Raw genomic sequence first — 57,671 nt, forward strand, 5'->3', positions numbered from 1 at the left:
ACGCGGCGTCGCTGCATCAGGCTTGCGCCCATTGTGCAATATTCCCCACTGCTGCCTCCCGTAGGAGTCTGGGCCGTGTCTCAGTCCCAGTGTGGCCGTTCACCCTCTCAGGCCGGCTATGGATCGTTGCCTTGGTGGGCTGTTATCTCACCAACTAGCTAATCCAACGCGGGTCCATCCTATGCCGATAAATCTTTGAAAGAAAAACCATGCAGTTTTTCTTTATTATGCGGTATTAGCAACAATTTCTCGTTGTTATCCCCCTGCATAGGGCAGGTTACCCACGCGTTACTCACCCGTCCGCCACTAACCAAGAGAGCAAGCTCTCTTAGTCCGTTCGACTTGCATGTGTTAAGCACGCCGCCAGCGTTCATCCTGAGCCAGGATCAAACTCTCATATAAAAGTTTGTCCTACAACATTTAAGTTGTATTTGACTTAATTACTTGTACTTTTAAAGAATATCGCTATTCTTTAAGCACTTGATTCGAACTTGCAATGAAACTTAGTATAAGTTTCTATGTGAAGCTCTATGAACTTTGTATAAAGTTCTATTGAATCGACTGGTTTTATGGTTACTATTCTATTTTCAAAGTTCATTATTTTATGAAACATCAAGACTTAACGTCCTTTTGTTTAACGCCGTTAACTAGTAGCGACTTTTACTATTATACACTGTTTACGACATAAGTCAACACCTTTTTTACTTTTTTTATAAATAATAAACCACAGGCACTTTAACAGTACGCTGCGGCTTATTAATATCTTCTTTATTTTACTTCTTCTTTATTAGGTATTGAGCTTTGTGCCCCTCTTCTTGAAACAGTTATGCTTGCTACTTTATTTGCATAATCTATTCCTTCTTTTATTGTTTTACCCTCTACTAACAGAACAGCTAGTGCACCAATAAAAGCGTCTCCCGCACTGGTCGTATCAACTACTTCTACTTTCGGCGGTCGCATCTGACACAGCTTATCCTCCTCAAAGAACACTGCGCCTTCAGCACCTAATGTTATAATAGGTTCTTTTATCCCTTTTGCTTTAAAAGCACTTAATGCTTTCTGTGCACTATCATCATCCGTTACTTTAATACCTGTAAGATCGAAACACTCGTGTTCATTAACAATAAGTATATCAATAAGGCTATAAAGCTTATCATCTATTGGCTTAGACGGTGCCGGATTAAGCATTGTTGTCACGCCATTATCTTTTGCAACAGCAAATGCTTTACATACTGACTCATATGGAACTTCAAACTGCGAAACAATCAGTTTACTATTTTTGATCACCTCTTGGATTTTTTCGATCATCTGAGGCGTAACATACTTATTAGCCCCTTGATCAAGTATAATACAGTTATCTCCTTTTACCAACACGATAAGTGCAACGCCTGTACTTATATTATCCATTACTTCTATATGAGATAAATCGACCCCATTGCCTTTTAGATTCTCCAAACATATCTTCCCATAGCTATCATCCCCAACACATCCTATCATAGCTATATCTCCACCTAGTTTACCAATGGCACACGCTTGGTTTGCACCTTTCCCCCCAGAACCTGTGAAAAATCCTTCGCCATGTAGTGTTTCTCCCATTTTAATGACTTTAGGTGCATTGATCACTAGGTCTATATTAATACTTCCTACGACAACGATATCACTTGGCATAATCATTCTCCTCTATTTTAATTTGTATCCTAATTTATTTCACTTACGGTAACATCAAAAACGCTATCTTTGACCCCTATACTATAACAAGTTCTGCTTTTTATTTCATCGTGATTTAAGTGTTGCTCTAAATGATCCAAATACTGCATTTTATGTCTATAAAGCAGTTGTGCCTCCTGCACAGTGACTTTTTTAAATCTTATCTTATCTCCTGTTTTAAGCTGCGCTACATGTGGCAGGTCTACTCTTATAACACTTGCTATTTTGGCATACCCACCTGTTGTCTGCCGATCAGCCATCATAATAATAGGTTGTCCGCTCGGAACCTGAACAGCCCCAAAGGCTATACCATCAGAAATAATATTGCCATCTATGCCCTCTTGATACGCTATAGACGGTCCCTCTAATCGATAGCCCATCCGATCATTTTCTGGTGTTATCGTATAAGTTTCACTTAAGAAGGTATCTTGCCCTTTTTGTGAAAAACAATTATCTTGGGGTCCCATAATTACTTTTAATACAGGGGAGTCCAAATGTTCTAACCCGTGATAAGGCGTAATAAAACGATGTGTAAGATTTGAGATCTCCTCCTTCGGATCTAAAAAACCTAGCACATCTCCTTCTTTAATCGCTCGTCCTTTTATGCCTCCAATACTTCCTTTCATATAAGTGGATTTACTCTTCATAATAGTTTGTCCGCCTATACCACCTGCAAAAGCAATATAACCCCTGCATCCCTTAAGTGCTGCACCAATTTTTAAGATGCTACCAGCCTCTGCTTTATAGGCTTTATGCGGAATAATCCATTCATCATTTAATCTAGCCTCAAAAGCACCTCCGCTGATTGCAAAAATATTAGTGGTGTGAAATTTAATAGTAGGTCCTAAGATGGTTATTTCAAGTACCGCTGCTTCTTTAGGATTACCTGCTAGGATATTAGAAATATAGAGTGCAAATTCATCCATAGCGCCAGCTACAGGCACACCAAATCTTTGATAATTATATCTGCCACTATCCTGAATGGTAGTAAGTAATCCGGCTTTTAAAAACTCTATCACCGTCCTATCCTCCTTTAATTCCTATTTTGTGCTCTCATCCATTCAAACTCAACTTCTGTAATAGGTTTAAACTTAATCCTTTGTCCTGCATCAAAAAGAATAGGCTTTTGGCGCTTTGGATCATAAAGAATAAATGGCGTTTGTCCTATTAATTGCCATCCTCCTGGTGAATCAATCGGGTATATCCCAGTCTGTCCTCCGGCAATACCTACAGAGCCTGCTGGTATCTTCGTTCTTGGTTGAGTTAATCTCGGGGTGGCAATACATTTATCCATCCCCCCCATATAAGCAAACCCGGGCGTAAACCCTAACATATAAATCAGATAATAACTTGAAGCATGGATTTGTATAACCTCATCTATATGCATTCCATGGTAATTGGCCACATATTCTAAGTCTGGCCCGTATTTGCCGCCATAGCACACTGGTACTTCAATAACCTGCCCTTTGGGCAGATTAATAGTATGCATATGCTTGATTAATTCCTTTAACAGCTGTACTATTTCATCAAATAAAATGACACCGGGATCATAATGGATCATAACAGTAGTATAAGTAGGTACAAGTTCTATTACACCCTCTATATTTGCCTGCTCGAGCAGCATACAAAAAGCCATAATATTATTATGAATGTTCTCATTTATCTCATTGCCAAATTGAACCGTAATGGCTGTATCAGCACTTATTAAAAACTGGATATCTTTGATCTCCAACTATACCCCTCCTCTAACCACTTCACTTATAGGGGCAATAGTTATGTTTTCCTGGGTTAATTTTTCTCTAATTGCTTTTACAAAGTCTACAGCATGCTTGTTATCTCCATGTACACAAATAGAATGACAAGCTATATCTATTTCCTTACCATTTATAGCTGTGACTTTGCCTGTTTTGACCATTTTTATAACACGCTCTATTGCAATTTCCGTATCTTCTATAACAGCCCCAGGTTTAGTACGGGCTACCAATGAGCCATCTTCTTCATAAGCTCTGTCTGCAAAAACTTCTTCTGCAGTCTTTAAACCTATTTCCCTGGCTGCTTCTATCATTTTACTTCCTGCAAGTCCTAATAAAATGATATGTCTATCAAATTGATAAATGGCTTCACAAATACCCCTTGCAAGTTCAATATCTTTAGCAGCCATATTATAAAGTGCTCCATGAGGTTTAACATGAGAAATAGTCATCTCATGCTTTTTAGTAAAGGCCCAAAAAGCGCCTAATTGATAAGCTGTATAAGCTGATGCCTCTTGTCTGGATATACTCATGTTACGTCTGCCAAAACCCATTAAGTCTAAAAATCCCGGATGTGCACCTACTGCAACCCCTTCTCTTTTAGCATTTGCGATTGTTTGATCCATTACTAAAGGATCTCCCGCATGCCATCCACAAGCTATATTAACAGAAGAAACATATCGGATCACTTCTTCATCTAATCCTATTGTATAATTACCAAAGCTTTCTCCTAGGTCACAATTTAAATCTACTTTATACATGTCTCTCACCTCTTTTTTATTTTTTAATTATAGCATAAAAATACATATAAATTATATACATGCAATGACTTTCTCTTGTAAAATATATTCAATTTTTCGTATTTTGCATTTATTCTCTAGTATAGATTGATTAAAAATGGTATAATTTATCAAAAAGGGGGGAACAAAAGGTATGAATAAATTCTTAGAAAAAATGAAAAATATCGGGCCTGGTGCATTAGTTGCTGCTGCATTTATCGGTCCTGGTACAGTAACCACCTGTACGGTTTCAGGTGCCAGCTTTGGCTATAGTCTGTTATGGGCTATGCTCTTTTCTACACTCGCTACAATTATATTGCAAGAAATGTCAGGACGGCTTGGTATTGTTACGCAACAAGGTTTAGGTGAATGTATCCGAGAAAAATTTACTCACCCTGCTCTGAAATGGTTTGTTGTTATCCTTATAATCTCTGCTATTCTTATAGGAAACATAGCTTACGAAACAGGTAATATTGTAGGGGGAGCAATGGGACTTGGAACGGTTCTGCCTCAAGTAAGCACTCAAGTTTGGGGACCACTTTTGGGTATTATTGCATTTTTTCTTCTGTGGTCAGGAAACTATAAAAAATTAGAGAAGTTTTTTATAGGTCTTGTTATTATTATGAGTGTAGTGTTTATTAGTACAGCTATTGTAATAAGACCTGACTTTGGTGCTATATTAAAAGGCCTATTTGTACCTACTATGCCAGCAACAGATAAAGCTTGGCTTACTGTTGTAGGACTCATTGGGACAACCGTTGTGCCTTATAATCTTTTCCTTCATGCTTCTTCAGTATCCAAAAAGTGGAACAATGTAGAAGAAGTAAAAGTATCCCGTATGGATACTATCATTTCTATCGGACTTGGTGGTATTATTTCTATGGCTATTATCATAACAGCTTCTGCTGCCTTTTATGGTTCAGGCCAAGAAATTAAATCAGCAGGTCAAATGGCTACTCAGCTTGAACCAGTTCTTGGCTCTTGGGCAAAATGGTTCTTTGGTATTGGTATTTTCTCCGCAGGTTTTACTTCTACGATTACTGCACCACTTGCAGCTGCCTTTGCAACAGCAGGGATATTGGGGTGGGGAAGTGACTTAAAAGACAAACGCTTTAAAGGCGTATGGATTGTTGTTTTATTAACAGGTATTTTGCTCTCAGCGCTTGGTCAGACAAGCCCTGTACAGGTTATCCTGTTTGCACAAGCAGCAAACGCCATCATCTTACCTATTATCGCTATCTTCTTAACAGTTGTTTTAAATGATAACAAACTAATGGGTAAATACAAAAATACGCTAGTTACTAATATTCTTGCTTGTATTGTGATCGGTATTACTATCCTTATTAGTATCCGTTCATTTACGTTATTCTTTGCACAACTTAAGAACCTTCTAGGCTTATAATAAAACACCCATAGACGAGATACTTTAATAAAGTAGTTGTCTATGGGTGTTTTTCACCTATCTAAGTTTAACTTACTCGTAAATTGTAACATCAACCGTTAATCCTGGCTTTAGAATAGTTTTTTCTCCTTTTATAGCAATGTCAGCTTTAATAATAGTTTCTCCATTTTGTTTAATTGCCCGGTCTGCAAGTCTTGTAACTTTCCCTTTAATAGTGCTTTTTTTATCTGCATAAGGCGTAATGAGTGCTTCACTGCCTATAGTTACTTTACTTATAAATTCTTCTGGAATATCTACACTAATAAATAGTGTATTTTCATCCATTATTTTAATAATGGATCCTTCTCCTTTTCCTACGGTCGACCCTTCATAACAAGCTAAGTCATATACGATACTACTATCATTTTCTGCTATAATGGCCTTTTCTTTGATATAACTTTTATGGAGTTTATTTGCCATCGTTTGTAAATCCACTTGAGCCATTTTTAGTTTAGATTCTAATTCCAAAATACTTGTTTGATTCTGCCTGTCTGTATTGGTTAACTGCGCTTCATTATTTTTAAGCATTGCATTTAACTGACTTACTTCTAATGTTCTGTTTGTTTTTGACTTTTCAATTGCACTTAGTAAATCTTTTTTTTCTTTTTCTTTATCAAGTAATTCTTGTCGTATATCCTCTAATTCTTTTGAGGAAATACCGCCTATATTGAAAATCTCTTGACTGGCTTCATATTCTTTTTGAGCTGTTTGTATAGCTGTATACGTCATCTCTAAGCTTCTTTCTAAAGCTTTAACTTCTGGGTCATTCCCATTTAGATAATTTTGCTTGATGCCAAGTTCATTTTTTATTCTGCTTATTTCATGGTTTAGGGGGTTGATACTTTGCTCTAAGTGTCTAATCTGCACTTTTAAAAGTTCTATTTCACTTTGTTTTTTGATAATATCTGCTTGGTATTCATCAAAATTAAGCTGTATAATCTGATCTCCTTTTTTAACCATCTGCCCATCTTTCACGAAAATCTTTTCTACGATAGCCGGAAAATCTATAACGATTTCCTTTGTTGTTTCAACTTTTACCTCTCCAAAAACCTCTATACCTGACCGTACTAAAGATTCTTGGTTTTCACTATTTATTATCTCACTGGTTTCTTTCACTTTATCTGTGCAGCCCGTAAGCACTACTAATACGCATAATCCCATTATCTTATAGATCCTTTTCATACTTTTCACCCATCCTTATTAAAATCCTATATTCCTTCACAAATACGGCCATCTCTTACCATAATAAGATCCGTACCATAGTCAGCAGCTTCTCTTGAATGCGTCACCTGAACAATGGTTTTGCCTTGCTTTTGATTAATCTCCTGTAAAAGTTTCATAATCTCTATACCTGTTTTACTATCTAAATTACCTATTGGTTCATCTGCAAAAATAATATCAGGCTTATTAATAAGTGCTCTTGCTATAGCTACTCTTTGCTGCTGCCCCCCTGATAATTCTCTCGGCGTATGTTTACGCCTCTCATAAAGTCCAACGATCTGTAAAATCTCATCTAGGCTTTCACTATAGTCTTTAAGCTTTCTGCCATCTAAAAGTATAGGCAGCATTACATTTTCTTCAACATTAAGATTTGGAATAAGATTATAAAACTGAAAAACAAAGCCTATATCATTTCTTCTCATCTTACTTTCTTCTTCATCTTTCATCGTATCTAATGCTTTACCATTAATTTTAATACTTCCCTTAGTCGGCTTATCTAGGCCACCTAATAAATAGAGCAAAGTACTCTTACCTGAGCCTGACGGCCCCATAATTGAATAGAATGCTCCCTTTTTAATGCTTAGGTTAATATCCTTTAGAATCTCTACATTTGTACTTCCTAAATGATAACTCTTACATAAATCTATGGTTTCAATGACATATTCCATCGCTCTCACCTTTCTTATTCATATTTTATGGCCTCAATAATATTAAGCTTTGATGATTTTTTAGTAGGTGTTATTGAAGCAAAAACAGTTATCAGTATGCCCCCTATTAGATAGATCCAAAGCACTCCTGGTACAAGATACACTGGAATAGGTAGTCGCATAGCCTCCAGTACATATGGCATAATCTTCATCACAATTATCCCCCCAGCTATACCCGCTGCCCCTCCTATAGCACCTGAATAAAGGGCTTCTATAAACAGCATATTAACCACTTGCTTTTTACTCATCCCAACAGATCTTAAAACAGCAATACTTTGCTTACGTTCTATAAAACTAATAATAAGATTATTAATGACCCCTATAATGCCTATAATCAGTGCAAGCATCGAAAAACCAATTAGCATTGCCATAAGCTGGTCATTACTCTCCTTGTTAGCCTTTAGCATTTCATTTATGGTCATTCCCCCTAGATACCTCTCGGCATATTGTTTTTTGAGGGATTCAAGTACTTCTTTTGCATCTTGATTTACTTTCAGATAAGCACCATTATAGGCTTTAAGACCAGCATCACTTCTCAAGTAATTCTCCGGAACTAAGGCAAAACTGCCATTCCACATAATACTATTAATAAAGCCTATAACCGTATAAACCCTATCCCCGTTCCCAAACTTTAATCTGAGCTGATCTCCTTCTTTAAGGTTAAATCTATTTTTCATAATCATAGTTGGGATGATATACCGCTCCTCACCGATTTTTCGCAGTAATGCGTTTCGCTCCCCAGAATATTCATAATAAAAAAATTCCGCATGACTTTCATCCTTAACACCATGTAATACACCGATTTTTTCTCCTAGTTCTTTTACCTCTATGCCATAAGCTTCATATAAAGGATAGACTTGCTCCACCCCTTCATGTCTTAAAAATCCTCTTGCCGTACTTTTATCCATATGATCCATCCAAACTTCCATATCCGATATAAAAGTTTTTTCATAAAAATTAATGACTTCAGTATTAAGGTTAATACTGATGTTATTAATCATAAGTAATGTAGCTATACCTATTGCTATTAGAGAAATACTATTAAGTATACTTTTATTCCCTCTGATATTTTTTACAGCAAGAATGCCAATGTTCCCAAAGAGTTTATAGAAGAAGTATTCTGATAATCTAGAGGTGTATTTGATAATCGCCGGAAGTACGTTAATCACTCCGATAAGTGCTAGTATAATAGCCAGCCCGCTTAATGCAACTGCTGCCCATTTAGGGGCTATAACCGGCAATATAAAAGCTGATAGAATATACAAGCTGCCTAATACCTCCTTTTTAACTTTTCGTTTCTTCGTACGCGTTGTGTTTCCAAGTACTATTTCTTTAAGAGGTATTGCTGAAACTTTGACAATCGGAGCCATACTGCTTATTAAACAAACGAAAACTGACAAAATGAATGTAGTTATGAGTTTAATAAAAGAAACCTCTATCTTTATATCTATGTAGTTTTTAAGTTCACTAGGTGTCGTAAAGTGTGTCATAATATACAAAATCCCAATACCCAAAATACATGCCAAAACGCCGCCAACTATGCCATAAAATAAGCTTTCTAAAAGAAGTACCCTATTCATCATCCGCTTACTTGCCCCAATACTTCTAAAAGTTCCTATAACAGGCAGCTTCTCAAGCATAATTACCTTAAAAGAAGAATAAATAATAAATATACTCATAAAGGTAACAATAATTGTCATCAGTAAAAGCGGCATAGAAATCATCGAAACATTATCATAAATAGCTTCTTTTGAAAAAGGCTCTTCTACTCCGTATTTCGGGTAAGCCTTTCTTAGCTCGGCTAGCAGCTGCGGGGTACCGATCTGCTCTCCTGCTTTAACATATATAACAGTTGGTTTGCCTTCTGTCTGCATGTAGTCACATAAACTCTTATAAGATATAAGTGCTTTTGCCTCACCCGATTCATCTAAAAACATACCAGTAGGTAGGGCTATGCCATATACATTTATTTTACGTCGTATACCGTCAATATAAAGCTCCATTTGATCCCCTACACTAAGCTGGTACATCTTTGCTGTCTTTTGACTAATAATAATACTATTGCTTTCAAAAGAACTGCTGGTACTCTCTTCTATAAGCTGTAAGTTATTCATTTTATAATAGTCATCCAGTTTCATCCCTGTAAGACTTATGCGGTCATATTCTTTTGTACCGACTTTATACCGAGCTGTACTACTTATAGCTTTAATTATATAACCTGTCTTATCTCTAAGCCTCAGGGCCCCAGTATCACTTATAACCCCTGAAGGTGAGGTTCTTTTTGCAAAAATCATAATATCCGCATTGCCAGTGGCCTGCCTTAGTTTATTTGTATAAATTTCTACCAGTGAATCTGATAGTGATGCAGAAGCAAAATACAATGCGCCGGATAATGCTACTGCAAATATAATAAGGAAAGTTCTAAACTTCTTTTCCTTAATCGATCTTATAATAAACTTAATAATTATCCCCATTTTTTTACCTATCCTCTTTATATGATAATAATCATTTACTAAATTATACTTATACATACCTCGCTTGTAATAGTATATATAAATTTACACTATATAATATTACAGAATATTGACTAAATAGTCAATACATTAAATAATATTTTATTTAATATATTAACTATTTATAATTTTCCTAGTAATTAAAATAAGCAGTGCTCCAAAGTTGAAGCACTGCTTATTTTAATTACTAGGGATATAAAGAACCATTAAATATTTTTCTTCACTTACTGACTCCACGACTTGTCTATATTTCGAAAGTGATAAATACCTAAGTGCTAGATCAAATATAGGTGGCTCGTAAAATAATTGTTTAACTATAATTTGCTTCTTTTTTAGGTCAAGGCGTCTTAACTTCTGATAATTTCCAGGCCTTTTTAAACTCCCCGGAAAACTCTCTACTAATTGTAAGATTTCATTTTGAACCAGGATATCTCTCTCCGAACTTAGATATAAACTTTTATTAATCTGGGTTATACATGCAGCAAAGCAATGGGGATTATAAGTAATAAAAAATTGGATGGGTGAAAAATTTATTTTTTCTATACCTAATTCAGCTTCTACTCTGTCTAACATCTGATCTGTACATTTATATCCTTTTAATAAAGCCCTTAAAGTAATAGGAATAATCTGATCAAAATCTGTAACTTTAATTAATCCTTCTTCCCCTTCTAGCATATCAACTGGAACAACAGTTGCTCTATAGTCTTTTCCATATTCCATATTTTCACCCCTTTATAACTTTTGTATTTTATCTTTATAGTATGTGATAAAATACACCATTTCCTCCCTCATTTAATCTAAAATTTATTTAATACAGTTCCTTTATATGCCACTTTCAAAGGCACTGCCTACATCTACAGCACTATGAGCATCTGAACCATATACCCTTTCAATATCATATTTTTTTACAAGTTCTAAGAAAAAATCAGCTGGGTACGTTTCATTGCAAAACGGCTTTCTAAGCCCCGCTGTATTAAAATCAATTTGGTATCCTAGATGCTTAATAGCACTTACAACCTCTTCCAAAAGCAGCTTGTTCTTGTAGTCTAATGGATAGACTGAATTAAAAATCCTTACAAGTGTTGGATGCCCTATGCGTTTTGGCTTAAACTTGCCTAAATCTGCATAAATAGCTTTTAAAAGTGTGTTGAAATAACAATCATACAAGCTTTCAAGCCCGCCTGCAAGACGCATTGCCACCCCAAATGTCTCTGGACTCATATCTATGCCGTGATACTTGTCTTCTATCTTTAAAACATGTACCGAAAGTATGCCATCTTCTAACTCATTGCCATAAAGATCCAGTATCCTCTTCGTTTCTTTTTCGTAACCCTCAATATAATCAACTTCAAAGCCTTTATTAATCTTAATTTTACCTTTATACTTTTCTTTTAAAAGGTCTATAGCTCTAAAATAAGGCATAACTTGTTCTAGCTCTATGCCAGATTCTTTTTGCAGCTTCGGTTCAATCACACCATCTGGAAACGGCATATGTTCTGTAAAACTTATCTCTTCTATCCCAAGTGCTATAGCCCTTTCTATGTAACTCTCTAGTAGGTCTTTTGTGCCGTGAGGGCAATAAGGCGAATGTATATGCCCATCCCTTCGTACTTTGCGACTACTCATACTCACTCTTCACCTCACATTCTAATAATTATCATAATTTGCATTATTTTACATCACAGTGTATTCATTATGTACCTTTTTGCGAATGCCTTTAAGACTAAAATGATGATGAAAATCATTTATCCGATAAGTCCCATCATCTTAAGGCCATATATAAATAAACATAAGGTAATAGGCGCCAAAATAGTTGTTATCACAATAAGCTGTCCAGCAAGCTCTGCATCTGAGCCAGCTTGTTGAACCATAATATAAGAATTAACAGCAATAGGTGCACCAAATGCCGCTAAAAGTGCAACAAGCTCATATTGCCTAAAGCCTAAAAAGACTGCTAAAGATAATATAGCTGCTGGTGCTACAATAAGTTTACCGAGTACTGCGATAACAATATATTTTACATTTTTTCTAAGTGCTTTAATCTCAAACTCAGCCCCTAATAACAAAAGAGCAAGTGGCGCGCCTATGGCTGCTATATCTCTTAAACTTTTTTCAATTGCTATTGGAATAGGCGTTCTTATACTAGCTGCCACAACGCCTAATACTGATCCAATAATTAAAGGATTTTTAATAATGTCCATTAATACTATCAGTATATTTTTGGGCGTACCTTCAGTAAATACAGTTAAAACAATAACCGCACATAAATTAAATACCGGAACAATAAAAGCTATAATGGCCGTCGCCACACTGATTCCTTCGTTGCCAAATATATTCCCTGCTATAGGTATCCCAAACAAAATAACATTAGATCTAAAAACCGCTTGAATCAAAACACCTCGCTTATTATTTTCTTTGACTAAAAGCATCATAAGAGGCGTTGACAAAATTATCGTCAAAATCACGCCTCCTACTGCAAAGCCAATAAGCTTTATATCAAATAGTTTTTTAACATCCGTATTATAAATATTAATAAATAATAAGATAGGTATAAAAAATCTAAAACATACCTTATTGCCTACTTGTGTAAAATGAAGATCCCACATCTTGCTCTTAGTTAAGCAGTATCCTAAAACAATGGTCACAAACAGTGGAAGCACCACATTAACGGCAAAAATCAAATCTTCCATATTAAGCTCCTTCTGGCTTAAGCAAGTTCAAGTGCTATTTCCATCATTTTTGTAAAGGCAGTCTGTCTCTCTTCGGCTGAGCACTCTTCTCCTGATATTAAGCTATCTGAGATAGTCATCATGGCAAGTGCATTGACCCCTGCTGCCGCTGCATTCATATAAAGCGCTGCTGCTTCCATTTCTACAGCCAAAATGCCCATAGTCATCCATCTCTCGGTTACTGTTTTATCTGCATTATAAAATATATCAGAAGATAATACATTGCCTACTTTATAATTTGCACCCTTCTCTTTAGCAACAGCTACTGCTTTTTCTAAAAGCTCAAAACTTGCAATAGGTGCATACGTCCCTGGCAGATTATATTGATCTACATAATTTGAATTTGTACTTGCTCCCATTGCAAAAACAATGTCATGCAGATGTAGATCTTTATGCATACTTCCGGCTGATCCTATACGGATGAGGTTTTTACAACCATAAAAATGAATAAGTTCATAAGAGTAAATCCCAATTGATGGAATCCCCATACCTGTTCCCTGTACTGATATTTTCCGACCTTTATAAGTCCCTGTGTATCCAAACATGTTTCTGACTGTATTATATTGCAGCGCATCTTCTAAAAAAGTATCCGCAATAAACTTGGCTCTTAAAGGGTCTCCTGGTAAAAGTATTGTTTCAGCTATCTCACCTTTTTTTGCTGCATTATGGGGTGTTGGCATATTTTTATCCTCCTTAAATATAATCAACTTATCTTTTGTAAGTTACTTATTGTATATTCTATTCTATAGCATTTACTATTTTTTAACAATATTATTACTTATGAAAACCTGCCTTAAATTCAATTTCTCTTTAAAACGTTTAAAAATTTATAAAAGTATTGCAATTAAAACCGCACCCCCAATAATAATCCACGGCAGAAGCTTCCGGCAAGTCTCTGGAATCTTTTTAACTAACTGTTGAATACACTTGTTTTTAATAATAGCAAAAGGCAATAGACCTACTGTTATAATCCAAATACATGTCCAAATAATAAGTTTATTATAATCAGTAATACTCCAGGATTCCCGAAGTCCCTCTCCAAAAATATTCATCCCAAAAAATCCCGTAACCAAAGCGGGTACTAAAATTAACGTATTAAGATAAGTAAGTGCATTAATCGCTCTGTTAGTCTCTTTATCTGCTCTTAAGGAAACATATTGAAATAGCTGTCCTATCTCTTCTTTTAGTTCCTTAACATCAATGTCAATCCGCATTAAATGCTGTGCCATTGTATAGAGTTCAATCCCTTGATCCTGAGCTGTTACCTCCCTAAAATAAATGCCATTGATAAACTGCAGATAGTTTTGATATACTTCTTCTACAGCTTCTATAGGAATATCCTTTGAATGATTGGATATGTCTGTCAGTTCATCTTCAAATCTTAAAATAGACGCCTTTTGTGCCAGAACAAGACACATCATTTGATAATAAATCGTCGTCATGTGTACAGAAATATTTTGAACAGCAAACTCGCTACCATCAGTTAAACATACAAATGAACAATTAGATATGCCGTATAAGGTGCCATACTCAATCCATCTTTCATACGTATGATGCTTTAAGATCTTCTGCATCATCCAATGGCTTTGGCAGCTCTTTTCTTCTTCCATAAAGATATATTTATACCATTTATCATTATGAATATAGCTGTAATACACCTTTCCCTCTATTCGTTCTCGTTCTTTAAGTTGAGCTGTGAGTACTTTATTGACATACCAACAAATCACAAACATACGATCATCACTAAGCGGACTGACCGCAATAATATCTTCTGTGTGCTTACGCAGTGCATCTTCTCCAGTCTTAAACCCCTCTCCTAAAAGCCCCATAATGCTATTCGAGATACGATTGCCTTCTGTTTCATAATCACTCGAGTACATTTCTGTGTAGCAATTTGAAGGATCCTTTCCAAGTTTTATACTAAGCTGATTGGCTAGATATGTTTCTTTCGTTTTTTGTGTAGGCAAAACACCTTTTTGTTGTTTTATAAACTGAGGATAAATGCGTCTTCCATAATTATTAATTCTATTTATATCTTCAATATCTGCTTCATTATAGTTATCCGCAAAAAAACTTAGAATACCTACTCCTGTATCATAAACTTTAAGCTCAATTTTGCTGATGTCTATGGTATATTCTCTTTCTACATAGCTCTCTTTAGTATGATCAACATGTTTTTGTTGTTCTGCATTATAATGATTCTTTAATAATACTTTGATAATATATTGGGGTTTTTCCTCCTCAGTAATGTTGCACCGATAAATATTAACCTTCTTCTCTTTTACACTGTCTGATGGATTATTAGTATAAATTGCGTCTCTTACATTATGATAATAATAGGAATACTCATTATAGTCTTGAATATGCTCATCCTCATAGGTTTGTCTGATCCACATGCTTTTTTTATAATCATTCCTTATAGTTTGAGTTAAATTAATTATTTTTTCATCAAATTTTAGAAGATCAATCTTTGTACTAAACTTACGATAGGCTTCATTTTTATGCTTAGAGCTGCTAGCCATATAATTCCATTTAAAAGCAAACATAAAAATATGTCTACTAACTGGCGTCTCCATCTGTTTATGCATGTATTTTCTCTCCCTGAACGACTTAGAGTATCTACTTATCATTATGCCTTAAATCTATTCAGATTATTTCATGATCTTTTTGTAGTATTCCCTCTATTTAAGTTTTAGCAAAAAATAAGCAGGGTATCTTCTATGCCAAAGATACCCTGCTTAATCTATTTTTGCCTTATATTTTACTATACTTCAAACTGCATATTATAGAGATAGGCATAAATGCCCCCCTTTTCAAGCAGCTCCTCATGTTTTCCTTTTTCTTTAATCCCCTCTTCTGTAAGAACAATAATCTCATCAGCATTCTTAATCGTACTTAACCTATGGGCTATTACCAGCGTTGTTCTATTTTTTGCAAGCTCCTCCAAAGATCTTTGAATGAACTTTTCACTTTCATTATCTAGGGCAGAAGTGGCTTCATCTAATATAAGAATAGGTGGATTTTTAAGAAAAACTCTTGCAATAGCTAGTCTTTGCTTTTGCCCGCCCGAAAGTTTAACGCCTCTTTCACCCACATAAGTATCATATCCTTTTGGCAAGGTCATAATAAAATCATGTATATTCGCCTTCTGGGCTGCTGCAATAATCTCTCCGTCTTCGGCATCTGGCTTGCCATAAGCTATATTTTCCTTAATACTTCCCGCAAATAAATACACATCTTGCTGCACAATACCTATAGCATCTCTTAATGATCTTTGCGTTAACTTTTTAATATCTTGCTCATCAATCCTAATAGTCCCTGAACTCACCTCATAAAACCTTGGAATAAGAGAACAAAAAGTTGTCTTGCCACCACCTGACGGCCCTACTAGGGCTATGGTGCTACCAGCCTTAATCTCTATATTGAGATCTGTAAGTACATCTTGTTTCTCATTATAACTAAAAGAAACATTATCAAATACAATATCTCCTTTTACTCCGCTTATAGGCTTTGCACCTTCATCATCCTCAATCTCAGGCTGTGTATCCATCACCTCTAAGAATCTTTCAAATCCTGTAATCCCTTTTTGAAATTGTTCTGTAAAGTTTACAAGTTTTTCAATAGGGTTTAAGAATGTGTTAATATATAGAATATAAATCGTAAGATCTACTACTGTAAGCTCATTTTGACTGATAAATATGCCGCCTGCAAGTACAACAGTTAAATAAAGAATACCTTGAAAAAAACCATTTCCACTGAAGTATTTGCCCATCACACGGTAACTTTCACACTTTGTTTCTAAAAAGGCCGTATTGCCTGCTTCAAATTTTTCCATCTCTATTTTCTCATTTGCAAAAGACTTCACAACTCTTATGCCGCCTAAGGCGTCTTGCGCAATAGCATTAACCGCCGCAATCTTTTCTCTATTTTTTCTAAAAGTTATGCGCATTTTTTTATTATAAAAATATGAGAAATAAAGCATAATCCCGGTAAAGAAAATAAGAATAAGTGTCAGTTTTATATTAATAAGACTCAGAATAATAAAAGTTCCTGTTATCTTAATCATTGAAACAAATAAATCTTCCGGTCCATGATGTGCAAGCTCAGAAATATCAAAAAGATCATTCACAATACGAGACATAAGTTTACCGGTATTGGTCTCGTCATAATAAGAAAATGAGAGTTTTTCTAAGTGGCCAAATAAATCACTCCTCATATCGGTTTCCATTTTTGCCCCCATAATATGTCCCCATGAGGTAATAAAATACTGACAAAAATACCTGATTACATACATAACAAATAACAAAAATCCAATCCAGGCAACATATTTTATAATCTGATTCATATCTGGTATAACATAAACTTCATTCATTAAAAAACGTACTAACAAGGGAAAAACCAGATCAATGCCTGAGAGTGTAAGTGCACAGAACATATCTGTAAAAAAGAGCCCCTTATAAGGCTTGTAGTAATGTATAAATCGTTTCATCGTATGTGTCATTTTTTTACCTACTTTCTAAATACCCTTAAATTACAAAAAAGCGTGCAAGGAACGCACGCCACATCTACTTATGTCTATATTATGCGGACTTATTAAAAATGTCAACCAACAGACTTGAAAAATAAAGTCCTATTGTGTGTTAGCAAGCGCATCTGGTAAGATCACATACTCTATCTCTGCCTTCACGCTTTGCTTTATAGAGTGCATCATCTGCTTGTTTCATAATCTCATCTAAATCTTCTACTGTATCTGGATACGTTGCAATGCCTATGGATACTGTGATCTTTATCGTTCTATGATCCCCTATTAGAAAATTGTACTTCTTTACATTTTCTCTTATACGGGAAGCTATTTCAAATGCACGGTCTGGTGAACAGTCAAGGAGTAATACACAAAACTCTTCACCACCTACCCTTCCTATAATATCAAAGGCTCGGCAGCTTTCACTGAGTATCCCTGCAAGCCCCTTTAAAACAATATCACCGACTGCATGGCCATAGGTATCATTCACCTTTTTAAAATAATCAATATCTATCATAAGACAAGATAATTTCTCACTTTTTTCCATCGCTGACTTAAAACTGCTATTAAGTAGAATATCAAAATTTCTTGTATTGTTAAGGCCAGTTAAGTAATCTATGGTTGCGTTCTCCTTATACATTCTTAGGAGCTCATTAGAACGTTTTACATAACCTAATAAAAAATACTCCAGTGTACCAACTACTGTAATAGCTGCTATAAAATTAAACTGTACTAGGTAAGCATTCTCCATATCCTTTAATAGGTAAAAGACAGATCCTATGGATATTATTATTATAGCTGCAAGCTTTAAAAACCAGTTTTTCCATGGATTTTTAACCCCTTTATTAATGACAAAAAACGCGGGTAAAAACAGGATTATATTAATGATCGCAACAATAGTTGCCTGATTTATCCCGCCATAGACTATGCGATATATACCAATAATAAGTCCTGTAATCACAACTGGTATGCCTGGAGCTATATAATTAACTATGATAAATATCAATGTTCTTAGATCCAGTTTAACACCAGTACTAGGAATGTGTATATTATAATAGATCATTAAGACTCCTAATAGTCCGCCACAAATACCTACTATTATTTTCATATACCATTTATTGATTATTTTGAGAGGCAGTTCTTTTAAGATGCTTCCTCCGATAAAAGTGCATGATATAAGTATAAGTGTGTTGATAAATAAGTCGCTTAACATATAGACCTCTCCTCATTTATATGCTTTTAGGTTGAATATTAATTACATCACTTGTTTTAAGGCTTCACTGTTTTTTTGTACCTCATCTATGTCTGTTAGGACTTCATCAGTTTTTTTGTTTTGCTGCTCCATATTAGTGAGAATCTCCTCTGTAGACGCTGAGTGCTCCATAGAGATACTCGCAATACGCTCTAACCGTTCTTCTATCTCTATAAATACATGATTGATTGTATCTATCATCTTATCTTCTTGTTTAATTTGCTCATATACTGTTTTAAAAGAGTACTCCATATTTTGAAAACGCTGCTGTGTAGCTTCTACAATATGATTGCCCGTATGTACAGCACCATTCCCTTGATCTACCTTATCATATGCTGTTTTTATTTGAACTCTGATATTTTGAACAATAGTATAGATCTCCTCTGCTGTTTTAGCACTTTGTTCTGCTAGTTTCCGCACTTCATCAGCTACCACAGCAAATCCCTTGCCGGATTCTCCGGCTCTTGCAGCCTCGATGGCCGCATTTAAAGCCAGCAAGTTAGTTTGTTCTGCTATCTGCGTAATACTTGATAAAAATGAATCAATAGAATCCATACTCTTCTGAAGATCTTTTACCGTATTTAAAGCTGCGCCTACTGCATTATCTACCGTTCGCATCTGCAACTGCATTTCTTGCAGCTGCCCAGCTCCTTCTGCAACTTCCTCCACAGTCATACTAGCAATAGCTGAAATAGATACCGATAATTTTTGCGCCTTCTCTACTGTATCACTGATCTTACGCATCATGGTGCTGATATCATTAACATTATGAGATTCTTGCTGTACGCCCAAAGCAATTTCTTGAGTTGCCACTGTAATGGACTGACTCATGCTTTGCACCCCATGTAAATTCTCATTAATTTTTACAATACTGCTATTTAACTGTGAGGTGTTTTGTTCTATTTGCCCCATAGCGCGCTGCAGTTTGTCCAATAATTGAGTACTTTGCTTTTCCTTTTGAATAGCTGCTTGAAGCAGTGCATTCCCCCAATGTGTCAACATATATAAAGTGGCAATACTCGCATCTAGGAGAATTATTCTAGAAAAAAAGTCTCTTAGACTGGCTTCTGTCCCTAGTAAAGATGTGGGTAAAAAGATATAAAGCAGTACTAACGCTATATTTTGCAGCCCACCGTATATTAACAACAATTGTTTATCAAAATATAAAGCAGCCATCGCCACACAAGCAAAAAGCACCATAAAAACTCTCGGCTGTCCCTGCTGCATATGCAGCAGCCACAAAGCACCTAGTGTAGGAATAAAAGTAATAATTAATCCCTTCCACTTTTCCTTCATAGGCAAAAAATTTACTCCTGTTGCAAAAATAGCCGATCCAATAGTTGCTATTCCAACAGTTACTCCCGCTTGTATCCCTGAGATCATCATAGCTTGTAGTGTAATCATAGCCGTCACACACCAAACGAAGATCAGATTAAATCTATTAGCTTTTTTCTGATTATATCCTATATTATTTTTTTCTTCCACCAAGCAACCCCCTGTTTATGTCATTTCAAGACAAGTTTTTCCATGAGTTTATTATATCCTAGGATAAAGTTCTCTACAAGTTAAGATTATGTTATTCATTTTCATACACTTATTTATTGACAGAAAACAACCTCTTTCCTATAAATACATACTCTTATTAAAAATGGGTATTTTAAATATATAGTTTCATAAATAACCGGAGGTCTCGCATGACTAACTTACTTAAGCTTAGATTATTTGTTTCAATTACTTTATCAATTATCATTATGTTTACTGCTATTCCGCTAAAGGCTGCTAATTCATCACCCGTGTCGCCCACGCCTACTGCTCCTACAGAACTTCTCCCTCCTTCGCCTACTTCTCATCGAGAAGCCATTAGTAGATTCATTTCTGAAATAAATCAAATACAAAGTCAAGTATTTGATATAGCCATACTAGCTCAAGTTAATCCTCCAGAATTTGAGCAAAGACTTACAAATAATATCAGCTTCATTAATAGGCGGATAGAAGAACTTAATACAAGTGTTTTAGAATATTTAACGACTGTTCCAAGCATCGGTGAGCAAAATACACATGTACTATTTGTTATAAACGCTCTTAATTTTGTTAAAAATAGTTTGTATTCGTTGAGTGCATTATCACAGACGACTGCAAATATAGTAAGAATCAGATTATTAGATGAATATTTTCGTTCTAGGCTCGCTGGTATTGATACACTTAATACAGTGATTAGTCTCATTTTACAATATAATCCTTAATCCCTAAAAATCTAAACGCCTTTTAATCACGTTTCATTTCATTATCTTGTGCATAGAACGTACCCGTTGTAATTTGATCAATCTTCTTGCGCATACGCTTAATCTCCAGAAAAGTACTTGGATAAGCTTTTTCATAAATAGCTACTTCACCCTCTCCTTTAGAGAGAAGTATATCGACTAATCTTTGTCTTTCATCTTCCAAAAAGTGCAGCTTATCAATGAGTTGTTGGTGTGCCTGCAGACAGCTTTGATAGGCTTTATCCCCACCAGCTTTGGTTGATTGTAATGTGGCTTTTTCGTGTACTTTTAGTTTTTCTTCACTTTCTTCAAGCTCTGTTAACAAGTGCTTATAACTTGTTAACAGGCTATCTAGTTGTCTCCTTACCTCCTGCCTGTTAAACCCTTCTACATTAATGTAGGTTTCTTTTTCATAAACATTACCCACCAACCGCAAGGATACTTTAGTTTTCGCTTTAATCGTTCCGCCGATTGTTTTCCCATTTTCAGCTTGTACGGAGATAGTGCCTGCTTCTAAGTTACTATCGAGAACATAATAGCCCACATGAATTGTATCACCAGCTTTAATATGGCAGCTGTTTGCATATTTCATAAATACACTTTTACCCGCATCAATATAAGCTCTTCCTTTACCCGAAACGCCTCCTTTAATATAGATATTGCCCTCCTTAGAGTGAATATTTTTTACCGCACCTATGCCTAGGTTACTTAGTATTGATATATCATTACTTGCTATAACAGAAAAACCATCTTCTACGGTCCCTTCAACTGTTACATAGCCATCAAAATCAATATTTCCAGTTGCATACCCAACATTGCCCGGTATGACTAAATGACTCACAACTCCTATTTTCCCCCCTAACATACGAAGTGCCCCATCAATTTTTGCTGATAATATAGTCTTGTCTTCTAATTCAATAAGTTCTACACTATCTGGGTCAAACCTCAGATATTTATCTCTTCTCTTTTCTGGAAGCAGTACAAGACCTTTAATCGTTTTTCCTTTTTTGCCTGGCTTGATGGGTATTTTTTCCCCAAGCCAATCTCCCTTATAAACATATTTAAATAAATTCATATCATAATAATTTGTCGTGCCATCACTATTAAGTGATGGTTTTCTTTCTGGCATTTCTAAATACACTACCTTTGCATCCTCCCCTTGCTCTGGCGGTGTCCCCTTTGCGACTATCATCTGCTTTTGTGGCTGCAATTCTTTATCAATCACCTCATGCATAATCCCGTGCACAATCAGCTTACTGCTAAGCAGTTGCAAAATTTCTTCTTTAATGCTTTCTTTGGTATCTTGAAACGTCTGTTGATCTAAATTTATACAAATTTTTGCTTCTAAATGATCTGGTGAAATATACAAAGTAATTTTTTCTTTAAGCTTACCAAACTCTATTTCTCCACTATTTTTACCCTCTAACGCTTCTTTTAGCGCCATAAACTTGGTTACTACAATTTGCGGATACTTCTGCATAATCGTATTAAAGGCTTGCATTGGAAATCCTAAATGAAATACCTGTATATACAATATTGTATTTTTCACTAAGATAACAAAATACTCATTCTTATAAAGCACCATCACCTTCATCTTCTTTTATCCCCTTTTCTAACCCCAACATAATCTAAAAATATAGTTTTCTCTTTAAAGTAATTAAGCTTATGTAGATATGTTAACTTATCTATCAGTTAATGTAAATCATCAAGAGGATATTTTATGTTTAAGACTTGCTCTTGGCTATTCTTCTAATTTAAATATAACATCTGCACTGTATCCTGGGTTTAAAAGACCTGTCGGTTCCTTTGGCTTAGCTTCTACTTTGACTATGCGTTTGCCGTCTTTTTCTACTGCAATTTTGGAAATATGAGTTACAATTGCCTGAATGCTCTCGCTTCTATCTGCTTTAGGAATAATCTCTGCCTTGTCCCCTTCTTTTATTTGAGTAACAAATTCCTCTGGCACCTCTGCCCTTACAACAATCGTATCTGCATCAATAATCTCCAGTACCCTTCCCGCCGTATTTTGCGTCCCCAGTCTGCTTCCTGCAATAACGAAAATGCTTTTTATCATGCCTTTTTCCATATTTGAAATAATTTTGTTATCTAAAAGATAGGTTTTTTCCAGCTTATTTTGCATGATCTCTAAATCTAACTGTGAAAGATTGATACTGATATTTTGCTTATCCCTATTAACGGTATTACTGATCACCATATTTGAAAGCTGCACTTCTTTATACTTGAGTCCAGTGTTTAAAGCGTTAATTTCATCTTTTAGCGCGTCTTTTATCTTCCTAATATTATTTTCTATTTCTATTTTAGCTTTTTCCTTCTGATCAATGACATCCTCATAATTTTCTAAGGTGTATTCAGAAATCCCTCCCGCCTCAAAAAGCTTTTTTTGCTTTTCATAATCTTTTTTAGCATCTTCTATCTCTCTATTCATTCTTGTTAAATGGGTTTTCAGTATTTGAAGCTCTGCATTAGTTTCTTCATTATATTCTTTTGTTTTTTTAGCAATATCTCCTTTAATCTGGCTGATTTCAGCAGATACAGCACTCTTGTCCTGGGTAATATCTTCTAATAGAATTTCATTAATAAGAATCTGCTGCTGCATCTTTTGGATATTTTTTTTAAATTCGTCAATATCCAGTGTGACTAACACATCACCATTTTTAATGCTATCTCCTTCTTTAACCTCTACTGAGCTAACTGTTGCCGGAAAGTCAATATTAATCTCTTGACTATTGGTATAGCCTACTTCTCCCCAGGCTGTAATATTGTTTTTACTAATAGCCCTTTCTCCTACTTGATGAATCATCTCTGCTGTTTCTTCATTTTTAGTGTCATTCTTTGTTTGGCTTATGTAATATAATGCAGCCCCTACTATGACTATTAAACTAAGTATTCCAACAATCCATTTTGTTTTTTTCATTTCATAGCTCCTCTATTCCACACTTTTTAATGATTGAAGCATCTCAATTGTTTCAATTTTTTTAGCTACAACAAGATTGACAATGATAACAAAAATAAATGTAATACCTCCAGCTATTAAAACATTTAGACTGCTCACTTGACTAATAAGATCAAGGTTTTCGCCAAAGCCTTTGATGATAATATCTGTAATAAGCTTCCCTAAAGGAATCCCCGCAAAAATGCCTACTATAGCTGAAACAAGATTTTCTACCAGTACCAATGCCCTTATTTCTTTCTTATAGAAGCCTAGTACCTGCAAAGTTGCCAAATCTCTTAGTCTTTCAAAGAAATTTAAAATACTTAGATTATAAAGAACTACAAAGGCGAGAATACCACCAAAAGTAATAAGCAGTACAACTGACAGATAGACGATTTTAAGATTTTGCTCAAAGCTTGCCTTTTGATTTTCCACTGCTTCATAACTTTCAACATAGTCACTTTGAAGGAAACTTCTATCCTCTTTGTGCCACTTAATGAATACAGATGTAGGCTTATATTTCTCTCCCATTGACTCCCATAACTCTTTTGAAATATAAATACCCTGATTGGATACTAGATAGGTAATGTCTTTAACCACAACCTCCTGATAGCTATCATCTATTATTTTAAGCTTAACTGTCTCTCCTTGTGATACCCCTAATGTTTCTGCCAGTTTATTAGATAAAATAATCCCATCTTTATCAACTGTTATAGGTCTCTTTTGCATATCAATGAGGTGAAGAAGCGGACTGTCTCCTTCTAAAATGGTGATCCGTGCCATTCTTCTTTCACCACCTGCTGCAAGTATTTGTATGCCTGATTCCTGCATATGTTGAACCACACCATCTAGATGAAGATTGTAAATATCTTTCTCTGTTGTTTTATCATCCAGCATAGCAATATGATCATAAGAATAGACTTCTTCATACATGGTCTTACTGATCCCGCTAATGGTATTATGTAGGGTAAGTGCTCCTAAAATAAGACCTGAGCATCCCATAACACCAAAAATCCCCATCAGCATGCGGCCTTTATTCCTAGAAATATTTCTGGCAATGAGCATATGACTAAATTTCATTTTATACCATATAGCTGGTATGCTTTCTAGTAGCACGTGAGTGCCTTTTTTAGGCGGCTTATTTCTTAAAAGAGACGCCGGTGTCTCCCCTTGTATCTTTAAACACGAATAGGCTGCAACGCCTCCTGTACAAAAAACTATAAGAATACTTCCCATAATAATATTGGGCATATATAAAAACATTTTATAACTATCCATAACATATAAATTTCTTAACTGATTAATCAGTACCTTACCAATTAACAAAGGGCCCATATAAATACCTAGAACAGCACCTAAGAGTCCTACATAAACGCCATAAGAAGTATAGTGCCAAATAATACTTTTTTTACTAAACCCCAAAGATTTTAATGTCCCTATTTGATTTCTTTGATCCTCCACTAATCTAGACATGGTGCTTAATGTAATAAGGGCAGTTACAAAGAAAAACATAAAGGGAAATACTCTGGAAAGGGTTATAAACTGCTCTATTCTTACCCCCACATCCTGTATGCTTCTATTATCTTTCTGAGTCATAATTCCTATGAGGTCATCTCCTAAAACAGTATCTATTCTTTCTTGTATTGTCCTAGGGTCATGGTTCTGGGAAAATTTCACGTTGACCTGGTTGTATATTTTTTGTCCGCCGTAAGCCGTTGCGATTTTATCCTCATCAACTACAATAAAACCGTATTTTCTAGCATCAGGCATCAGCGTTGTAGAGTCCTTAATAGAAAAGATATGCTCACTGCTAAACGCTAGTGCCTGAATACTCACATCCAGCCATCTTTCATTAACCTCTATGCTTAATGTATCTCCCAGCTTTAAGCCATGGGTCCTCGCAAAGTTTTCATCTAAAATGGCTCCCCCGTCTCCTACCCATTTCCCCTCTCTTATAACAGGTCTATCTAAACCAGTTTCTTCATTTATGGTATAGAGCCTTAAAGTAGGACTGTACTGTAGATCTGTCTGGACATTAAGGCTCAGTCTTTTCTCTGTTTTTTCTATGCCCTCTATATGGTTAATAGCCCACATCTCTTGCTCCGTGGGACTCATAATTCCAATCCATAGGTCTGAAAGTCTTGATGTTTTATACATAGCCTTGGCATTTTCATCTATGGTTTTCCACAAACTATCCAAGCCCACTACAATACTTACCGATACAGTTGCCATCACAAAGATAGAGATAAACTGAGGTAAAGCCTTTTGTATATCCTTAATGGATTTTTTAATCAGCGCATCTTTTACCATGCAATTTCCTCCACCTCTTTAGGGGCACGATTTTGTTTGATCTCTTTTATCAGGCCATCTTTCATATGAATCACATAGTCTGCCATATGTGCAATAGGGGCATTATGAGTTACGATAATAACTGTTTTATTCATATCTCTAGCAATATCTTTAATGAGTTTTAATACAATATGCCCTGTTCCTGAATCCAAGGCCCCAGTAGGTTCATCACACAAAATAATTTTAGGATTTTTAGCCAAAGCCCTTGCAATAGATACTCTTTGCTGTTCTCCGCCCGACATTTGAGAAGGAAAGTTAAACATTCTTTTGCCAAGACCTACCCGTTCTAGCATCTCTTTAGGGTCTAAAGGATCTTTGCATATCTGCTTGGCAAGCTGAACGTTTTCAAGTGCTGTCAAATTAGGCACTAGATTATAAAATTGAAAAACAAATCCAATAACATTTCTGCGATAGGTCGTCAAATCTAATTCTGACATTTTAGAGATTTCTTCCCCTCCTACCATGATTTTTCCACTTGTTGCGCAGTCCATTCCTCCTAGCAAATTGAGTACTGTTGTTTTACCTGCTCCGCTTTGTCCCAGTATAACGGTAAAAGTTCCTTCGGGTATTCCAAAGTTTATGCCATCCACTGCTCTTATAACACTTTCACCAACTTTATATTCTCTCACCACATCTTCAAATGTAATAAAACACATTGCTAAATCCTCCCTACCTCATGATCAGCATTTTTACCTCTTATCTGCCCTTTTCATCTATTTTATCTTTTTGAGTATGATTTCAGTACATTTATTTTTTAATTTAAAAACTATTTATTATCTTTTAAATACCTCAGACGTTAATATTTAGCAATTTATTTTTAAAATGATAAGACACTTACCAGAACTCTTCCTTTTGTGCTATACTGAAAAAAATAAATCCCATTCTATAGGGATTTATTTTAATTCACCAGATTAAATTGATAGATGATTTATAGTAAACACTTGTGTTAAATATAAGGGGGATTTATATGGTTGGTTTTAAATTTGATTGGGACAGTTCTATTGAAGTAGGTATTCCCAAAGTTGATTTGCAGCATCAAGAGCTTTTTAAGATAGCTAGAAATATTGAGCAGATTCTTATGATCAATTGCATGGGGATAACTAATGACCAACTCCTTCATATCATCGGTGAGCTTAGAGATTATGTAACCTATCATTTTTATGAAGAAGAGATTTTTATGCAGCAAATTAACTATCCTCAATTTTTAACGCACAGACAATCTCATGAGGCTTTTAAAGCTGACATTAATAAAATAGATATAGATGATCTCACCAGCTCTCTTCAAAACCTTAAGGATTTACTTCAAAATTGGTTTTTTGACCACATTCTCATAGAAGATAAGGCTATTAAAACCTTCCTTATGGCACTCTAATTTAAAATTATTCATATCTTAAAGCCTCTATCGGATCAAGGTTTGCTGCTTTACTAGCAGGATAATACCCAAAGAATATGCCAATTCCCATAGAAAACAGCACACACCCTATTACTGCAATGACGTTAATGGATAGTGGACTCTCTAGCGCTACTGTAACGATTGCGGATAGGGAGATTCCTACTACTATGCCAATAATGCCACCCAATAAACTAATAATCATTGACTCAAATACAAATTGTGTTTTAATTTGTATTTTTTTTGCGCCAAGTGCTTTTCTTGTACCAATTTCCTTTGTTCTTTCTGTTACTGATACAAGCATAATATTCATAACACCTATCCCCCCTACCATAAGAGAAATCCCCGCTATAACAGCAATAGCAATGCTCACAAGATCTAACATTTCTTGCATGCTTTCTAGCTGACTTTCCATATTGATAGCTCTAACTTTATAATCAGGACTTTTATAATATTTCTCAAAATAGCTCTCAATTTTACTAGAAAAGTCGTTTGCATTTGTTCCATCTTTTGACATGACAGTTACCATGGAATAATTACGATTATTATTAATTTGTTTAGCGACTGTCACAGGAATATATAAATCAGTCTGTATATCTTTTTCAGACGTATTACCACCACTGTCCATGAAATTTTCTTTATATCTATACACCCCTATAACCGTAAAGACATAGGTAGTTTCTAATTTATTTACCTTGATTTCTTTCATAAGAGGATCTGTATCCCCAAATATATTTTTCGCAGATTTATCTGAAATAATAGCTACATTTTTATAGGCTTGTATATCTTTGTTTTCAATAAACCTTCCACTCATTATCTCCAGATTACTAGTCTGTTTATAACCTGAACTGACTCCTGTGATGTTTATGTTTGCATACATTCTGCCATCTTTAACTTTACCAGATCCTACTGTTTCAAAATAACTGATAGCTTGAATATCATCTTTAAAATAATCTTCAAATTCTTTTATTTGATCTTCATTTAGCAACTCTTCTTCTGGAATAGTCTTTCCAACTCGCCCTTCCATCACCGCCCCAGGATCTACCGCTTCATATCCTGTCTCTTTTTCACTAACATTTACATAAATATTGCTAGCCCCCATTTCTTGAAATTGCTTTGAAACACTGTTAGTTAATGCATCTCCTATTGAAAGGACCGCAATAACAGAAGATATCCCTATAATAATGCCTAGCATGGTAAGTAGGGACCGCATTTTGTTGGCTATAATACTCTCTATAGCTAATAATATATTCTCTTTAATCTCCATAACTTCACCTCCTTTATGCGTTATATAACTCTTTGTTCATCCTATCGCTTATAATTTCACCGTCAGCTATAGTCACTATACGATCTGATTGTTGTGCTAATTCTTGACTATGGGTAATCAGTATAATCGTTTTATGCTCTTGGCGATTAATTTTCAAAAACAAATCCATGATCATATTACCTGTTTTAGAGTCTAAGGCTCCTGTTGGTTCATCTGCAAGTATAATAGCTGGATTATTAGCAAGTGCTCTCGCTATGGCAACACGCTGCTTTTGTCCTCCTGATAATTCATTAGGTTGATGATGCATTCTTTCTCCCATTCCAACAATTTCTAATAGTTCTTTAGCTTTTTTTGTTCTTTCAACTCTTGATAGTCCAGCATACAGCATAGGTAATTCTACATTTCTTAAAGCAGAGCACCTGGGAATCAGATTGAAATTCTGAAATATAAATCCAATCCCCTTATTACGAATATTAGATAACTCATCATCACCTAACGCTTCAACCTGTTCCCCATTTAAGCTGTATGTCCCTTTGGTCGGACGATCCAATGCGCCTATTATATTCATAAATGTACTTTTCCCTGACCCTGAGGCCCCTACTATTGAGATAAATTCACCTTTGTTGACTTTTAAAGATACATTTTTTAATATGGCAAGTTCATTTTCAGTGCCTATATAATAATTCTTGCATATACTATTCAGTTCTAATATCGCTACTTGATTACTGTTCATATACTTCCACCTACTTCATCTTTATTTTTTGTCCTGGAGTGTACATAGAAGGATTTGTAATAATATTCATGCCTTCATAGAGTCCATCCCCTTGTATTTCAACATGCACATCAGATTCCATTCCTGTCTGAACGGGTATTTCTTGAACTGTTCCTTTTTCATCTACAGCATAGATTATTTTTTGTCCCTCTTTAGATGTTAAAACAGCTTCATAGGAGGTATAAAAAACATCCGACTTTTGGTCTAAAATAATATTCAGCCTTGCTTCCATACCTATTTTTAATCCTGTATCCTTATCATTAACTTTCACTTCTGTTTCAAACTCATTGGTGGCAGAACCTGTATCTTTTCTCGTAGTAGGTGCTATAGAAGAAACCTCTCCATTAATAACTATATCCTTTGTGCCATCTGATTTAATAATAACTTTTTGTCCCACCACTACATTTGCCACATCGTATTCTTTTATGTAAGTTGCGATAACTAATTGCCTAGTATCCTCTAGTTCAAATAGAATACCGCTGGGTGTCTGCCCTATCTTTATATTAACAGCTGTAATCGTCCCATCTGCTGGGGCCGTAATCGTAGCGTTATTCTCTTGATTTTGCAATTTACTTTCATCTACCTTTTGTTGCTCAATCGTATAAGTATAACTATCTGTATTCTTTTGCCTAGCTACATTCAACTGAATAACAGCTGCTTCATAACTGTTCTTTGCTGATTCTAAATCAGCCTTAGCTTGTTTATAAGTTTTTTCAAAGTTTTCCTTTGCCCAATCATAGCTTTCAACGGCATTGGTATAACTCATGGCAGCTATTTTATAATTATTTTCTGCTGTCTCATACTCACTTTTTGAAATAAAATCTTGCTCATATAAACTTTTAGCATTTTCATAATCTTTTAGACGTACATTTTTATCTATTTCAGCTTGTTCTAAGTTGTTTTTAGCATTTGATAACTCTGCATTAGTGCCTGATTGATATTCTTTACTCACGGTTTCATAGGTCAATTTTTGTTTTTCTAAAGCTAACTGTGCAGATTTTAAGTTTTTTTCTTCAAGGGCTATATTAGATTGAATGGACTGACTTTCATTTGCCATACTCTTGAGATTGGACGCAATATTTAGGCTTGTTTTTTCAATCTCCTTTTTGATACTGTCTGCATCCAAAACAGCTAATATATCTCCTTTTTTAACTTGATCGCCTACCTCTACTCTTACTTCTTTTACAGATAAATTTTCTTTACTATAGATAGAATGCTCTTCTGCACTTTTAACAGTGCCAGACACATTAACACTATTTATGAGCTCTCCCTTATGAAGTACTGTCATACTCACTTCGCCTGTAGCTGAGTTCCCATTTGTAAGTGTAACGCCCATAATAGTAATCATAATACTGGCTGTAATCCCTATTCCTATCATCTTTTTATTTAGTTTTTTCATTTTACTCTCTCCTTCTATTCCTATTGTTCAAGTGCTGCTAATTCCCTTCTAGCTTAGAAGGGTTATATGAATTCAACATGAACTACAGGGCAATTTCTAGTTCATGTTGAATTCATATAACCCCTTTATAGTTATAGGTGCACATGTTACTCTAATGATATAGGAGGTGAATACTATGTTTAGTATTTTAGTTGTTGAAGATGATAAAAATCTCAGAAAACTTATGCTGGCTGTCTTAAAACAAAATGGTTATATTGGCTTATCTGCTGAAAATGGTGAAGAAGCACTTCAAGTAATGGATACCTCTCATGTCGATTTGATTATTAGCGATATTATGATGCCTTACATGGATGGCTATGAACTAGCGGATACTTTACGAGAGGCAAACTATCATTTGCCTATTCTCATGGTAACTGCTAAAGAAAGTTTTGAAGATAAAAAGAAAGGCTTCTTGATTGGTATAGATGATTATATGGTAAAACCCATAGATATGGATGAAATGATTTTAAGAGTTAATGCACTCCTACGTCGCTCTCATATTATCAATAAACATCTTCTTACTATTAAAGATGTTGTTTTAGACTATAATGAGCTTACCGTTACCAAAAACAAAGAGTCTATCTTGCTTCCTAAAAAGGAATTCTATCTTTTATTTAAGCTTCTTAATTACCCCAAGAAGATTTTTACAAGGCAGGAGCTGATGGATGAGATTTGGGGGATGGATGCCGAAACAGATGAACGTACAGTGGATGTACATATTAAACGGCTACGAGAAAAGTTCTTTCACTTTAAAGAATTTGAAATTATTACCGTAAGAGGACTAGGCTATAAGGCGGAAAAATATGATGACTAAACTTAGTATTAAATTAATTCTGGGCTTTATTACGATTATGGCAATTTCCTTTATGATCTCTTTTCCTGTTACTCTATTTTTTGGCAACTCAGCTATAGAAGATGAGTTAAGGAGCAGTCAAAAAAGTATTGCACAGTCTATTTTGCAGCTTAATGCGCAAACGCAGCTGACTATAGATGAAATCATACATATAACCTCTAATTTTATGTACACCGTCAGGGAAGTTGAAACTCTTGACAAAGATTATGTGACAAATACGCAGTTGGATGCCATTGATAAAGGCGAGATTATATCTATCTTTAAATCTGCTTCCCGTAGGTTTGATACAATATTTAAAGTAGGAGACAGCTATATCATCATTGATCTCAATCAGGAAAGTAATTTATTTGCAACTTTTAAGCTGCGAACCGGTTTTTCACTTTTTCTTTTTATCATCATTGGCTGTTTGTTGGTGATCGCCACGGCTAAGCTGATTGTTAAGCCTATTGTAGAGCTTAGTTTAGCGACTAAAAAAGTGGCGAAGGGTGATTTTGATGTTCAGCTTGACTATAAAAGACAGGATGAAATAGGAGATCTTGCACAAAACTTTAACCTGATGGCTAAAGAATTAAACAGTATGACCTATCTGCGCCGAGACTTTATCAGCAGTGTTTCCCATGAGTTCAAGACCCCACTTGCTTCTATCTCTGGGTTTGCAAAATTACTCCATAAAGATAACCTTTCTTTGGAAGAAAGAAAAGAATATACGGCTATTATTATCGAAGAGACCGCTAGACTTTCCAAGCTCTCTTCTAATATTCTCCGGCTTTCCAAACTAGAAAATCAGGTGATTATGGAACAGAAAGTCAAATTTTCCTTAGATGAGCAGATCAGAAAATGTATTCTCTTATTAGAAAGTCAGTGGAGTAAAAAAGATCTTTTACTTAATATTGATCTAGAGCGTGTTCATTTTATAGGAGATGAAGAACTGATGCAGCAAGTTTGGATCAATCTTTTAGATAATGCGATTAAGTTTTCATTGCCCCATGGCGCCATTTCCATTATTCTCTATCAGACGCCTCACTGCATTACAGTAAAGATCTCAGATAACGGAATAGGTATGGACACTGAAACTCAAAAACGCTTATTTGAGAAATTTTACCAAGGGGACAGATCTCATGCCACTTCTGGAAATGGCCTCGGTCTCTCTCTGGTGGAAAGAATCCTTCAGTTATGTGAAGGTTCTATTCGTGTTGAAAGCACTCCCAACGAAGGATCTACCTTTACTATTGAATTACCCATTTAAAATATAATACAGAGGTGATAGAAATGAACCATTTTATAAAACACTTATTAACACTGAGCCTAAGCACTATACTCATAGGCACAACTTCTCTCTATGCTGCCCAAACAAAGCCCGTTCTAACTTTAGGTAAAGCTATTGAATCAGCTTATAGCTATAGTAATCAAATGTCTCTTAACTCAAAAGAACAAGAGGTCCTTAAAGAAAGTCTTAAAGCCAAAGAAGGCAGTACCTACTATCATTACTACAATACTTATCTCCAAAAAGCTAAAAATGAACAACAACGTACCTTTATACAAGACCAAATAGCTTATGATATAACGTCCCGTTATAATGCTCTTGTTTTACTGGAAAAAGAAATTGTCAACTTGGATACTGCTATCGCTATTAAAAATACCGAAATGAATAGTCAAAAACTCAAAAAACAATTAGGCCTTGTCAGCTCTCTTAACTATGCAAATACTGAGGTAGAGTTAGATAATCTAAAAATAACTAAAGCTGCAAAACTCGAATCCCTTAATAACGACCGCAGCTATTTTAAACGCCTTACTGGTAAAGACCTTACTCAGTATGCACTAGATGATACCCTGAACTTTGAGATTTTTAGAATTCCTGGGCCTATAGAAAACTATATCTCTGACAAAATAAATATTCAGCTTAAATACGATACAGAAATGGCACAGCTATCAGCGGATAATATCCTTCAAGAGGGTGATCCTGCCATGCCTTGGTCTAACTATCTAGATGCCAAGTATCAATCTGATAAGACCTTTTCTAGTTTAGAAGATACTCAGAAAACGCTTAAACAATCCCTTTTAAACGCTTATGCTTCTCTTTTAAGCTTAGAAGAGCAAATAGGTACTACTAAGACTCAATTATCCCTTGCTAAAAAGAATTTAGCAATGAGTGAGCTGCAGCGTGAACAGGGCACAATTTCCACTACAGACTATCATTCAAAAGCTCTATCTGTTCAAGAACTTGAGTATACTTTAAGAAGTTCTATTAACAACTACACTTCTCTTAAAAATAGTATTGAAAAACCTTGGGCTACCAGTGGCAACTAACACTTAAACTTACCACTCTTATACTACATAATTTTTACAGACAATTAGAAGCCCTAAGCGCATTATAAACGCTTAGGGCTTCTAATTGTCTGTAAAAACTTCACGCCATAGGGTACTCTAAAACACGCCGTATGGTTATTTGGTATAATAGGTTAATGATTTTCTAAATGGTGAGGCTATAAAACCTTCCTTATTACAAAGGAGATTCCCTGTTGGATTGTTTTCAAAGGCATAGTGCAGTTCAGAAATTTCCTCCCTTATGATGCTACTGGGGATAGTAAGCACTATAGTTCCTAAATCATCACAACCATCTTCTGGAGATGTTTCTATTCTGCCTATAATCTGAAATAATCTCAGATCTTTGGTCATTAGGACAAAACCATCTACATCTTCTTTATCCACAGCCTTTATTTCTTCTCCAAAAACTCGTTTATTAATAGGATGAAGCCCATGAATTTTTTTGGTTGTTAAACCGCCTGAACAATTCTTAAAAAAACAGCGGTATTGATGATTCTCATCGAGCCATATCATTTTCTCAAGTTCAGGCCCCTGACTTACTCTATCCTGATGAAAAACTTTCTCAAGCATATACACTGCAAGTCTATGACCTACCTGCTTTTTATCAAGTGGATGAAGGTCATTACTTTCACCAATATCTATGGTGGTAATGAGTCCACAATCCAAAGCCTTAGCCACCTTTCTCTGGGCTTCTCGCACCTCTGGCCAACCGCTTTTTTCAGGATCTAAATCAATATCAAAATTAGCTAGCTGAACAATACCTATTGGCAACTGAGCTGCCTTAAAACTTTCTCTTATGTAACCAATAAGCTTCTTAAGATACCCTTCGTAACTTTCTGAATCTCTTGTGTTAGACTCTCCTTGATACCAAAGAAACCCTGAAATGCCGTATTTAAAGCAAGGAGCAAGCATACCATTATGAAGTCCAGTAGGCTTATAGGGTATAAAGTCTCGGGGTGGGATAGGATCCATCTTCCCGCCGACTTGATACAACCATTCTCCAGATAAATCAATATGCTGATCCCCGCCTTCAATATAGTAGGCTTTACCTGGCGTCCATCGTCCTTGTCCTTCATTAACAATGATACGCACAATGATCTGATTGGTTCCTTCTCTTAGAAGATCCGACGATACCCTATACCAACGTGGTGGATATTTATAATCCGTGTGCCCTACTTTTACCCCATTAATATAAGCATCATCTGCATCTACTAATGTTCCTAAATACAAGGTCCAATCCTCTTTTGACTCACCCTTTTTTACATCAAACTCCCGTTTAAACCAAATGGAACCACAAAAGCCTTCTTCTACAAAATCCTTAAAAAAACAGGGTATAGAAACTGCCTTTTTATCTCTCCACACCAAATCCTCCAGCTTAAAATCCTGACGGTCTAGTTTTTCATACCAAGTCTTCTCCTGCTCCTCATTTTTCCTAATCTGCCCCTGAACAAAACGATCTTCCTCATATAAGGATAACAGCTCTAAATCTTTATGCAGCAGGTGTTCTTTTGGTAGCCAAGCTTGAAGGGGCGTTCCACCATAGGCTGCTTGGATAATGCCTATGGGTACTTTGGTTTCTTCATATAATAAAGATCCAAAAAAGTAGGCTGCTGCTGAGAATTCATCTATGGTTTCAGGTGACAAGGCTACCCATTCCCCTTCTATGAAATCCTCTTTCTTTTCATGGAAATCTACCCGTTCTGCCACCTTGAATAATCGGATCATAGGATTTGATTTTTTCTCCCATTCCTCTTTGAAGGCTGCCCTTACCCGCTTCATAGGCATCTCCATATTGGACTGTCCAGATGCCACAAAGGTCTCTCCTACATAAACATCTTTAATTGTGTATTCTCCACAGGCAGTACTTATAAAGAAAAGTTCATAAGGACCACCTGTTTCCAAAATCCCTAAGGTTATTTCAAAATTGCCTTGATAATCTGCTTTAAGATTATAATGATTACCTTGAAACCTAATCTTTAAAGTATCACTGGGTACAGACTTGCCATAAAGCCTATTGTGGGCAGCATTAGAAAGAATCATCCCATTGCTTATTAATCTTGGAAACCACAACTTATTCATGTTCTCCATTTTAATATATGCTCCTTCCCTTTTCATCTGATATACCAGACTTACGATAAAAATAGGTATTTATCTGATCTCTCCATTCTTTTGAATGTTCCAGCTGTTCTTGTAATCTGCACAAAATTCTTTTATAGGCTATGGGCTCAATGAGGCCCTCTAAACTTACAAACTGGGCTAGCATCTTTTCAACATCCTCAACCCCTTCAAAATGGGTATCATAAATATGCTGTATCAAAGTTTTTCCCGTGGATAAGAGGTCTGTATACTTCTTATAGTGGAAAAAGAGCAGCAATTCCTCTGGGCAGGTTTCAGGGTTATTATATAGGGATGCATTAGGTTCATTATATTGACCTACATACCCCGTACCTTGGAGGGTTCGGTCCACCCCTATTCCTAAATGATCCGCCCGATGATAGGTTCCCCATCTTGAGTATTCATAACCATCAACACTTGGCCCATAATGGTGATTTGGCTGAACCATCCAGCCAATACCCAGTGGACTTGTATACTTTTCGTAAGTCTCCCAAGATGACATTAAAATATCCAGTATAACAGCTACCACCCGCTCATCATCCCCAAAAGTCATTTGAATCCACTCTTTAGCAATTTCTTCTGCACTCAGTGAGGTAGTGTAACTGAGTCTGCCAAACCCATACAAGTTGGCAGCTGCCAGGTCATGACCCGTCCAGTTCACATCATCCCCCGTATTAGTTACGGTGGCTATCCCACACTTGTGTTGATCATAAGTTCTTCCACTGATAATGTCCGCTACAAGATCTTTGGAATCTTTGCAGTAAGTTTTAAAGCCTAAAACTTCTTTAAATAAGGGAATGAGATAACACACATGTCTTTGCTGCCCTGTATATTCTTGAGCAATCTGCACTTCTAAAATTTGGTTGGTGTTTTTAAGTTTACCAAAAAGAGGAGAAACAGGTTCACGCACCTGAAAATCCATTGGGCCATTTTTTATTTGCAAAATAACATTATCCCTAAATTCCCCATCAAGAGGTGCAAAATGATCACATCCTGCTCTCGCACGGTCTGTCACCCTGTCACGCCAATCTTGCTGACAATTATAGACAAAACATCTCCAGATAATAATTCCTCCGTGAGGCTCAATGGCTTTACCTAACATATTGGCCCCCTGAGCATGGTTACATCCATATGTAAATGGTCCTGGTCTGCCTTCTGAGTCCGCCTTTACTATAAAGCCACCCAGTTTAGGCAAATAGGTATAAATTTCCTTCATTTTGTCTTTCCACCAAGCAATCACCTCTTTATCTAAAGGATTGGAAGTGGTAAGATTCCCTAGCTCCATAGGTGCTGCATAATTTAAACTCAGATAGAGTTTTATCCCATAATCAGCAAATATTTCACATAGCTCCTGCAAAGGTTTATAAAACTCCCTGCTTATTAGTTTTGTTGCAGCATCATTAACATTCACATTATTGATAACCGTTCCATTAATGCCACAAGAAGCCATAAGTCTTGCATACATTCTTGTGCGTTCATTGATAAGCACTTGATTATTGGCAAAAAAGAATGAGTTTCCAGCATACCCTCTTTCAATGCTGCCATCCATATTATCCCAATGATTCAACATCCTCAGTGGATTATCAGGTTTTTCATTAACAGCTATGCCTTTAATAGACTTTCCTCTTTGTAACTGACGAATGAGGTGAAAAGCCCCCTGTAAGACCCCTCCGCCATTGGTCCCTCCAATAAAAATACATCCGTTTTTTTCTCTTATTTCATAAGCATCTGGGGTACTTAACCTGTTTAGGATAAAAAGATAAATGCCTTTTTCTTCTTCCTCAAAATCCAACCTATTATCCACTGGGCTATAAGTTGTTTCCATAATCTCTACGTTCTGACAAAGAATCTCTTCTATGGCCTTTACAAGCTCTTTCCCAGCCGTACTCACCACTCTATATTCATCAACTGCTGTCTCATTCTTTTGGATAAACACCTTGCTTAAGGATAATCCTTTATTTAAATCAATACTTTTTTCATTTTTACGATAGTTTAACCACATTTTTTCAAAATTCATAGTATCCCTCTCTGGCTATAATCTTTGTTGTCCATACTTTTTTACCTGTTAACGCTTCGCTGCGCTTCTCTGGCTGCGACCCACCAAATGAAATTTCGTAGGTTCCTTCTTCAATAATTAACTGAGCTTCTTCATTGTAAAGTGCAAAATCTTCTAGCTTTAATTGAAATACCACCAGTTGACTCTCTCCTGGCTGCAAATATACTTTCTTTAATGCTTTTAACTGACCATTGGGTGTATGCTCTCGTAACGCCTTGATATAGACCTGAACCGCTTCACTCCCTGGATAATCTCCTATGTTAGTCACCATTCCCTTTAATTGAATGCCTGAACTAGTCAATTCCTTAGATGATACAGAGATATCTGTAAACTTAAAATCCGTATAAGATAGACCATATCCAAAGGGATAGAGAGCCTCCTTTTGCATATAGCGATAGGTCCTGCCCTTCATATTATAATCCGTAAAGTCTGGCAGTTCTTCTGTAGACTTATAAAAGGTAATAGGTAGTTTACCCTCTGGACTCACTTCACCAAATAAAATATTTGCAATTCCATGCCCCCCTTGAGCCCCAGGATACCAAGCCTGGACTATGGCAGGAACATGTTCTTGGGCATAATTAATAGCTAAAGCACTTCCTGAAAGGAGCACCAGGATGCAAGGTTTCCCACTCTCTACTACGGTTTTTAAGACTAACTCTTGTAGCCCTGGTAAGTTGAGATCAGGTTTGTCGCCACTTGCATATTGATTTCCTTGGTCCCCGTCCTCTCCCTCTAAGCCAGCATCAAGCCCCAAGCACATAATCACCAAATCACTTTCTTCACAAACTCCCTTAACCTCAGAAATACGATCCAATCCACGCCCAAGGCTACTTATCTTTTCTTTAAAAAGGTGACAGCCTTCTGAGAAAAAAATGCGTACATCCTCTTTAACATAGTCTTGAATCCCTTCTGCAATGGTCACATATCTTGAAGCTGTCCCCTCATAATTGCCCACTAAAGCTTTGCGATTATTGGCATTAGGTCCAATAATGCCTATGGTTTTATATTTATTCTTATCTAAAGGCAGTAAATTTCCTGCGTTTTTTAAAAGCACTGCTGATTTTTCAGCTGCTCTTCGGTTAAGTGTTTTCATTTCCTTTGTGTCCACCTGCTTATAAGTAATTCCCTCATAACAACTAGCGTCTTTGCCATCCAATAGCCCAAGCTTTATACGTGTTGTAAGCAAATTAGTTACCGCTTCATCTAGACGGGACTCAGACACCATTCCTTTTTGTACAGCTTCTATCAAATAGATGAAAAGGTTGCCGCAATTTAGATCACAGCCATTATTCATGGCAAGGGCTACAGATTCAACAGCATTTGCTGTAACTTTATGATATTCATGAAAATCCTTAATGGCCCAACAATCTGAAACCACATGGCCCTCAAATCCCCACTGATCTCTTAAAATATCTTTAATTAAAATTTTGCTCCCACAACAAGGCTCATCATTGGTACGATTATAGGCACCCATAATGGCTTCGACTTTTCCCTCTTGTACACAAGCTTTAAAAGCAGGCAGATAGGTCTCAAATAAATCCTGCTGTGTAACTTTTGCATTAAAACTATGACGCATATCTTCTGGTCCACTATGTACAGCAAAATGCTTAGCACAGGCGGCGGCTTTTAGGTAATCCGTATGATGTCCTTGGATACCTTTAATAAAGCGAACCCCTAAGCGTGCGCTTAAAAAGGGATCTTCTCCAAAGGTTTCATGTCCACGTCCCCATCTTGGATCTCTGAAAATATTCACATTAGGGGCCCAAAAAGTAAGGCCTTTATAAATATCATAATCCTTATATTTTTGCTGCATATTAAATTTAGCTCTGCCTTCTGTGGAAATGGCATCTGCAATTTCTTCAATAAAATCTTCATCGAAAGTTGCTGCTAGACCAATGGCTTGGGGAAATACTGTGGCTACCCCAGATCTTGCAACGCCATGAAGCGCCTCATTCCACCAATTATAAGCTTCAATGCCTAAATGTTTAAGGGCTGGCGCACTATGCAATGTCTGAAAAACCTTTTCCTCAAGATTCATTTTTTCAACAAGTTCTTTTGCCCTTTGCCTATAAAGTCTGATTTTGTCCTGATTAACTACCAACTCCATTTATTTTTCTCCTACTGTTTTTATTAAAACCATTAAATTTAAAGCTGTGAAATCTATAAATAGATACAAAAAACCTAAATATCTCCGGGAGAAATTAGGTTTTTTATATATAAATCATTATGATAAACTTTTATTTTTTATTTTTTTCCCATGCTGCTGTACGTTCGTCGATAATTGCTTGACCACCAGAGCTTAAGTAATCTTTTAATCCGCCATCGAACACGCTGTCAAAATTACTTGCAGGTGCAACAACTGCCTGTGTAAGGAATCTATCACGTTTCTCAGTAAGTACTGGCCCCATACCTTCTTCAGCTTTAATCTCACCAAAATTATAGTTCTCAGTGTAAACGCCATCAAAAGTAGTATATTTAAATGCTTTCTCAATAACACTAGGTTCAACGCCTACATAACCAAGACCTATTGACTTAATATTAAGAGCTGCATCACCAAGATTTAAACCATTATTTGTAATTGTATAATCAATATTGCTTGCAGAATTCATGATATCATTACCTGTTGCAGGAATGATTTTGATTGCCCCATCTGGCATTACTTCATGTGTAACACCTTCTTTTCCAATTTGTAAGAATTTTATGGTTTCTGGTCTGCTAATAAAGTCTAAATAAAGTAAAGATGCAACTGGTTCTTTATTCGTTTTAGGGAAGAAAATTTTACGATCAACAGGTTGTGGAAGATATTTCACATATTTGCCTGCATCATTTTTGAAAGGCATTATAGCCACATAACCTGAATCTGGTCCAACCATTCTTTTCAAGCTATTATTGATACTATCTTCTCCCTCACGGTAAGGGTAATCCCAGTTATGCATAAATGCGCCTACATAACCAGCTTTCATCATATTATCTTCTGTTTTATCTCCCGCAGGATAAAGTGGAAAATCTTTCCAAATCAAACCTTTGTTATACCATTCATTTAATTTAGTTACACCCTCTTTAATCCCTGGATATAATAATCTTCTATCGTCAAATCCTAAAGTATATTTGTCTTTATCAGACATATTACTCGGAATAAAAGACGCTAGCAAATGATCGTTACGCCATCCTATATCATAACTGGTGGAGAAAGGAACCATATTTTTTGACTCTGCACCAAGTAATAATTCAGCATTATCTTTGAAGGCATTAAGCATGCTTTCAAACTCTTCCAAAGTTGTTGGTTCTTTAATATTAAGTTTTTTCAACCAATCCTCACGAACGAACGTATTAATACGATTGGAGTTAGCAAGACGTGCTTCAATTGCCCATATTGTGCCCTTTTCAGGATCTTGATTATAATAAATGTTTTGATCTGTGAGTAGCTCCCATAAATTAGAAAGTGACTCTTTGTTTGCTTCTAGATAGGGTGCTAAATCAGTAATACCACCCATATTAGCATAGGTTTGAACTGTTGGATAACTGTAAGTAACGCAAACATCAGGTGCATCACCAGCAGCAAGTAAGTTGTTAAGCTGTTCAACTTCCGTCCAACGAGGCACTGGAACAAAGGTTACTTCAACGTTGTGCTCACGAAGCATGCCTTCTTTGATAAAGTCAGTATAGGCATTATCTTCTGGTTTAGAGCCACCCTCATTTCCCCTGTCAAAAACCTCAACTGTAATCTTTCTTGTCTCTACAAACCTTCCATCAACAATTTCCGCATTATCTCCTGCAGATTTTGTTTCAACATTTTGCTTAGCCTCGTTACTGGTTGGTGCTTTAGTGTCAACAGTATCTTTACCACACCCACTAAAGACCATAGTCCCCATAACTAAAATCATTAAAATAGAAGTAAATTTTTTCATACGCCCTCCTTGATTTATATGTATTTGACCCCTTGAGTCCACAAAATATGATAGCCTTCTTAAATTATTCCTTAGGCTATTCCTTTACCGCTCCAAGTGTTGCTCCTTTAATAAAATATTTTTGCAGCCTTGGATAAACCATTAAGATAGGTATTGTAGCAATCATAACTGCTGCTGATTTAAGAGTTTCTGAAAGACCTGGTTGATTGAACCCTTCCAGCATAGCAACCTCTACCTGATTAACATTATTTAAAATATTATACAAAAGGAGTTGAATGGGATAAAATTCCCTCTTATTCATGTACATTAATGCATCTGAAAAGCCATTCCAACGTCCAACTGCATAAAATAGACATAGTGTAGCAATTACTGGCTTTGATAATGGTAAATAGATTTTTATTAAAATCTGAATAAAACTTGCACCATCAATCTAGGCTGATTCACGCAGACTGACAGGAATGCCATAGAAAAAGCTTCGCATAATAATCATATTAAAGACGCTTAACACACCAGGAATTACCAGAACCGCCGGATGATTAAGTAAACTCAAATCCTTAAGAAGCAAATAATTGGGAATCATTCCTGCGTTAAAGTACATGGTTATAATCATAATTGTACTAAATATTTTTCTTCCCTTTAAATTATCATAAATAAGTGGATAGGCACAAAGCACAGTCATAAACAGGGATGCACATGTACAAATAACCGTCAAAATGGCTGTCCAAGCAATCGACCATATGAATTTGCTGTCGCTAAGTACTGTTTTATAAGCATCAAAATTAAGATCTACAGGCAGAAACAATACCTTGCTTTTTATTAATGCATCTGCTGAGCTTAGTGATCTTGCCAAAACAGTTAAAATGGGCAAAACACATATGAAAATAAGAATGACACAAATAAAAACAACAACCCAATCGCCAATCTTCATAGCTTTTGATTTAATCATAATAGAATCCTCCCATTTTACCAGATACCTCGCTCGCCAAATCTTTTTGCAATCTTGTTAGCTACGATTACAAAAATAACACCAACAGCAGACTGAAAAAGACCAACTGCAGTCGTGAGCGAAAACTGCAAGCCTCGTATACCATTGGTATAAACAAACGTGGCTATAACATCAGATACATTTGAAACTAACCTATTGCCTAAAGCATAAGGACGGTCAAAATCGCTGCCCAAAATGCGTCCCAAACTCAAAATCAGAAGGACAATAATGGTAGACCTTATCCCTGGCAAAGTAATATGCCATATTTTTCTTAATCGGCCAGCCCCATCAACTGACGCTGCTTCATAAAGTTCTGGGCTAATACCTGTTATTGCCGCCAAATAAATAATTGTATTCCATCCCATGCTTTGCCAGATTCCAAGGTACACATAGGTCCATATCCAGTGTGCTGAAGAATTAAGAAACGGTACACTTTCCATACCCATTCGGTTTAATCCAATATTAACAAGACCATTAGTAGGTGCAAAAAGTTGTAGTGCCAAACCTGAAATGATGATCCATGACAGAAAATGAGGCATATATACAACTGTTTGTGTAAAACGTTTAAATCGCTTAAAAGTTAGTTCATTAAGTATAAGTGCTAAAATAATCGGAGCCGGAAATCCAACAACTAAATCCAGCAAATTAAGCATTATCGTATTACGTAACGCATAAAGAAAATCACGATTTGAAAACGCTTTAATAAAATATTCAAATCCGTAATTATTAGCCCATTCCATTTCCCAAACACTTTCAACAATACTAAATTTCTTAAATGCAATTTGAATATAGGTCATAGGTATGTACTTAAAAATAATAAAATACATCAATGGAAGCAACAGTAAAAGGTAAAGCGTCCAATGGTGCTTAATATAGTTGACAGCTGATTTCATCTTTTGTGAAATGGGTTCCTTCTTTTTCAAAGTTGATTTCGTTTTTTTTGAAAGGGCAGTTTCCTGAGAATATGCCATTTTTTCACCTCTTTCTCACTCGTAACCTGTATTGTTACTTGTATTGTTTTTTATTTTTTTGGTATTGTTTAATCTGCTAAATAAAACATAACACGATCATCTTGTATTGTCAATATTATTTCTAATACTTTTCTGATACAATTACTAATTAGTGCAACTGTTACACTTTATCACTTAAATTTATATAAATTATATGCAATTCATTCTATCATTGTAAGAATTCTACTCAAAACAACACCATTCGCTATCAATAGTAAAAGCACAAACTTGTAAGTACAACTTTACAACATGCTTGCTTTTCCTCTCATGAAGTTATATAATTCATACATATACTAATTGTGACTAATCGATTAAGATGCGGTTATCATCTCAGAAAGGAGTATATGATGACGAAAATGCCTAAATATATGGATATCGTAAAATGGACAACAGCTCAAATTACAACAGGTGCACTTCAGCCTGGAAAAAAATTTCATTCTGAGAATACGCTTTGCAAAATTTTTGATGTTTCTAGGCAAACTGTACGTCGTGCACTTGAGGAATTAGAACAAACGGGTTATGTCACCAGAATTAAAGGAAGTGGCACCTACATATCCGAGAAGCAACCCTCTGCACCCTATAAGCCGATTGTAAAGTATCCCTTATCCAAAACTGTCGGTATTATCACGACCTACCTAGACTCCTATATCTTTCCTTCTATTATCCAAGGCATTGAAACCATATTGACTGACAACGGCTTTACAGTTCAATTAACTTCAACTAAAAATTTGATAGAGGGAGAGCTCCGGGCCTTACAAATGATGTCAGAAAATAATTTAGACGGTCTCATTATATGGCCAACCAAAAGCGGATTGCCTTGTATGAATCAGCACCTTTACCAAACTTTATATCAAAAAGGCTTCCCCCTCGTATTTGTCGATTCTTTTTACGCTGAATGCCCAGGTACCTACGTGGCCCTTGACGATGAAGGTGCTGGTAAAGCAGCGATTGCACACCTCCTTGAAATGGGGCACCGAGAAATCGCAGGCTTATTCCCTCATAGCGACCAACAAGGTTACTTACGTTACAAAGGATATGTAAAGGCTTTTACTGATCTGGGTCTGCCTATACGTGAAGAGCATATACATTGGTATTCAAAAGAAAATGTAGAGGAGCTCCTTCATAGTCCCAGACTTTGGGAAACACTATCCTCCTGCACGGCCTCCTTTTGCTTTAATGACAGTCTGGCGCTTATGTTAATCGATCTACTTCGCCAAAAAGACATCCGGGTTCCAGAAGACTTTTCGATTGTAGGTGTCGACAACACGCTGATGGCTAAAATGGGAGGCCTTACCAGCGTGATTCATCCCGCTGAAAGTTTGGGTGCCTCTGTAGCTAAATTACTTATATCTATGATCAATGGTGAGGAAGGCCAGAACATATTATTTCCTGCTGAACTTGTCATACGGGATTCAGTAAAAAGAATAGAGGTCGAACAATTTATACAAAAGTGATTTGATTAAGTGTAAATTGATTTTATTTTACCAAACTAGAAAAAGCATATTAAAAACTTTATTCAGCCCAGAGCGACACCATCTACGGAGAATCTTATCCCCTAAGTGGAGGCGCCGTTCTAGGCATAGGTAACAATGTTTCGCTGATATTTGACAACATGAATTTCGGCTATGCGGGAACCCAACGTTTTAAACTTAGCTGGCGTTCTCATAGTACTAAAAATTCAATACTTCTTGTATTCTCTGATGAACCGTCTTATTTTAAGCAAATGATTGAATTCACAAAGGCTGTGAATTATACACATGCAGCACTCTCAATTAACAAAAGAATTTTCGGTCAAAAGACTGTCTCACTTATTTTTCTTCCAGGAGTGGATATTGACCTAGAATGGATTCAATTTGCTAGTGAATGATATAGCAATGCAATTCTGTAGATAAATTAAAATAGGAAAATACATATAATTAATAATAGGATAAGGAGAAAATAATCATGAGAAATCTATTTAAAGAATTGGGTTATGATGAAACAGAAATCGCCAGAAGGTTAGATGACATTGTTAAGCGCATGTTTTATGGCTCTCCAGAAGAAAAAATATATTATACAGTCGAGGGGGACATGGGCTATGTAGTGGACACAGGGAATTATGACGTCCGCACGGAAGGTATGTCTTATGCCATGATGGTATTTGTGCAGCTGGATATGAAAGCGGAGTTTGATCGAATCTGGAAATGGACGAAAACCTATATGTATCTCGAAGAGGGGGAGAATAAAGGTTATTTTGCTTGGTCAGTAGATCCAAGTGGCAAAAAAAATGCTTATGGGCCTGCACCTGATGGAGAGGAATTTTTTGCCATGGCTTTATTTTTTGCTGGAAATCGTTGGGGCAATGGTGATGGTATTTTTAACTACACACAGCAGGCAAAGGACCTTCTAAGTGTCTGCATCCATAAGGGAGAAAATGGAGAGCCTGGTATGCCTATGTGGGAACCTAGCAACAAGTTAATTAAGTTTGTTCCTAATTTGGACTTCTCAGATCCTTCTTACCATCTACCTCATTTTTATACTTTATTCGCCAAATGGGCAAATGAAGAAGATCGGGAGTTCTGGTTAGAAGCTGCGAAGGCCAGCCGGGATTATTTAATTAAAAGCTGCCACCCACAGACTGGCTTAGCCCCAGAATATGCCACTTATGACGGAGAACCTAAAAATCATAAGAACCATCATCTCTTTTATAGTGATTCTTATAGAGTTGTCGCTAATATTGGTCTTAACGCTTTGTGGATGGGGCACGATGAAGCTTTAGCAAAGTGCAACGAACGCTTGCAAACTTTTTTCTGCGAGACGGTCAAAGGCAAAGAGGATTATGTTTATGAAGTAGATGGCACACGAATTGAAGAAAAAGTACTGCATCCAGTAGGTTTAATTGCTACCAATGCCATGGCATCACTAGCTACTTCCGGAGATTATTCCAAGGCATGTGTTAAACGTTTTTGGGACACTCCCTTAAGAGAAGGAGATCGACGTTACTATGATAATTTCCTTTATTTGTTTGCATTTATGGCTCTTAGCGGACGTTATATAATCTGGGAATAGGGGTTAGTTTTGATATGTGAGGTGAAATATATGCTTTGGATAGTAATAGTTTTGATTGCGCTGGCAATCTTAGTGGTATACTTGGCAATACCCGGAGGCAAACTTTGGAAGCAATATCTGACAGATGTAAAAATTTCTTTGATCGAAACAAATAGGCAAAGAAGCGCACAAAGTCTATTTACGGAAGATTATGTTGCCAAGCTGCCTACTCTAATCCGTCAGCACATTATCAATGGGGGCTATCTGGGAAAGCCCTTTATGAATAACATGCTGATATATTTTCACAACACAAAGTTTCGTATGTCAGCGGGCAAAACGCCAATTAAGATTAAATTCATGCAGGTCAATTTTGTAAGCAGACCTGACCGGCACGCTTTCTTAACAGGACGAATTGCGGGAATTCCATTGCAGGCTAAAGACAGTATGCTGGATGGATTCGGCTCTATGACAGGTGTACTTGCCAAGCTGTTTCAGCTTTTTCGTTCTACCGGGTCAGAAATGGATCAGGGTCAGTTGATAACAGCTCTGGCAGACGCAGTCTATATGCCTTCTTTATTTCTACAGGAGTATGTGTCATGGTCAGTCGTTGACGACCACACCGTTGAAGGTGAGATTACATGGAAGAGCGTTTCTGCTAAGGGAAGATTTACTTTTGACAATAATGGCAACATTATACGTTTTGATACCAATGACCGATATATGGACCAGAACGGGAAAGGCAGCTTGCTGGTGCCGTGGTATGTAACCTATTCTGATTATAAAGAGCAGAATGGTTACCGTCAGCCAGGAAGCGTTAGTGTAAATTGGATGCTCCCGGATGGTGATGACACCTATTTTGTGAGCGACCATATTGAGGTTCATTACTCAATAAATGAAGCAAATTTATGACTTAATTATTTGGTCTTTGCAATAATAGGTTAAATAGTCACAATAACTGACTAAACGTGAAATAACCCCCCCTGAATTCTAACGCCCTCAAGGGATTAATCCTAAAGCTATAATGAAATGCTTGGCACCTACCTCAGCATGGTGATTTAACGATACATTGATATAAAAATAAGACAAAGTTCTTGTATGGAACTTTGTCTTATTTTATATTATTATCATTCCTTCGCAAGTAAAATGATAAAGTCTTTAAATAAATTCTACTGACAGATATTTTTTTGTGTTTTGCAGCATCGTTTCAAATAAAACACGTGCTTTTTCTTCCGTAAGAGTGACTAAAGGATCATTAACAAATGCTTTAAAAGCCAATTCTTTATCACCAGTCATTGCTGCTTTTAATAAATCTGCGTGATTGGCAGCATGAGGAGCTATAAGTAAAGAAATGCTTTCTGGCAATGCTCCAGCAAATACTGGCCTAATACTATCACGGCTAAACAAAGCATTCGTCTCTACTACTTCTCCTATTGGAAGGTTTGGAATTTGACCGATATTAGGGATGTTTACATTACTTATTGTGCGTTCCAAACCAACTAAGGCCTTAATGAGTAATATCCCATCTTCTCCTGAAGGCTCATTACCAAGGCTTTCTTCACCCTCCGCCAGTCTCTTGGCTCTATCCATGCGTTGTTTTAGATCAGCTATCCTCCAATCCACTGTTGTAAGACTAAACTTCCAGCTTTCCACAGTATCAGGATTCTTTAAATAGACAGGAGGTAAAAATTCAACTAAATGCCTGTCCCCAGCAGCTGCAATTAAACCATATTTTCTAAAGAGATCAAATTTTACACGGTGGGCACATTCAAAAGTGCTGTTTGCCCAATTTTTATCTGGCTCATTAAAGCCTTGTTCATAATATTTGTCTACAAATTTTTCGTACATTGGAAATAAATCTAGTCCTTGAAAAGAGGCTTCATTAAACCATGTAAAGTGATTGATTCCCATTACGTTAACATGAATAGCTCTGTGATCTACCTTTTCAATTCCCAAAAATTCCTCGCACATATGAGCAAGTAGCTTCTGAGTGCCAAATACTTCGTGGCAGCAGCCAAAGGCTTTAATCTCAGGGAATACTTCGTAAAGCGTTCTCACACAAATTGTCATAGGATTTGTGTAATTAATAACCCACGCTTTAGGTGAAAAAGTCTTAATCGCCTCTGCAATTTCTACGAACATCGGGATAGTTCGCAGCGCTCTTAAAGCACCTCCAGGCCCAGCAGTGTCTCCAACAGATTGATAGATGCCGTATTTTTCGGGTTCGTGGACATCTGAATACATTTCCACAAATGTTCCCGGCAAAATAGAAATGACCACAAAATCAGCTCCTGTTAATGCCTCTTTTAACGAGGCCTTGGTTTCATAATGCCATTTACCTACAGTATCTTCTCTTTTACTTAAAGCATTCCCAATAATTTCATTGGTTTTAGCTGCTTTGCTATCAATATCATAAAGTCTGATTGTCCCACTTATTTTTTCCTCAAGGGCCAGGTCTGCCATAAAGGTCCAAGCCCATCCTCTTGAGCCTCCACCAATATATGCAATGGTAATATCGGTCACTTTTTGATTTAAACCCTTCACAAAAATCCCTCCGCTTCATTTAGCTGTTTTCACTTAGCTCTATTTTATTATTGTTGGCTTCTATTCTGCTTGGTTTAATGCCTCTGCTAAAGCCAGAATTGTCAGCGACTGTCCATAAGCCATCGGTGCAATTAGGATATTTTTATAATGCTCTGCGCTGTAGCCCATGCCCGTTCCAGCTGATACGTTCAAGACAGTTCCATCCTTGTCGATATTCTTCAAGATTGCCTGAACACCTTTTTTCGCACATTCCAGGTAAGAATCATCTAAAATACCATAACGGATGCCCTTCAGTATGCCGGCAGTAATGGCAGCCGACCCTGATACCTCTTCGTAACTTGAGTGGTCCGTCAGTACTGTATGCCACAATCCGTTTTTGCTCTGCAGTTCTTTTAGCTTCTCTACTTGTGCTTTGTACGTATCAATAATAAATGTTTTAACTCCTGAGGTTAGTGTGCCTTTAAACATATCCACATAATCTAGGATGCCAAGGGTAAACCAACTGTTCCCACGGCACCAAAAAACTCCCCCAAAATTATCCCTTCTATTAAAAGACCATCCATGGTAGAAAAGTCCCGTATGTGTATTATATAGGTATTTAATATGTATCAACACCTGATGAATAGATTCATCAATCCACTCCTGATTCTTGTACTGCTGACCTATTTTATTCAAAAATAAAACTGTCATAAATAAAGTGTCAATCCACATCTCGCTTTCATTAAGACGGACCCCCTGCCTGTCACCATTTGCGCTTGTCACATGTTGAAACCCGCCTTCTTTGGTTCTTGGAAGACAGTTCATCAGCCAATTTGCCCAATCTAGGCATAAATCTTCAAATTCTTTATCCTGATAACTTTCATTTAATTGTGCCAGTGTCAATAGAGGCGCAGTTGTGTTGATATTTCTAGAAGGAAGCCCATCTGCAATATTTCCTTTAAACCATTCATACAGAAATTTTTTATAATCCTCTTTCCCTTGATATTCCATGACTTTCAAAAGTCCATAAATCCCTACGCCCTGTGGCCAATCCCATTCTGCAATTCCAAAATCACGTTTAAAAAAACCTACCGCTTCGCCACCACTTTTTAATTCTTCTTCATTTTCTGGTCCACCAAGATTTATCAGCTTTTGAATTACCAAGTCTAGTTTCTGCTCAATTATTTCTTTTTTTATATTTTTCATTACCATTTCCTCCCACATTATGTGCTCATCTTTCTTATCCTTATAATGATTATCCAACAGTAAATAACTCTGAAATAATTAAGAAATTCTCTCCTTTTGCTTCTGGAAAATGATAGAAATGACTTTCTGGGTTTGCAGCCATCCAAGCTTTAATTTCTTCAGACTCCTGTTTTATCTGGCGGATATTAACCTGTTCCCTTTCTCTGGGTATTTCAAAATAAGAGAAAAGGAGATTCTCATGAAGTGAAATCATTTGATAACGGTCTCCAACTAAAAGCCCCTCCTTTACAATTGCCTGATGGTGACATACGTAAGAAAATAGTTGTTCAGGATAGAGAACTGCTATCCTTCCACAGCGTCTATCTGGCTTTTTCTTTCGTTTCCACTGTGTAAGGCTTTCTGGCTGATCAAACCAGAAAACTGGGAACATATATGCCCAATTTTTATTTCCCGACAACTCCGGCCAAATATACAAAACTGCTGAAAGATCAGAAAACCATACATCTGGAATAGCTTCTACTTTTACATTGCTATTAATACCAATATATTCTATATATAGAAACACCAACCTGTTATATCGGAACATTGCTGCTGTCAATAAACTTCCGTCTTTTCTTTTCTGTTCTGCTCTTTCTCGGCAGACTTCAACTAATTCTAGCAGCTTCTCATCTCTAGTCCCTTCCTTTAAAGCCGCCCTGTACTGAGCACGTATAATCTGACACATTTTTTATCTCTCCTTTAAGAAAGGTTAATCCTTCCCCGCTAGCAACTACCCTAATCCAGTATCAACATAATTCATATTTGTTCCGGCCTTTATATTACGGATATCTTTTCCAGAGGTCTTTCATATATAAAATGTCTTTTTGAGCTGTTTTTGGATTTAATTCTTCTCTTACAGCTACAATATCAGATTTATTTTTATTCATCCATTGTATAATCTCAGAGTAACGGACTACGCCTTCCCCAAGGCAAACAGGGCAATACTCTTTATGAGGTCCTTCTATGAAATCTTTCATGTGAATGGCTTCTATTTTATCTCCAAGTATATCCAGCCATTCTTTCCAGTATTTCTCCTGATTGATTTCTGGAAATTCCAACACATTCGCAGGGTCAAAAATCATTTTTAGACGAGCGCTGTTTATTTTTTCAAACACAGCAGCTGTCGTCTCTAAACTCTCCAGAGGATGCCAGTATACTGGCTCGATAGCCATATCCACATTCAGACGTTCTGCTTCTTCTGCAAGCCGTGCAATACTATCCAGCATATAGGGGTACCAAATTCTCTTCTCCTCGCAGCTCAAATGGGGATATGCCGTCTCCGTTCCTACAATAGATGCCCCCAGAATCTGATTCCATGCCAGACACTTCCTGAATGTCTCCACTGCTGCCCTGCGTACCTCGTCATTTGGATTCCCAAGATCCATATAGCAACCCAAGATATGGATTTTGATGCCTGCTTCTTCGAAATTCTGTCGGATTCTTTCTACCAGTTTCGGCGTTACCTCATCATAGGAATTTATTTCCGAAAATGCTTTTGGCAGTACAAGCTGCGCTGCCTCAATTCCCTCTGATTTCAATAATACTGCAAGCGCATCAATTGGCTGTTTCCCATAATCATGGGTCCTGGCTGCTACTAACATAATATATTCTCCTCTTTTTTATATTGAAAATTTAGACCATGTACCTGTCAAACAGTTTTCGAAATATATGTGCATTGATCCATGCAGAAAAAGCTATTCCGATTATGACATTAATAAACATTGCAATAACCAAATCACCTATCAAAAGCAGAAATACGGGAAGTAAACTAACTGCTGTAATTAAAAGCGTATAAGGAAGGTGAGCAAGTGACATGAGCAGTGAGTTTTTAAATACTTTCTTAGTACTGTTCTTGAAATAGGCAAGTATTGGAAAGATATAGTTTGCCGTAATAACCGTTAAAAATGCAATCAGCGCAAAGGGAATAAACATTATTCTTGCACTTGCCACCTGTATGTGGCTGCTAAAATAAAAGTCAAAATAAAGTATACTACTAATCAGAAGAAGAATCCCCCATATGATTGTAGACTGTTTTAGATTGTCTTTAAAAGCTTGAAAGAAACTGGCAAAAATATATGATTCCTCATTTCTCGCCATCCTAAGCACCACATATTGGAGTGCTGTAGTCGATGCGCCTATCGTTACGATCGGAATACAAAAGATAAGCCATAGGAGATTGAGCAGTACTAAGTCTGCTATCTGCCCCATAAAATGATTTAGTTTACCATCCATTGCAAATAATCGGCTCATAATATCTCCTCCTAAATAACTGATCATTTTAATCCCATTTTTCTTTCATGAGTGCAAAAATTTCTTGGTCCTTTAAATGGTTTTCCATAACCAAAATCAACATAACCCGGCGATCCTCCTCAGAATAAAGGAAGTCACGCTGCCACTCGTAGAAATGAGGACCATCTCCAAGATTCCTTACATAGCTCATGAGGCCTTCCAAAAGCCAGGCGCTCTGCTTTATATCAGCCAAGCATTCATTTTCATAGAAGTTGTGCCATTTCCCATGCTCTCTTGAACGCATAATCGTATTGGCCGTCAGGTATTCCTCTCTAGCCTTCCCTGCATAGTAAAAAGACTTTTGATATTGCCCGTCCATGGCTTCCATGAGGCTTTGGCACACCATATATGCTCCCGCATAGCAATGATACTGAATCTGTACCTGCAGCAGCAGGGAGTCCTCAAACAGTCTCCTTGTTCCTGATACGCCTGGTTTTTCCTCTATAATTTCCACATTCACCTTTTCACATTTACGCAAATACTCTTTATAGTTTTGTTCCCCTGTCCGGCACAATTTCTGATACCACTGCACCTGTCCCCTTAAGTCTTCGGAATCCGTAGCCCACAATAGGTGCTCGGAACGGACCTCCTTCTGCTTCATATACTGGGATATAAGCATTCTCCCCACATGAGTGGCAAACTGCTCCCCTGCATGGTCATCTTCATTAGGTCCATAAGAAATAGCATATTTAGGATAGTCTGCTAAGCAGGCAGATATGATACTCTCATTTTTCTTTCCATAATAAGTTGTGACATAGCTCCGACGGTGCTCTTCTATGTCAACCGTACCATTACGCCAGATTTTCGCAAGTAAATCTAGGAAATATACATGAGGCTTTATATTGGAGCAGTTCACTAGCCAGTAGTCCTTTACACCGTGCTTCATCACATCTTGTAATTCTCTGCACACAAACTCCGGTGAATTTTGAAGCATAGTGATGTGGTTGGCCGCCTGAAGATCGTAAAAGGATACATGATAATAGATGCCATGACTTCCTCTTCCTTCTTCACCTGAAGGTAACGCCGGAATTCTAGGATTATGGTTTTCCTGGCACCTTGTCACCATTTTTCCAAAGCCATTGTCTGCCCAGATTTTGATGACATCTTCAGGCAGATCCAAATAGCCGCCTCGGTACAGCTCCATAACTTCACCGTACAGGTTAGTGCAGCACACTGCATCCGGCAGTTCCTTCTTTACCATATTATATTGCATCCGAATAAGGTGACTTATTAGTTCGCCCCTAGACTCTTGGGTCTGATACTTAGGATCATCGTCCCAGAACGGGCGGTCTCCCTGTCCCCGGAAGCCTATATTCCAGATAACCTTAAGCTCCTTTTGATCTTGGATACCCTGCTGCCACAGCTCTTGGAATTTATCTGGGTATAACCTATAGGACGGCGTGAGATCTGGATAAGCTCTGGCAAACATCTGTGCACCTAAAGGTTCCGCATGATGATGGGTAACGTAAAGCCCCATAGCTGATGCCAACCCACGGTAACCTTCTGAATTTTTATCCGTTCCCGGTATGACCATGTTACCACCACAGCGAAGCAGTGCCTCGAATACCATTTCCCAAGGCTCATCTTTCCTTCTATTGATACGCCATGTACGAATCAGCACCTCATCATTCACAAACCATCCCCGAAAAGTCACCGCATAAGGTTTCGAATCAAAACGATACTGCCCAGACACGGGGTACTCCTCACGTTGCCGAATCTCCTGGTCATTCCAGAACCAAAAATCTGTTATCCCCAGTATAGAACGGCTGATCTCATAAAGTCCATACACAAAGCCCAGCTCATCCCCTGCATAAAGACACAGTCTATTGTTCTTAGGATCGGCAACAAGAGAAAAACATTCTTTTGTAAGAGAAGGTTTTTCTTCTAAAAATAGTTGACACCCTTTTCTTGTAGAAGGAAAACATGCTTTATGAATGTCTCTCTGGAGATTTTTCAAAGCCCACTGAACTGGTTCAACAGAAACCTCGGATACAATCTTTATATTTTTGTTGAATACTAAACCCATCATTCTTTTCTCCTATCTCAAAATTTGTAAATATGAAACTAGGACTCTTTCCTTAACCCTTGATACCATCCATCGCAATACCATCCACAAGATATCTTTGAAAAATAATGAAAAATATGAGTGTAGGCAAAAGAGATAGTACAGACATGGCGAACAACCCACCATAGTTATTGTATGCATTCGGATCCAAAAACATATTTAGCGCCAGTGAAAGTGTATATTTACTAGGCGTGTTCATAAAAATCAATGGTTGGAAGAAATCCTGCCAAATCCAGTAGAACGCAAAGATGGATGCTGTAACGAGAGCCGGTTTTACCACTGGAACCAAGATGCGAAAAAGAATAGAAATTCTGCCGCAGCCATCAATCTCAGCTGCCTCATCCAATTCCTTCGGTATTCCCCTAAAGAACTGAACCAGCATAAAAATAAAGAAAGCAGTACCAAAAAACCATGGCAGTGTCAAAGAAATTCTGGTATCAATGAGATTCATCTTCTTTAAAATAATATACTGAGGCACAACCATGACCTGAGAAGGAATCATCATTGTGATCATAACGCAAGCAAACCAGAACCGCGAACCCCTGAACTTAATTCTGGTAAATGCATAGGCCGCAAACAGAGATATAATAACACAACCGGCCATACCAGTCACTGTAACAAACACTGTATTTCCAAGGAAAGTCAGGAAAGATACGCCTCCGACTCCTTTCCATGCACTCAAATAGTTAGTTGACATATCAAAAACTTCCGGAATTAAGGAATATGCATCCTTAAACATGGTTTCATTGCTCTTCATGGAACTTGCAAAAAGCCAAAGTAAAGGATAGATCATTAAAAATCCAATTGCACAGGAAAAAAGGTGAAACAAAATGGAACCTATCTTCTTTTTTTCTTTTACGCCTACCATCTTAATCCTCTCCTCCCGATTCATAGTGCACCCAGTTATTCTGAGTCTTAAACAGTACTATCGTAAAGACTGCAATAATGATTACAAGCACCCATGCCAGCGCACAGCTGTATCCCATGTCAAAATAATTAAATGCCCTACGGTATAAATACAATACATAGGTTAAAGTACTATCTAGTGGTCCTCCATCCGTAATAACATAACTCTCTGTAAATACCCGGAACCCATTTACAAGTTGAAGAATCAAATTGAAGAAAATGGTAGGGGTCAGCATAGGCAGCGTAACCTTTGTGAATGTTTCCCAAGGTTTTGCACCGTCTACTACGGCTGCCTCATACAAAGAATACGGAATCTGCTTTAATGCCGCAAGAAAAATTAACATAGAAGATCCGAACTGCCAGACACCCATCAATATGATAACTGCCAGAGCTGTGCCCGTATTTCCAAGCATAGAAACATTCTGTTCAATTCCAAAAACAGCAAGTAAAGACATTACAACCCCCTGCTTTCCGAAAATCTGCCTCCATACGATAGAAACTGCTATACTTCCTCCGATAATGGAAGGAATATAATAAACGGTTCGATATAATCCCAGACCTTTATGCTTCGTGTTCAATAACATTGCTACGAAAAGAGCGAATGCCAGACGAAGAGGGACTAGAAAAATAACATAGGTAAAGGTTACCTTCATTGCCTGCCAGAATTTATCATCAGTGGTAAATAATCGAATATAGTTTTGAAATCCAATAAATTGTGCCTCATTGAGCAGGTTAAAATTCGTAAAAGAATAGTAAACGGAAATTACCATTGGAAGAAACCACATCAGGACAAATCCTAATAGCCACGGAAAAAGCATAATATAGCCCGCAATATTATCCCTGCTTTTATAGCCTGACTTAGCCAAAGACTGTTTTCCTTTCATAAAACTTACCTCATTTCTTTATGTTATTTAAAAAGAGAGGGCCCTTACTTTAACAGGCCCCTCCTTTCTTTTATTGTAAGTTACTTAGCTGCGTTATTTCTTTCCAGAATCTCTGTAGCCTGTTTTCTAAAGGTTGCTGCCGCTTCCTCAGCTGTTGCCTTCCCATAGAGTACACTGTTGCCTGCGTTTGTAAATGCTTCGTTTACCTCGGAGATTCCGCTTGGATCTGCTGCTGGGGTTGCACCAGCAACTTTTGCTGCCTTAGTTACATATTCAAACATATCAATCTGCTGAGCTGTCAAAGTCCCTTTATTAATCATATAGTCACGGATTGCAGAAGATACAGGTGTTCCTCTCTCACCACCAATGATGTCATTAGCTTCCTCAGAATTCATCATCCAATTGATGAATTTTGCACTCTCCTCTTTCAC

47 protein-coding genes and 1 rRNA gene (1 of these 48 running past the window's edge) are annotated in these 57,671 nt (G+C 36.7%); 9 read left to right on the forward strand and 39 right to left on the reverse strand.

The features are described 5' to 3' along the window. From BN3326_RS15450 to BN3326_RS15470, 5 genes are all read right to left on the reverse strand, one after another. Positions 1-402: ribosomal RNA gene (locus tag BN3326_RS15450) — 16S ribosomal RNA — on the reverse strand; the annotation flags it as partial. A 366-nt stretch (positions 403-768) separates the two neighbouring features. Next, on the reverse strand, positions 769-1,668 hold the full coding sequence (gene rbsK, locus BN3326_RS15455) for a ribokinase (RefSeq protein WP_171903848.1): 900 nt from the start codon (positions 1,666-1,668) through the stop codon (positions 769-771). Between the two features lie 29 nt (positions 1,669-1,697). Next, positions 1,698-2,726 (reverse strand): 5-oxoprolinase subunit C family protein, encoded by a 1,029-nt coding sequence (locus BN3326_RS15460; RefSeq protein ID WP_070000173.1) that lies wholly within the window; start codon positions 2,724-2,726, stop codon positions 1,698-1,700. A gap of 14 nt (positions 2,727-2,740) precedes the next feature. Next, positions 2,741-3,439, reverse strand: a complete 699-nt coding sequence (gene pxpB, locus BN3326_RS15465; protein WP_242876012.1) for a 5-oxoprolinase subunit PxpB — start codon at positions 3,437-3,439, stop codon at positions 2,741-2,743. Then, complete coding sequence (locus BN3326_RS15470) at positions 3,440-4,219, reverse strand: LamB/YcsF family protein (RefSeq protein ID WP_070000174.1); 780 nt, start codon at positions 4,217-4,219, stop codon at positions 3,440-3,442. Between the two features lie 172 nt (positions 4,220-4,391). Here BN3326_RS15470 and BN3326_RS15475 point away from each other — a divergent pair, with 172 nt between their 5' ends. Next, the gene (locus BN3326_RS15475) at positions 4,392-5,639 is read left to right on the forward strand and encodes an Nramp family divalent metal transporter (protein WP_070000176.1); all 1,248 of its coding nucleotides are present in this window, start codon (positions 4,392-4,394) and stop codon (positions 5,637-5,639) included. Positions 5,640-5,711: 72 nt separating this feature from the next. Here BN3326_RS15475 and BN3326_RS15480 read toward each other — a convergent pair whose 3' ends face one another. The 11 genes from BN3326_RS15480 to BN3326_RS15530 form a co-directional block, all read right to left on the reverse strand. After that, on the reverse strand, positions 5,712-6,860 hold the full coding sequence (locus BN3326_RS15480) for an HlyD family secretion protein (RefSeq protein WP_070000178.1): 1,149 nt from the start codon (positions 6,858-6,860) through the stop codon (positions 5,712-5,714). Between the two features lie 26 nt (positions 6,861-6,886). Further along, on the reverse strand, positions 6,887-7,567 hold the full coding sequence (locus tag BN3326_RS15485; protein ID WP_070000180.1) for an ABC transporter ATP-binding protein: 681 nt from the start codon (positions 7,565-7,567) through the stop codon (positions 6,887-6,889). A 14-nt stretch (positions 7,568-7,581) separates the two neighbouring features. After that, positions 7,582-10,080, reverse strand: a complete 2,499-nt coding sequence (locus BN3326_RS15490; protein WP_070000181.1) for an ABC transporter permease — start codon at positions 10,078-10,080, stop codon at positions 7,582-7,584. A gap of 219 nt (positions 10,081-10,299) precedes the next feature. Then, entirely contained in the window at positions 10,300-10,839 is a 540-nt protein-coding gene (locus BN3326_RS15495; protein WP_070000182.1) for a hypothetical protein, read from the reverse strand. Positions 10,840-10,941: 102 nt separating this feature from the next. After that, positions 10,942-11,745 carry a histidinol-phosphatase HisJ gene (hisJ, locus tag BN3326_RS15500; RefSeq protein ID WP_070000183.1) on the reverse strand — a complete coding sequence of 268 codons (804 nt, stop codon included), beginning with the start codon at positions 11,743-11,745 and terminating at the stop codon, positions 10,942-10,944. Between the two features lie 119 nt (positions 11,746-11,864). Then, on the reverse strand, positions 11,865-12,809 hold the full coding sequence (locus tag BN3326_RS15505) for an AEC family transporter (RefSeq protein WP_070000184.1): 945 nt from the start codon (positions 12,807-12,809) through the stop codon (positions 11,865-11,867). A 17-nt stretch (positions 12,810-12,826) separates the two neighbouring features. Continuing rightward, a complete protein-coding gene (gene deoD, locus BN3326_RS15510) occupies positions 12,827-13,528 on the reverse strand; it encodes a purine-nucleoside phosphorylase (protein WP_070000185.1) in 702 nt (233 codons plus the stop codon). A gap of 147 nt (positions 13,529-13,675) precedes the next feature. After that, positions 13,676-15,436 (reverse strand): CorA family divalent cation transporter, encoded by a 1,761-nt coding sequence (locus BN3326_RS15515; RefSeq protein WP_070000186.1) that lies wholly within the window; start codon positions 15,434-15,436, stop codon positions 13,676-13,678. A gap of 176 nt (positions 15,437-15,612) precedes the next feature. Next, complete coding sequence (locus BN3326_RS15520) at positions 15,613-17,337, reverse strand: ABC transporter ATP-binding protein (protein ID WP_330389731.1); 1,725 nt, start codon at positions 17,335-17,337, stop codon at positions 15,613-15,615. Between the two features lie 151 nt (positions 17,338-17,488). After that, complete coding sequence (locus tag BN3326_RS15525; protein WP_070000188.1) at positions 17,489-18,583, reverse strand: GGDEF domain-containing protein; 1,095 nt, start codon at positions 18,581-18,583, stop codon at positions 17,489-17,491. Positions 18,584-18,625: 42 nt separating this feature from the next. Beyond that, entirely contained in the window at positions 18,626-20,107 is a 1,482-nt protein-coding gene (locus tag BN3326_RS15530; RefSeq protein ID WP_070000189.1) for a methyl-accepting chemotaxis protein, read from the reverse strand. 209 nt (positions 20,108-20,316) lie between these two features. Between BN3326_RS15530 and BN3326_RS15535 the strand changes: the two genes are divergently transcribed. Next, on the forward strand, positions 20,317-20,865 hold the full coding sequence (locus tag BN3326_RS15535; protein ID WP_070000190.1) for a hypothetical protein: 549 nt from the start codon (positions 20,317-20,319) through the stop codon (positions 20,863-20,865). Between the two features lie 22 nt (positions 20,866-20,887). Here the strand turns inward: BN3326_RS15535 and BN3326_RS15540 are convergent, their stop codons facing one another. The 4 genes from BN3326_RS15540 to BN3326_RS15555 all read right to left on the reverse strand — a co-directional run bounded on the left by BN3326_RS15540 (position 20,888) and on the right by BN3326_RS15555 (position 26,841). Further along, complete coding sequence (locus BN3326_RS15540; RefSeq protein ID WP_083258756.1) at positions 20,888-22,477, reverse strand: DUF342 domain-containing protein; 1,590 nt, start codon at positions 22,475-22,477, stop codon at positions 20,888-20,890. Positions 22,478-22,624: 147 nt separating this feature from the next. Then, on the reverse strand, positions 22,625-23,818 hold the full coding sequence (locus BN3326_RS15545) for an HlyD family secretion protein (RefSeq protein ID WP_070000191.1): 1,194 nt from the start codon (positions 23,816-23,818) through the stop codon (positions 22,625-22,627). Positions 23,819-23,830: 12 nt separating this feature from the next. Continuing rightward, entirely contained in the window at positions 23,831-26,146 is a 2,316-nt protein-coding gene (locus tag BN3326_RS15550) for an ABC transporter permease (protein ID WP_070000192.1), read from the reverse strand. Continuing rightward, positions 26,140-26,841, reverse strand: a complete 702-nt coding sequence (locus BN3326_RS15555) for an ABC transporter ATP-binding protein (protein ID WP_070000193.1) — start codon at positions 26,839-26,841, stop codon at positions 26,140-26,142. Before BN3326_RS15555 ends, BN3326_RS15550 begins: the two co-directional genes overlap by 7 nt. A gap of 311 nt (positions 26,842-27,152) precedes the next feature. Here BN3326_RS15555 and BN3326_RS15560 point away from each other — a divergent pair, with 311 nt between their 5' ends. Further along, complete coding sequence (locus BN3326_RS15560) at positions 27,153-27,557, forward strand: bacteriohemerythrin (RefSeq protein ID WP_070000194.1); 405 nt, start codon at positions 27,153-27,155, stop codon at positions 27,555-27,557. Between the two features lie 7 nt (positions 27,558-27,564). Here BN3326_RS15560 and BN3326_RS15565 read toward each other — a convergent pair whose 3' ends face one another. From BN3326_RS15565 to BN3326_RS15575, 3 genes are read right to left on the reverse strand one after another with little or no spacing between them, the layout of a single operon-like run. Next, positions 27,565-28,842, reverse strand: coding sequence for an ABC transporter permease (locus BN3326_RS15565; RefSeq protein ID WP_070000195.1), 1,278 nt, complete (start codon positions 28,840-28,842; stop codon positions 27,565-27,567). Positions 28,843-28,855: 13 nt separating this feature from the next. Further along, positions 28,856-29,575, reverse strand: coding sequence for an ABC transporter ATP-binding protein (locus tag BN3326_RS15570; protein WP_070000196.1), 720 nt, complete (start codon positions 29,573-29,575; stop codon positions 28,856-28,858). Positions 29,576-29,585: 10 nt separating this feature from the next. Then, on the reverse strand, positions 29,586-31,013 hold the full coding sequence (locus BN3326_RS15575; protein WP_070000197.1) for an efflux RND transporter periplasmic adaptor subunit: 1,428 nt from the start codon (positions 31,011-31,013) through the stop codon (positions 29,586-29,588). A gap of 175 nt (positions 31,014-31,188) precedes the next feature. Between BN3326_RS15575 and BN3326_RS15580 the strand changes: the two genes are divergently transcribed. The 3 genes from BN3326_RS15580 to BN3326_RS15590 are packed head-to-tail and all read left to right on the forward strand — an operon-like array spanning position 31,189 to position 34,212. Further along, on the forward strand, positions 31,189-31,866 hold the full coding sequence (locus BN3326_RS15580; RefSeq protein ID WP_070000198.1) for a response regulator transcription factor: 678 nt from the start codon (positions 31,189-31,191) through the stop codon (positions 31,864-31,866). Next, a complete protein-coding gene (locus BN3326_RS15585; protein WP_083258759.1) occupies positions 31,856-33,151 on the forward strand; it encodes a HAMP domain-containing sensor histidine kinase in 1,296 nt (431 codons plus the stop codon). The genes BN3326_RS15580 and BN3326_RS15585 overlap by 11 nt, the downstream gene beginning before the upstream one ends. A 23-nt stretch (positions 33,152-33,174) precedes the next feature. Then, entirely contained in the window at positions 33,175-34,212 is a 1,038-nt protein-coding gene (locus BN3326_RS15590) for a TolC family protein (RefSeq protein ID WP_070000199.1), read from the forward strand. A gap of 135 nt (positions 34,213-34,347) precedes the next feature. On the opposite strand, the gene BN3326_RS15595 is transcribed toward BN3326_RS15590, so the two are convergent. From BN3326_RS15595 to BN3326_RS15620, 7 genes are all read right to left on the reverse strand, one after another. Further along, positions 34,348-36,318 (reverse strand): sialate O-acetylesterase, encoded by a 1,971-nt coding sequence (locus BN3326_RS15595; RefSeq protein ID WP_070000200.1) that lies wholly within the window; start codon positions 36,316-36,318, stop codon positions 34,348-34,350. A 1-nt stretch (position 36,319) separates the two neighbouring features. Beyond that, complete coding sequence (locus BN3326_RS15600) at positions 36,320-38,362, reverse strand: alpha-glucuronidase (RefSeq protein ID WP_070000201.1); 2,043 nt, start codon at positions 38,360-38,362, stop codon at positions 36,320-36,322. Further along, the gene (locus BN3326_RS15605; RefSeq protein ID WP_070000202.1) at positions 38,352-40,508 is read right to left on the reverse strand and encodes a glycoside hydrolase family 3 C-terminal domain-containing protein; all 2,157 of its coding nucleotides are present in this window, start codon (positions 40,506-40,508) and stop codon (positions 38,352-38,354) included. Before BN3326_RS15605 ends, BN3326_RS15600 begins: the two co-directional genes overlap by 11 nt. A gap of 130 nt (positions 40,509-40,638) precedes the next feature. Continuing rightward, positions 40,639-42,309 carry an extracellular solute-binding protein gene (locus BN3326_RS15610; protein WP_070000203.1) on the reverse strand — a complete coding sequence of 557 codons (1,671 nt, stop codon included), beginning with the start codon at positions 42,307-42,309 and terminating at the stop codon, positions 40,639-40,641. A 76-nt stretch (positions 42,310-42,385) separates the two neighbouring features. Next, positions 42,386-42,739, reverse strand: a complete 354-nt coding sequence (locus tag BN3326_RS22420; protein WP_255363199.1) for an ABC transporter permease subunit — start codon at positions 42,737-42,739, stop codon at positions 42,386-42,388. After that, positions 42,740-43,237, reverse strand: a complete 498-nt coding sequence (locus tag BN3326_RS22425; RefSeq protein WP_242876013.1) for an ABC transporter permease family protein — start codon at positions 43,235-43,237, stop codon at positions 42,740-42,742. 35 nt (positions 43,238-43,272) lie between these two features. Beyond that, positions 43,273-44,265 carry an ABC transporter permease gene (locus BN3326_RS15620; protein WP_083258764.1) on the reverse strand — a complete coding sequence of 331 codons (993 nt, stop codon included), beginning with the start codon at positions 44,263-44,265 and terminating at the stop codon, positions 43,273-43,275. A 407-nt stretch (positions 44,266-44,672) separates the two neighbouring features. Between BN3326_RS15620 and BN3326_RS15625 the strand changes: the two genes are divergently transcribed. The 3 genes from BN3326_RS15625 to BN3326_RS15640 all read left to right on the forward strand — a co-directional run bounded on the left by BN3326_RS15625 (position 44,673) and on the right by BN3326_RS15640 (position 48,240). Next, positions 44,673-45,758, forward strand: coding sequence for a GntR family transcriptional regulator (locus BN3326_RS15625; protein WP_242876014.1), 1,086 nt, complete (start codon positions 44,673-44,675; stop codon positions 45,756-45,758). Between the two features lie 490 nt (positions 45,759-46,248). Continuing rightward, positions 46,249-47,352, forward strand: coding sequence for a family 8 glycosyl hydrolase (locus tag BN3326_RS15635; RefSeq protein ID WP_070000206.1), 1,104 nt, complete (start codon positions 46,249-46,251; stop codon positions 47,350-47,352). Between the two features lie 30 nt (positions 47,353-47,382). Next, complete coding sequence (locus BN3326_RS15640) at positions 47,383-48,240, forward strand: DUF6544 family protein (protein ID WP_083258767.1); 858 nt, start codon at positions 47,383-47,385, stop codon at positions 48,238-48,240. Positions 48,241-48,486: 246 nt separating this feature from the next. Here BN3326_RS15640 and BN3326_RS15645 read toward each other — a convergent pair whose 3' ends face one another. The 9 genes from BN3326_RS15645 to BN3326_RS15685 all read right to left on the reverse strand — a co-directional run. Further along, positions 48,487-49,872, reverse strand: coding sequence for a family 4 glycosyl hydrolase (locus BN3326_RS15645; RefSeq protein ID WP_070000207.1), 1,386 nt, complete (start codon positions 49,870-49,872; stop codon positions 48,487-48,489). A 60-nt stretch (positions 49,873-49,932) separates the two neighbouring features. Beyond that, the gene (locus tag BN3326_RS15650; RefSeq protein ID WP_070000208.1) at positions 49,933-51,057 is read right to left on the reverse strand and encodes a glycoside hydrolase family 88/105 protein; all 1,125 of its coding nucleotides are present in this window, start codon (positions 51,055-51,057) and stop codon (positions 49,933-49,935) included. 49 nt (positions 51,058-51,106) lie between these two features. After that, on the reverse strand, positions 51,107-51,781 hold the full coding sequence (locus BN3326_RS15655; protein ID WP_070000209.1) for a hypothetical protein: 675 nt from the start codon (positions 51,779-51,781) through the stop codon (positions 51,107-51,109). A 94-nt stretch (positions 51,782-51,875) separates the two neighbouring features. Further along, complete coding sequence (locus BN3326_RS15660) at positions 51,876-52,697, reverse strand: sugar phosphate isomerase/epimerase family protein (RefSeq protein ID WP_070000210.1); 822 nt, start codon at positions 52,695-52,697, stop codon at positions 51,876-51,878. Positions 52,698-52,728: 31 nt separating this feature from the next. Then, positions 52,729-53,346, reverse strand: coding sequence for a YesL family protein (locus tag BN3326_RS15665; RefSeq protein WP_070000211.1), 618 nt, complete (start codon positions 53,344-53,346; stop codon positions 52,729-52,731). A gap of 28 nt (positions 53,347-53,374) precedes the next feature. Next, positions 53,375-55,414, reverse strand: a complete 2,040-nt coding sequence (locus BN3326_RS15670; protein WP_242876015.1) for a glycosyl hydrolase 115 family protein — start codon at positions 55,412-55,414, stop codon at positions 53,375-53,377. 49 nt (positions 55,415-55,463) lie between these two features. Beyond that, complete coding sequence (locus tag BN3326_RS15675; RefSeq protein ID WP_083258773.1) at positions 55,464-56,342, reverse strand: carbohydrate ABC transporter permease; 879 nt, start codon at positions 56,340-56,342, stop codon at positions 55,464-55,466. Continuing rightward, on the reverse strand, positions 56,320-57,240 hold the full coding sequence (locus BN3326_RS15680; protein ID WP_070000214.1) for a carbohydrate ABC transporter permease: 921 nt from the start codon (positions 57,238-57,240) through the stop codon (positions 56,320-56,322). Before BN3326_RS15680 ends, BN3326_RS15675 begins: the two co-directional genes overlap by 23 nt. Positions 57,241-57,320: 80 nt before the next feature. After that, on the reverse strand, positions 57,321-57,671 hold the 3' end of the coding sequence (locus BN3326_RS15685) for an ABC transporter substrate-binding protein (RefSeq protein WP_070000215.1). It continues 1,011 nt past the right edge of the window; the window shows 351 of its 1,362 coding nt (coding positions 1,012-1,362); its start codon lies off the right edge, out of view — the gene reads right to left on this strand; its stop codon occupies positions 57,321-57,323.

Origin of the sequence: Cellulosilyticum sp. I15G10I2, from assembly GCF_900095725.1 — a bacterium.
Classification (GTDB): domain Bacteria; phylum Bacillota; class Clostridia; order Lachnospirales; family Cellulosilyticaceae; genus FMMP01.

Coding starts and splice junctions, on each gene's coding strand:
- rbsK (WP_171903848.1), bottom strand. CDS start 1,668: ATGCCAAGTGATATCGTTGTCGTAGGAAGTATTAATATAGACCTAGTG.
- BN3326_RS15470 (WP_070000174.1), bottom strand. CDS start 4,219: ATGTATAAAGTAGATTTAAATTGTGACCTAGGAGAAAGCTTTGGTAAT.
- BN3326_RS15475 (WP_070000176.1), top strand. CDS start 4,392: ATGAATAAATTCTTAGAAAAAATGAAAAATATCGGGCCTGGTGCATTA.
- BN3326_RS15480 (WP_070000178.1), bottom strand. CDS start 6,860: ATGAAAAGGATCTATAAGATAATGGGATTATGCGTATTAGTAGTGCTT.
- BN3326_RS15485 (WP_070000180.1), bottom strand. CDS start 7,567: ATGGAATATGTCATTGAAACCATAGATTTATGTAAGAGTTATCATTTA.
- BN3326_RS15490 (WP_070000181.1), bottom strand. CDS start 10,080: ATGGGGATAATTATTAAGTTTATTATAAGATCGATTAAGGAAAAGAAG.
- BN3326_RS15495 (WP_070000182.1), bottom strand. CDS start 10,839: ATGGAATATGGAAAAGACTATAGAGCAACTGTTGTTCCAGTTGATATG.
- hisJ (WP_070000183.1), bottom strand. CDS start 11,745: ATGAGTAGTCGCAAAGTACGAAGGGATGGGCATATACATTCGCCTTAT.
- BN3326_RS15505 (WP_070000184.1), bottom strand. CDS start 12,809: ATGGAAGATTTGATTTTTGCCGTTAATGTGGTGCTTCCACTGTTTGTG.
- deoD (WP_070000185.1), bottom strand. CDS start 13,528: ATGCCAACACCCCATAATGCAGCAAAAAAAGGTGAGATAGCTGAAACA.
- BN3326_RS15515 (WP_070000186.1), bottom strand. CDS start 15,436: ATGCATAAACAGATGGAGACGCCAGTTAGTAGACATATTTTTATGTTT.
- BN3326_RS15520 (WP_330389731.1), bottom strand. CDS start 17,337: ATGAAACGATTTATACATTACTACAAGCCTTATAAGGGGCTCTTTTTT.
- BN3326_RS15525 (WP_070000188.1), bottom strand. CDS start 18,583: ATGTTAAGCGACTTATTTATCAACACACTTATACTTATATCATGCACT.
- BN3326_RS15535 (WP_070000190.1), top strand. CDS start 20,317: ATGACTAACTTACTTAAGCTTAGATTATTTGTTTCAATTACTTTATCA.
- BN3326_RS15540 (WP_083258756.1), bottom strand. CDS start 22,477: ATGAAGGTGATGGTGCTTTATAAGAATGAGTATTTTGTTATCTTAGTG.
- BN3326_RS15545 (WP_070000191.1), bottom strand. CDS start 23,818: ATGAAAAAAACAAAATGGATTGTTGGAATACTTAGTTTAATAGTCATA.
- BN3326_RS15550 (WP_070000192.1), bottom strand. CDS start 26,146: ATGGTAAAAGATGCGCTGATTAAAAAATCCATTAAGGATATACAAAAG.
- BN3326_RS15555 (WP_070000193.1), bottom strand. CDS start 26,841: ATGTGTTTTATTACATTTGAAGATGTGGTGAGAGAATATAAAGTTGGT.
- BN3326_RS15560 (WP_070000194.1), top strand. CDS start 27,153: ATGGTTGGTTTTAAATTTGATTGGGACAGTTCTATTGAAGTAGGTATT.
- BN3326_RS15565 (WP_070000195.1), bottom strand. CDS start 28,842: ATGGAGATTAAAGAGAATATATTATTAGCTATAGAGAGTATTATAGCC.
- BN3326_RS15570 (WP_070000196.1), bottom strand. CDS start 29,575: ATGAACAGTAATCAAGTAGCGATATTAGAACTGAATAGTATATGCAAG.
- BN3326_RS15575 (WP_070000197.1), bottom strand. CDS start 31,013: ATGAAAAAACTAAATAAAAAGATGATAGGAATAGGGATTACAGCCAGT.
- BN3326_RS15580 (WP_070000198.1), top strand. CDS start 31,189: ATGTTTAGTATTTTAGTTGTTGAAGATGATAAAAATCTCAGAAAACTT.
- BN3326_RS15585 (WP_083258759.1), top strand. CDS start 31,856: ATGATGACTAAACTTAGTATTAAATTAATTCTGGGCTTTATTACGATT.
- BN3326_RS15590 (WP_070000199.1), top strand. CDS start 33,175: ATGAACCATTTTATAAAACACTTATTAACACTGAGCCTAAGCACTATA.
- BN3326_RS15595 (WP_070000200.1), bottom strand. CDS start 36,318: ATGGAGAACATGAATAAGTTGTGGTTTCCAAGATTAATAAGCAATGGG.
- BN3326_RS15600 (WP_070000201.1), bottom strand. CDS start 38,362: ATGAATTTTGAAAAAATGTGGTTAAACTATCGTAAAAATGAAAAAAGT.
- BN3326_RS15605 (WP_070000202.1), bottom strand. CDS start 40,508: ATGGAGTTGGTAGTTAATCAGGACAAAATCAGACTTTATAGGCAAAGG.
- BN3326_RS15610 (WP_070000203.1), bottom strand. CDS start 42,309: ATGAAAAAATTTACTTCTATTTTAATGATTTTAGTTATGGGGACTATG.
- BN3326_RS22425 (WP_242876013.1), bottom strand. CDS start 43,237: ATGAAGATTGGCGATTGGGTTGTTGTTTTTATTTGTGTCATTCTTATT.
- BN3326_RS15620 (WP_083258764.1), bottom strand. CDS start 44,265: ATGGCATATTCTCAGGAAACTGCCCTTTCAAAAAAAACGAAATCAACT.
- BN3326_RS15625 (WP_242876014.1), top strand. CDS start 44,673: ATGGATATCGTAAAATGGACAACAGCTCAAATTACAACAGGTGCACTT.
- BN3326_RS15635 (WP_070000206.1), top strand. CDS start 46,249: ATGAGAAATCTATTTAAAGAATTGGGTTATGATGAAACAGAAATCGCC.
- BN3326_RS15640 (WP_083258767.1), top strand. CDS start 47,383: ATGCTTTGGATAGTAATAGTTTTGATTGCGCTGGCAATCTTAGTGGTA.
- BN3326_RS15650 (WP_070000208.1), bottom strand. CDS start 51,057: ATGAAAAATATAAAAAAAGAAATAATTGAGCAGAAACTAGACTTGGTA.
- BN3326_RS15655 (WP_070000209.1), bottom strand. CDS start 51,781: ATGTGTCAGATTATACGTGCTCAGTACAGGGCGGCTTTAAAGGAAGGG.
- BN3326_RS15660 (WP_070000210.1), bottom strand. CDS start 52,697: ATGTTAGTAGCAGCCAGGACCCATGATTATGGGAAACAGCCAATTGAT.
- BN3326_RS15665 (WP_070000211.1), bottom strand. CDS start 53,346: ATGAGCCGATTATTTGCAATGGATGGTAAACTAAATCATTTTATGGGG.
- BN3326_RS15670 (WP_242876015.1), bottom strand. CDS start 55,414: ATGATGGGTTTAGTATTCAACAAAAATATAAAGATTGTATCCGAGGTT.
- BN3326_RS15675 (WP_083258773.1), bottom strand. CDS start 56,342: ATGAATCGGGAGGAGAGGATTAAGATGGTAGGCGTAAAAGAAAAAAAG.
- BN3326_RS15680 (WP_070000214.1), bottom strand. CDS start 57,240: ATGAAAGGAAAACAGTCTTTGGCTAAGTCAGGCTATAAAAGCAGGGAT.